Source organism: Dyella sp. PARNA 12/25 (assembly GCF_055702865.1).
Window position 1 is genome coordinate 1 of sequence record NZ_JBVQCI010000002.1, and the last position, 57,671, is coordinate 57,671.

47 protein-coding genes (1 of these 47 running past the window's edge) are annotated in these 57,671 nt (G+C 61.5%); 21 read left to right on the forward strand and 26 right to left on the reverse strand.

The genetic code is table 11. The features are described 5' to 3' along the window. Nucleotides 1–122 precede the first annotated feature (122 nt). From AC0GUR_RS04540 to AC0GUR_RS04550, 3 genes are all read left to right on the forward strand, one after another. Nucleotides 123–455, forward strand: a complete 333-nt coding sequence (locus AC0GUR_RS04540; RefSeq protein WP_472876291.1) for a DUF7957 family protein — start codon at nucleotides 123–125, stop codon at nucleotides 453–455. A gap of 162 nt (nucleotides 456–617) precedes the next feature. Then, the gene (locus tag AC0GUR_RS04545) at nucleotides 618–1,160 is read left to right on the forward strand and encodes a hypothetical protein (RefSeq protein ID WP_472876292.1); all 543 of its coding nucleotides are present in this window, start codon (nucleotides 618–620) and stop codon (nucleotides 1,158–1,160) included. Nucleotides 1,161–1,241: 81 nt separating this feature from the next. Continuing rightward, the gene (locus AC0GUR_RS04550; protein ID WP_472876293.1) at nucleotides 1,242–1,577 is read left to right on the forward strand and encodes a hypothetical protein; all 336 of its coding nucleotides are present in this window, start codon (nucleotides 1,242–1,244) and stop codon (nucleotides 1,575–1,577) included. A gap of 651 nt (nucleotides 1,578–2,228) precedes the next feature. On the opposite strand, the gene AC0GUR_RS04555 is transcribed toward AC0GUR_RS04550, so the two are convergent. Continuing rightward, nucleotides 2,229–3,674, reverse strand: a complete 1,446-nt coding sequence (locus tag AC0GUR_RS04555) for a DUF1254 domain-containing protein (protein ID WP_472876294.1) — start codon at nucleotides 3,672–3,674, stop codon at nucleotides 2,229–2,231. Nucleotides 3,675–4,503: 829 nt separating this feature from the next. Between AC0GUR_RS04555 and AC0GUR_RS04560 the strand changes: the two genes are divergently transcribed. From AC0GUR_RS04560 to AC0GUR_RS04575, 4 genes are all read left to right on the forward strand, one after another. Further along, entirely contained in the window at nucleotides 4,504–4,875 is a 372-nt protein-coding gene (locus tag AC0GUR_RS04560) for an SLOG family protein (protein ID WP_472876295.1), read from the forward strand. Nucleotides 4,876–5,166: 291 nt separating this feature from the next. Continuing rightward, nucleotides 5,167–7,422, forward strand: coding sequence for a formate C-acetyltransferase (pflB, locus tag AC0GUR_RS04565; protein ID WP_472876296.1), 2,256 nt, complete (start codon nucleotides 5,167–5,169; stop codon nucleotides 7,420–7,422). 9 nt (nucleotides 7,423–7,431) lie between these two features. Continuing rightward, nucleotides 7,432–8,289, forward strand: coding sequence for a pyruvate formate-lyase-activating protein (gene pflA, locus AC0GUR_RS04570; protein ID WP_472876297.1), 858 nt, complete (start codon nucleotides 7,432–7,434; stop codon nucleotides 8,287–8,289). A gap of 19 nt (nucleotides 8,290–8,308) precedes the next feature. Continuing rightward, the gene (locus tag AC0GUR_RS04575; protein ID WP_472876298.1) at nucleotides 8,309–9,898 is read left to right on the forward strand and encodes an aspartate:alanine exchanger family transporter; all 1,590 of its coding nucleotides are present in this window, start codon (nucleotides 8,309–8,311) and stop codon (nucleotides 9,896–9,898) included. Nucleotides 9,899–9,982: 84 nt separating this feature from the next. Here the strand turns inward: AC0GUR_RS04575 and AC0GUR_RS04580 are convergent, their stop codons facing one another. Then, a complete protein-coding gene (locus AC0GUR_RS04580; RefSeq protein ID WP_472876299.1) occupies nucleotides 9,983–10,945 on the reverse strand; it encodes a diguanylate cyclase in 963 nt (320 codons plus the stop codon). Continuing rightward, complete coding sequence (locus tag AC0GUR_RS04585) at nucleotides 10,938–15,431, reverse strand: PAS domain-containing hybrid sensor histidine kinase/response regulator (RefSeq protein ID WP_472876300.1); 4,494 nt, start codon at nucleotides 15,429–15,431, stop codon at nucleotides 10,938–10,940. Before AC0GUR_RS04585 ends, AC0GUR_RS04580 begins: the two co-directional genes overlap by 8 nt. 309 nt (nucleotides 15,432–15,740) lie before the next feature. On the opposite strand from AC0GUR_RS04585, the gene AC0GUR_RS04590 reads away from it, so the two are divergent. Beyond that, a complete protein-coding gene (locus tag AC0GUR_RS04590; protein WP_472876301.1) occupies nucleotides 15,741–16,508 on the forward strand; it encodes a bestrophin-like domain in 768 nt (255 codons plus the stop codon). Nucleotides 16,509–16,609: 101 nt separating this feature from the next. On the opposite strand, the gene AC0GUR_RS04595 is transcribed toward AC0GUR_RS04590, so the two are convergent. Then, nucleotides 16,610–17,020, reverse strand: coding sequence for a VOC family protein (locus AC0GUR_RS04595; protein WP_472876302.1), 411 nt, complete (start codon nucleotides 17,018–17,020; stop codon nucleotides 16,610–16,612). A gap of 37 nt (nucleotides 17,021–17,057) precedes the next feature. Beyond that, nucleotides 17,058–17,507 (reverse strand): helix-turn-helix transcriptional regulator, encoded by a 450-nt coding sequence (locus tag AC0GUR_RS04600; protein ID WP_472876303.1) that lies wholly within the window; start codon nucleotides 17,505–17,507, stop codon nucleotides 17,058–17,060. Nucleotides 17,508–17,677: 170 nt separating this feature from the next. Between AC0GUR_RS04600 and AC0GUR_RS04605 the strand changes: the two genes are divergently transcribed. Next, nucleotides 17,678–18,163 (forward strand): iron chaperone, encoded by a 486-nt coding sequence (locus AC0GUR_RS04605; RefSeq protein WP_472876304.1) that lies wholly within the window; start codon nucleotides 17,678–17,680, stop codon nucleotides 18,161–18,163. A 17-nt stretch (nucleotides 18,164–18,180) separates the two neighbouring features. On the opposite strand, the gene AC0GUR_RS04610 is transcribed toward AC0GUR_RS04605, so the two are convergent. Further along, nucleotides 18,181–18,828 carry a hypothetical protein gene (locus AC0GUR_RS04610; RefSeq protein ID WP_472876305.1) on the reverse strand — a complete coding sequence of 216 codons (648 nt, stop codon included), beginning with the start codon at nucleotides 18,826–18,828 and terminating at the stop codon, nucleotides 18,181–18,183. A gap of 168 nt (nucleotides 18,829–18,996) precedes the next feature. Between AC0GUR_RS04610 and AC0GUR_RS04615 the strand changes: the two genes are divergently transcribed. Beyond that, nucleotides 18,997–19,416, forward strand: a complete 420-nt coding sequence (locus AC0GUR_RS04615) for a hypothetical protein (protein WP_472876306.1) — start codon at nucleotides 18,997–18,999, stop codon at nucleotides 19,414–19,416. An 18-nt stretch (nucleotides 19,417–19,434) separates the two neighbouring features. On the opposite strand, the gene AC0GUR_RS04620 is transcribed toward AC0GUR_RS04615, so the two are convergent. Continuing rightward, on the reverse strand, nucleotides 19,435–20,418 hold the full coding sequence (locus tag AC0GUR_RS04620) for a hypothetical protein (protein ID WP_472876307.1): 984 nt from the start codon (nucleotides 20,416–20,418) through the stop codon (nucleotides 19,435–19,437). 192 nt (nucleotides 20,419–20,610) lie between these two features. On the opposite strand from AC0GUR_RS04620, the gene AC0GUR_RS04625 reads away from it, so the two are divergent. Then, nucleotides 20,611–21,252 carry a glutathione S-transferase family protein gene (locus AC0GUR_RS04625; RefSeq protein ID WP_472876308.1) on the forward strand — a complete coding sequence of 214 codons (642 nt, stop codon included), beginning with the start codon at nucleotides 20,611–20,613 and terminating at the stop codon, nucleotides 21,250–21,252. A 31-nt stretch (nucleotides 21,253–21,283) separates the two neighbouring features. On the opposite strand, the gene AC0GUR_RS04630 is transcribed toward AC0GUR_RS04625, so the two are convergent. Together AC0GUR_RS04630 and AC0GUR_RS04635 are read right to left on the reverse strand one after the other, a co-directional pair. Beyond that, nucleotides 21,284–21,757, reverse strand: a complete 474-nt coding sequence (locus AC0GUR_RS04630; RefSeq protein ID WP_472876309.1) for a DUF6491 family protein — start codon at nucleotides 21,755–21,757, stop codon at nucleotides 21,284–21,286. Nucleotides 21,758–21,834: 77 nt separating this feature from the next. Further along, nucleotides 21,835–22,293 (reverse strand): outer membrane lipoprotein, encoded by a 459-nt coding sequence (locus AC0GUR_RS04635; RefSeq protein ID WP_472876310.1) that lies wholly within the window; start codon nucleotides 22,291–22,293, stop codon nucleotides 21,835–21,837. 253 nt (nucleotides 22,294–22,546) lie between these two features. Here AC0GUR_RS04635 and AC0GUR_RS04640 point away from each other — a divergent pair, with 253 nt between their 5' ends. Next, nucleotides 22,547–23,956: a MipA/OmpV family protein gene (locus AC0GUR_RS04640; protein WP_472876311.1), complete on the forward strand. Its 1,410-nt coding sequence runs from the start codon at nucleotides 22,547–22,549 to the stop codon at nucleotides 23,954–23,956. 213 nt (nucleotides 23,957–24,169) lie between these two features. Then, a complete protein-coding gene (locus AC0GUR_RS04645) occupies nucleotides 24,170–25,756 on the forward strand; it encodes a GGDEF domain-containing protein (protein WP_472876312.1) in 1,587 nt (528 codons plus the stop codon). Between the two features lie 3 nt (nucleotides 25,757–25,759). Here the strand turns inward: AC0GUR_RS04645 and AC0GUR_RS04650 are convergent, their stop codons facing one another. The 11 genes from AC0GUR_RS04650 to AC0GUR_RS04700 all read right to left on the reverse strand — a co-directional run bounded on the left by AC0GUR_RS04650 (nucleotide 25,760) and on the right by AC0GUR_RS04700 (nucleotide 42,115). Continuing rightward, the gene (locus AC0GUR_RS04650; protein ID WP_472876313.1) at nucleotides 25,760–25,954 is read right to left on the reverse strand and encodes a hypothetical protein; all 195 of its coding nucleotides are present in this window, start codon (nucleotides 25,952–25,954) and stop codon (nucleotides 25,760–25,762) included. After that, nucleotides 25,951–27,534 carry a cellulose biosynthesis protein BcsG gene (gene bcsG / locus AC0GUR_RS04655; RefSeq protein WP_472876314.1) on the reverse strand — a complete coding sequence of 528 codons (1,584 nt, stop codon included), beginning with the start codon at nucleotides 27,532–27,534 and terminating at the stop codon, nucleotides 25,951–25,953. The genes AC0GUR_RS04650 and bcsG overlap by 4 nt, the downstream gene beginning before the upstream one ends. A gap of 11 nt (nucleotides 27,535–27,545) precedes the next feature. Then, nucleotides 27,546–30,113 carry a UDP-forming cellulose synthase catalytic subunit gene (gene bcsA, locus AC0GUR_RS04660; protein ID WP_472876315.1) on the reverse strand — a complete coding sequence of 856 codons (2,568 nt, stop codon included), beginning with the start codon at nucleotides 30,111–30,113 and terminating at the stop codon, nucleotides 27,546–27,548. Next, nucleotides 30,110–30,916 carry a cellulose biosynthesis protein BcsQ gene (bcsQ, locus tag AC0GUR_RS04665; protein ID WP_472876316.1) on the reverse strand — a complete coding sequence of 269 codons (807 nt, stop codon included), beginning with the start codon at nucleotides 30,914–30,916 and terminating at the stop codon, nucleotides 30,110–30,112. Before bcsQ ends, bcsA begins: the two co-directional genes overlap by 4 nt. Next, complete coding sequence (locus tag AC0GUR_RS04670) at nucleotides 30,913–31,116, reverse strand: hypothetical protein (RefSeq protein WP_472876317.1); 204 nt, start codon at nucleotides 31,114–31,116, stop codon at nucleotides 30,913–30,915. Before AC0GUR_RS04670 ends, bcsQ begins: the two co-directional genes overlap by 4 nt. Continuing rightward, a complete protein-coding gene (bcsE, locus tag AC0GUR_RS04675; protein WP_472876318.1) occupies nucleotides 31,113–32,888 on the reverse strand; it encodes a cellulose biosynthesis protein BcsE in 1,776 nt (591 codons plus the stop codon). The genes AC0GUR_RS04670 and bcsE overlap by 4 nt, the downstream gene beginning before the upstream one ends. Nucleotides 32,889–32,918: 30 nt before the next feature. After that, nucleotides 32,919–36,710 (reverse strand): cellulose biosynthesis protein BcsC, encoded by a 3,792-nt coding sequence (locus AC0GUR_RS04680; RefSeq protein WP_472876319.1) that lies wholly within the window; start codon nucleotides 36,708–36,710, stop codon nucleotides 32,919–32,921. Then, nucleotides 36,692–37,852, reverse strand: coding sequence for a cellulose synthase complex periplasmic endoglucanase BcsZ (gene bcsZ, locus AC0GUR_RS04685; RefSeq protein ID WP_472876320.1), 1,161 nt, complete (start codon nucleotides 37,850–37,852; stop codon nucleotides 36,692–36,694). The genes AC0GUR_RS04680 and bcsZ overlap by 19 nt, the downstream gene beginning before the upstream one ends. Nucleotides 37,853–37,855: 3 nt before the next feature. Continuing rightward, nucleotides 37,856–40,111, reverse strand: coding sequence for a cellulose biosynthesis cyclic di-GMP-binding regulatory protein BcsB (gene bcsB, locus AC0GUR_RS04690; RefSeq protein ID WP_472876321.1), 2,256 nt, complete (start codon nucleotides 40,109–40,111; stop codon nucleotides 37,856–37,858). Nucleotides 40,112–40,565: 454 nt separating this feature from the next. Beyond that, nucleotides 40,566–41,228 carry a hypothetical protein gene (locus AC0GUR_RS04695; RefSeq protein ID WP_472876322.1) on the reverse strand — a complete coding sequence of 221 codons (663 nt, stop codon included), beginning with the start codon at nucleotides 41,226–41,228 and terminating at the stop codon, nucleotides 40,566–40,568. Between the two features lie 101 nt (nucleotides 41,229–41,329). Then, complete coding sequence (locus AC0GUR_RS04700) at nucleotides 41,330–42,115, reverse strand: SDR family NAD(P)-dependent oxidoreductase (protein WP_472876323.1); 786 nt, start codon at nucleotides 42,113–42,115, stop codon at nucleotides 41,330–41,332. A gap of 274 nt (nucleotides 42,116–42,389) precedes the next feature. Between AC0GUR_RS04700 and AC0GUR_RS04705 the strand changes: the two genes are divergently transcribed. The 5 genes from AC0GUR_RS04705 to AC0GUR_RS04725 all read left to right on the forward strand — a co-directional run bounded on the left by AC0GUR_RS04705 (nucleotide 42,390) and on the right by AC0GUR_RS04725 (nucleotide 45,589). Then, entirely contained in the window at nucleotides 42,390–42,713 is a 324-nt protein-coding gene (locus tag AC0GUR_RS04705) for a hypothetical protein (RefSeq protein ID WP_472876324.1), read from the forward strand. Nucleotides 42,714–42,717: 4 nt separating this feature from the next. Further along, the gene (locus tag AC0GUR_RS04710; RefSeq protein WP_472876325.1) at nucleotides 42,718–43,104 is read left to right on the forward strand and encodes a GntR family transcriptional regulator; all 387 of its coding nucleotides are present in this window, start codon (nucleotides 42,718–42,720) and stop codon (nucleotides 43,102–43,104) included. After that, a complete protein-coding gene (locus AC0GUR_RS04715; RefSeq protein WP_472876326.1) occupies nucleotides 43,101–43,958 on the forward strand; it encodes an ABC transporter ATP-binding protein in 858 nt (285 codons plus the stop codon). Before AC0GUR_RS04710 ends, AC0GUR_RS04715 begins: the two co-directional genes overlap by 4 nt. Next, nucleotides 43,955–44,920: an ABC-2 transporter permease gene (locus AC0GUR_RS04720; RefSeq protein WP_472876327.1), complete on the forward strand. Its 966-nt coding sequence runs from the start codon at nucleotides 43,955–43,957 to the stop codon at nucleotides 44,918–44,920. Before AC0GUR_RS04715 ends, AC0GUR_RS04720 begins: the two co-directional genes overlap by 4 nt. Before the next feature lie 99 nt (nucleotides 44,921–45,019). Next, a complete protein-coding gene (locus tag AC0GUR_RS04725) occupies nucleotides 45,020–45,589 on the forward strand; it encodes a DUF2884 family protein (RefSeq protein ID WP_472876328.1) in 570 nt (189 codons plus the stop codon). A gap of 30 nt (nucleotides 45,590–45,619) precedes the next feature. On the opposite strand, the gene AC0GUR_RS04730 is transcribed toward AC0GUR_RS04725, so the two are convergent. Continuing rightward, nucleotides 45,620–47,017 carry a class II fumarate hydratase gene (locus AC0GUR_RS04730; protein WP_472876329.1) on the reverse strand — a complete coding sequence of 466 codons (1,398 nt, stop codon included), beginning with the start codon at nucleotides 47,015–47,017 and terminating at the stop codon, nucleotides 45,620–45,622. A gap of 1,079 nt (nucleotides 47,018–48,096) precedes the next feature. On the opposite strand from AC0GUR_RS04730, the gene purB reads away from it, so the two are divergent. Beyond that, nucleotides 48,097–49,464, forward strand: coding sequence for an adenylosuccinate lyase (gene purB / locus AC0GUR_RS04735; RefSeq protein ID WP_472876330.1), 1,368 nt, complete (start codon nucleotides 48,097–48,099; stop codon nucleotides 49,462–49,464). 68 nt (nucleotides 49,465–49,532) lie between these two features. Here the strand turns inward: purB and gstA are convergent, their stop codons facing one another. Then, nucleotides 49,533–50,153 carry a glutathione transferase GstA gene (gene gstA / locus AC0GUR_RS04740; RefSeq protein ID WP_472876331.1) on the reverse strand — a complete coding sequence of 207 codons (621 nt, stop codon included), beginning with the start codon at nucleotides 50,151–50,153 and terminating at the stop codon, nucleotides 49,533–49,535. 221 nt (nucleotides 50,154–50,374) lie between these two features. Between gstA and AC0GUR_RS04745 the strand changes: the two genes are divergently transcribed. After that, nucleotides 50,375–50,686: a winged helix-turn-helix transcriptional regulator gene (locus AC0GUR_RS04745; RefSeq protein WP_472876857.1), complete on the forward strand. Its 312-nt coding sequence runs from the start codon at nucleotides 50,375–50,377 to the stop codon at nucleotides 50,684–50,686. Nucleotides 50,687–51,220: 534 nt separating this feature from the next. On the opposite strand, the gene cysK is transcribed toward AC0GUR_RS04745, so the two are convergent. Continuing rightward, nucleotides 51,221–52,162 carry a cysteine synthase A gene (cysK, locus tag AC0GUR_RS04750; RefSeq protein WP_472876332.1) on the reverse strand — a complete coding sequence of 314 codons (942 nt, stop codon included), beginning with the start codon at nucleotides 52,160–52,162 and terminating at the stop codon, nucleotides 51,221–51,223. Nucleotides 52,163–52,235: 73 nt separating this feature from the next. After that, nucleotides 52,236–53,672 (reverse strand): siroheme synthase CysG, encoded by a 1,437-nt coding sequence (gene cysG / locus AC0GUR_RS04755; RefSeq protein ID WP_472876333.1) that lies wholly within the window; start codon nucleotides 53,670–53,672, stop codon nucleotides 52,236–52,238. A 340-nt stretch (nucleotides 53,673–54,012) separates the two neighbouring features. Here cysG and AC0GUR_RS04760 point away from each other — a divergent pair, with 340 nt between their 5' ends. After that, nucleotides 54,013–55,032 (forward strand): LysR substrate-binding domain-containing protein, encoded by a 1,020-nt coding sequence (locus AC0GUR_RS04760; RefSeq protein ID WP_472876334.1) that lies wholly within the window; start codon nucleotides 54,013–54,015, stop codon nucleotides 55,030–55,032. Nucleotides 55,033–55,598: 566 nt separating this feature from the next. Here AC0GUR_RS04760 and AC0GUR_RS04765 read toward each other — a convergent pair. Both AC0GUR_RS04765 and AC0GUR_RS04770 read right to left on the reverse strand, forming a co-directional pair. After that, entirely contained in the window at nucleotides 55,599–57,368 is a 1,770-nt protein-coding gene (locus AC0GUR_RS04765) for a bifunctional sulfate adenylyltransferase/adenylylsulfate kinase (RefSeq protein WP_472876335.1), read from the reverse strand. 69 nt (nucleotides 57,369–57,437) lie between these two features. Then, nucleotides 57,438–57,671: the final stretch of a phosphoadenylyl-sulfate reductase gene (locus AC0GUR_RS04770; protein WP_472876336.1), read on the reverse strand. 489 nt of this gene lie beyond the right edge of the window; the window shows 234 of its 723 coding nt (coding positions 490–723); its start codon lies beyond the right edge, outside the window; the stop codon is at nucleotides 57,438–57,440.

Genomic DNA, 57,671 nt, shown 5'->3' on the forward strand with positions numbered 1-57,671 from the left:
CCGATGGCCACTGGGTAATCAATGGACAGGTCGTGACCTGGCAGCTAGGTGCCTGAGGTAACGTCCGCTTCCGACCCAGAGCGGACCTTAGGAGCTATGGGGCTCTTAGACGGGAGAGGACTTTGAAGCTCAGATTTCAGGGAAGCCAGGTTGCCGGTCCCAATGGACCGATTGAGGTCGGATACCCGGTCCTCGATGCCCGACGAGTCGCGGACGTTGTTGTGGTTCTTTGCGATTGGATGGCCTTTCCGAGAGGTAAGCCAGCCAGAAATCTCTTTGGTTATAGCTTCAGCGGCGAGAATCTTTGGCGGGCGGAGGACATAGGAATGGGGGAAGTGGATGCGTACACCGGCATCACTTCCGAAGAACCTCTATCCGCGTTCAATTTCGCTTGCTTCGCTTGCGCGATCGACTACAAGTCAGGCCAAGTGACGTCTAAGCAGTTCACAAAGTGACTTTTCGAAAGGTCCGCTTCCGACCCGGAGCGGACATTCAAACCATTCCAGGGATAGGGGGGTACGGATGCAGATTGGCAGTGTCGATGGATTTCTCTATGTGGCACGCATTGCCGGAATACTGGGAAGTGGTGGGTCTGGTCGCATGGTTCGGGAGCAAGGATGAAGAACAAATTGCGTCGGTCACTGACTCGCGCCGCATTTGCCGTTGCCATGATAGGTGCGGTTTCTGGCTGCACACATAAGAAAGACTTGTCTCCTCCTCCGCTCAACCAAACAGCAAAAGACCTTCTGCGGGTGTCAATCAAGGCCGACTCGACCAGCGTGTACAGCGCCAAAGTTGTGGCGCAATACGGCAACATGAGTGGTGACTGCGGATATATCGACTACGGAAAGGCGCTGGGTGGAGTCATGGTTGTTCCCAAGGCCGATATATCTATCGCGCAGGTGGGCGACGTATTCCCCATCTACCTCGACCGGTATGTAGAGCAGGCAGAATGCTCTTGGAAGCTCCTGGCAGTCGGCATAGACGTGGTTGCCCCCAATGGTCGGGTAGCATTTTCCGGTCTGTCTCCCCGGGACCTGAAAGTCGGCGCCCAGAAGGACGTCATATGCAACTTCTCCAGGCCAGATGTGAATTCGTGCCTCGTAGCGTCCCTTTATCCCAATAGCCCTGGTGTCAAGGTAACGATCTCGGTTCGTTGACCAAGAAAAGTTTGCGTACCTGTCAGTTGTACCTCAGGCGTCTACCTAGCCACAGTTCATCAAAGGAAGCTTTTCGCATCCATGAAGGATCATCTCGCGTTCGCCGTCGTGGCTGCTGCCTTCCTGTCGCCCATGGTTATATATGTGATGAGCAAGCTGACTCCACGACTGTCTCAGGTTGCTTATCCGGCCATGGGCATCATTTGCCTCCTTACCGCAGCGGGTTTCTTCGCATTTGTCGGCTGGTACTTCATGGATACAGGGCAGATCGTTTCTCCCGGCAAATTCCGTCCATCCGCGACCATTCTTCCTACCGCGCCGTTGTTCGAGCGCATACTTGTCGGCGCTTTCAATGTCGGGATAGGTTTGACGCTCGCGATTGTCGGTGTTGGCATGCTGCGAGTCGGACGGAAGTAGGGTTGGCGGCGTGTCCTGTGGCGGAAGAGAAGGGCCGTGCGATCTGGGATGAGAGTGGACACGCGCGGCGCCGAGCCATTAGTAATGGAAAGGTCCGCTTCCGACCCATAGCGGACCTTTCGGTTTGTAGGAGTGGCACAGCGCTTTCGGCTGGCTTGGATGGCAAAGAGGAAATAGTGAAATGTGGGCAAACTTTTGGGCAATGCCAAAGCTTCTCAGGCTCATGACTGCTCACGCAATGGCGTGCGTAATCTTCCTTGTAGTGTCCGTGGTGCCGAATGATTCTTCTGCGATCAACGGACGGCATGTCTCCCAAGCGGGATGGTGGAGCAGCGGCGCTGGGTTCTTTGCATCACTCGTCGGCGTTTTTGGTCTAATCGCAGGAGTGGCCCTTCTGAGGAAAATGGCATGGGCGCGCCCGCTATATCTAGGGTTCGCGACCATCGGACTAGTCATCCCCTATCCAGCCCTCGGAGATCCCATTTGGGGACTAGTCGGCGCACTGGTGGTCACCGCAGCGGGATTCTATCTATTCAAAGTCAGGACGGTTGCCACGTATTTCGCGAAGCAGGCACACACGGATATTCGTGGCTAAAGTAGGTCCGCTTCCGACCCAAAGCGGACTCTCTTCCGAAGTGGACATTCGGCTTCCTAGAGTCCCGCATCTTCGATATCAGGGAGTTTCCAGGTCTTGTCGAAGAACGGTTTGTCTGGCCCATACAGTCGGAAGATAACGAACCATTGACCGTCCTTGCCGGTGGTTACCCAGTTGTTTTCCTTGCCTGCTGGAGCTATTGGCGCGAAGTAGATGTCGATCGATCCGTCCGCATTTTTGCTGGTTTTCTGGTCGTAGGAATCTAGGCTGACAACGGCAGCCTCGCGGATAAATCCGGCCGTATCCCAGTCGTAAACCGTGGTCGACCAATACTGTTTGGCCGGCACGTTGGCGGGAACGTGCAGCTTGTATGTCTTGCCGCCACTCAATGGTCGGCCGTTGCGGTCCTTTAGCGTGGATATATAGATCGTCGGCGCACTCGCGTCCGATTTCTTCGGCGGCGCCCAAAACATAAAGCCACCCATGCCACGAAGATCGTAGTTGAGCATGTCGGGCGTCTGATACGAGAACTCGGTCTTCATGCCGGACACATCGGGAAGTGCCCAGTTCGCACCCTCCCAATAGGGCTTGAGCGACTGTGACTGAAGACGCTGGAAGTAACCTTTTGCCTCGGCCGCTGTCTGGCGGAACGTGGCGTTCATGGCCGCATCGGGCTGGAATGTTTTGCCTTTTTCGATGCCGATCGTACTCAGGATGTTCATCATGGCAAGGTCGCGCGGGTTCACCGGCTCCTCGTTCACCATTTTCGCGAGCACCGCATAGAACGTTTCATCCATGTGAGGGATGCCGCTCCACTGCTTGTCGGATGCATCGACGAAGCGCTGCTCAGGCGGATGGACCGCCTGTGAAAGCGGGTACATACGGATCTTCTTGAGCAATGCCACAGCGGCATCTTGATCCACTTTCGAGCTGCTCTTGGCGATAGTGCGCATCAGCCAAAAGCCACCGAACGTGGATGAGCGCACGGGGATATAGCCCGCAGGCACTTCGCCCTGATAGTCGGGGGGAAGGATCAGGTACTTGCCGCCCTTGCCCTTGTCGTCTCCACCTGGGCCGACGATGTTGAGGGGCACATCCCACATGTCGCACAACTGTCCGTAGAGCCCAGCGCCGATCGCCGGTGGCACTTCGAGCACCAAGGGGCCGTCCTGCTTGGTGCTGTATGCGCTGTAGATATAGCGTGTGGAGGCATTGGGCGTGGTGGTCTGGAACTTCCAATTCGGGTACTTGGAGAAATACGCGATGTCGTTGTACTTCGCGCCCAGCCCAAGGAACCCCTGTCTGATGGCGTCAGCAGCAACGATGGGCATGCCCCAAACTGCGGCTTCAAAGGCTCTGCTATGCAGGAGCTGATTCTGTTGCTGCGCAACGACAGGTTGCACACCCTCAGCCGCGAGCATGGGAGCAAGGGCGAGGCCGGCTGAAAAGAGACTGGCCTTGATGAGTGCGTGCCGGAATTTCGTTACCGTGCGGTCCTTCATAGGCCCCTCTCTGATCACATCGTCGACGATGAATCCTCAGGGTGGCGAGCTGCGTCGGACAACCGCATTACCACGTAGGGTGACTAGGTAGATTTACCTACCTGATCGTAAAGTCAGACTGCATTGGGAAGTGTCCGCTGACAACTACATCGGCCGCCATACGCGCAAAAAGTATCGGCCATCACTGACAGGTGATATCGCCGCTGTTTTGCTAACGTCGCGCTGTCACTCGCGGGGGCAGAGGTTGTGCTTGGGCGGGTGGCCATGACCCTCGTGTCATGAGGCGCGGGCCGAGAGTGCAGCAACACTCCCGACCCGCTAACCAAAACCAACTGAAACGAGTTGATGATGGCTGCTTACGATCATACGACACGCGTCCGCCTGCCACCTGCCGATGGCAGAGGTGCTACGGCGCTCACCGGCGGCTTGCCAGCCCACGGCCTGGCCCCCGTCCACCCTCCCCTGCGTCACCCGATGCACCTGGCGTCTGCGGTAGCAACCACGTTGCGAATGCACCGTGACCGCTGGCGCCAGCGTCGGGCCATCGCGCGGGTACGGTGGGCTCAGCCGGTGGCGCTGCGGGCTTCCGGTGACATGAAGGCCGGCTTTGAGGCAGCACATGGCTGTCTTGAACACTCGGCCGATGGGTCGCAACACCCACCCACCGTCGCCAGCTGACCGCGTTCGATGATCGCCCCCGTGGCGCATCGAAGCTAGGTTCGGTGCGCCATCCTTCGGCGTTCATTGACCTTTGAACAGGGCATTCGCCTACACGATTCAGCGACCGCGCCGAGTCGTCGCTTCACCGTGCCTGACAGGAAAATCAGACGTGTCCGAGACCTATCCGATCGTGTTCGTCTGTGGCGAGAGCGACTACCACAACGCCCTCGCGATGGAGCACGTGCTCGACACCCACGACATCGCGCTGCTGATCATCGGCAACCGCTCAGGCGCCGACCGCCTGGCAAAACGCTGGGCCAAGCGAACCGGCACCAATGTCGACATCGTGCCCGCCCTGCCGGAGTTTGGTGATGGCCCCGAGCGTTGGCGCGGACTGCTGGTCGCCCTGCTCCAGGCGGATCGTGTGCTCGCGTTTGGCCGTGACGAGGTATCGCAGATGATCATGGATGAGGCGCGCAGCTGCGATATTCCAGTCGACACCATCGGCGACGACGATCATCGGCATCCGTCGCCTCCATAAGCTGTCCAGGCCATCGAGGTCGGTCCGTAGTGCGCGTCACGCCTTCACGGGCACTTTAGGCTCATAAGCGCATGGTTACGAGTTATACAGTCTGGCTTGCTCCACCGTAGGGAATGTGGCGACTTCACGATGGATGCTGGAGACCCAGACCTCGCTTTGAGACAGTTAACTACATCGTTTCCGCAGAAGTCGATGCGCAGGTGACATAGACCCTATTGGGCACAGATCCAGGGATGGATCACTTGGGGAGAGTCATAGACCACCCTGGCAAATCGCCAGTAGGGGGACGGGATGGCTTCCGTAGCGTTTGATCAAAGTGGGCGCAAGCAATCCGCCTGGCGCAACTTTGTTCCAGGGTCCTGGCAAGAACGCGTCAACGTTCGCGAATTTATCCAGCGCAACTACACACCCTACGAGGGTGATGCCGGCTTCTTGGCTGGCGCCACCGATCGCACTCGGGGCCTATGGCAGTCGCTGCAGCCGCTTTTGGCGGAGGAGCGCGAGAAGGGCATCCTCGATGTGTCACAGGTGCCGTCCGGCATCCTGGCGCACGACGCCGGGTATATCGACAAGGACAGCGAGATCATTGTCGGCCTGCAGACGGACGCACCACTCAAGCGCGCCATCATGCCGTTTGGTGGCTGGCGCGTGGTCGCCGCCAGCCTTGAGTCGTATGGACGTACGCCGGATCCAGCGGTTGGCGAGATCTTTACCAAGTATCGAAAGACCCACAACGACGGCGTCTTTGACGCGTATACACCGGATATCAGAAAAGCTCGGTCGTCGGGTGTTGTGACGGGGCTTCCGGACGCCTATGGGCGTGGACGCATCATCGGCGACTATCGAAGAGTTGCACTCTATGGCGTCGACTTTCTGATTCAGGACAAGAAGCGGGAGAAGCATGAACTGGATGACCGCCATTCCACCGAAGATGTGATTCGATTGCGCGAAGAGCTGGCCGAGCAGTCTCGTTCACTCAAAGAGTTGAAGGAGATGGCCACGCGTTATGGCTACGACATTTCGGGGCCGGCCACCAACGCCAAGGAGGCCGTTCAGTGGACCTATTTTGGCTATCTGGCGGCCATCAAACAGCAGAACGGCGCTGCGATGTCGGCGGGCCGGCTTTCGACGTTCCTGGATATCTACTTCGAGCGCGACCTTCGGGAAGGAACGCTGACCGAATCGCAAGCGCAAGAGATCATCGACGATCTGGTGATCAAGTGGCGCATCGTGCGCTTTCTGCGTGCGCCGGAATACAACCAATTGTTTTCGGGTGACCCGGTATGGGTGACCGAGGTTCTCGGCGGCAACGGCGAGGACGGGCGAACGCTCGTCACCAAGACGGCGTTCCGCATGCTCAACACGCTTTACAACCTGGGCCCCGCGCCCGAGCCCAATCTCACCGTATTTTGGTCCCCTCGCCTGCCCGAAGAGTTCAAGCGTTTTGCTGTCAAGGCGTCGATCGATACCAGTTCGATTCAATACGAGTCGGACGATCTGATGCGGCCAAAGTGGGGGGACGACTGCGCCATAGCCTGTTGTGTTTCAGCCATGCGCGTCGGTAAACAGATGCAGTTCTTCGGCGCTCGCGTGAACCTGCCCAAGACCCTGCTGTACGCGCTCAATGGCGGTCGCGACGAAGTGTCTGGTGAGCAGGTAGGCCCCAATCTCGCCCCTATCACGGGCGATGTCCTCAAGTACGAGGAGGTCATGGAGCGACTTGATCCCATGATGGACTGGCTCGCCAAGACCTACGTGAATGCGCTCAACATCATTCACTACATGCACGACAAATACTGCTACGAATCCATTGAGATGGCGCTGCATGATCGTGATGTCCTGCGCACGCTCGCCTGCGGCATTGCCGGTCTCTCACACGCTACCGACAGCCTGTCGGCCATCAAGTACGCGAAGGTGACCGCCATAAGGGACGACCGCGACCTCATCACGGACTACAAGATTGAGGGTACGTTCCCCTGCTTTGGCAACAATGACGATCGCGTGGACAACATCGCCAAGATGCTTGTCTCGATGATGATGAACAAAATACGCATGTACCCGAGCTACCGCGGTGCAACGCACACGCAATCGGTACTCACCATCACTTCCAACGTCGTTTATGGCAAAGCAACCGGCAACACGCCAGACGGCAGGAAGATGGGCCAGCCGTTTGCACCTGGCGCCAATCCGGCAAACGGCAAGGACACCCATGGCGCGCTGGCCGCCCTGATGTCAGTTGCCAAGATTCCCTATGACGATGCCGAGGACGGCATCTCGCTGACCCTGTCTGTTGTCCCTTCGGCGCTTGGCCTGGAAGAAGACCGCATCTCCCGAGGTGTTGATGCGCTGGATGCGTATTTCTCGAGCGGTGGCTTCCACGTCAATATCAATGTGTTGAACCGGGAGACATTGCAGGACGCGATGGAGCATCCGGAGAAGTATCCACAACTCACCGTCAGGGTGTCGGGCTACGCGGTTAACTTCGTCAGGCTCACCAGAGAGCAGCAGCTGGACGTCATCAATCGCACATTCCATGGGTCGTTGTAGGCCCTTGCCATGAGCGGACCACGGGTCGGCAGTCGCTACGAGTTGAAGGTCGACCGCGAGGGAGCGATAGAGTCGGCGCAGGTGCACGATTACTTTTCCGTGCACCCAGGGGACGTCGAAGAAGTGGCCGATCAGGATGATCTGGTCGGATATGTACATTCCTACGAGGTAGGAAGCACCGTCGATGGGCCAGGCATTCGCTTTGTGGCCTTCCTGAGCGGTTGCCTGCTCCGGTGCCAGTACTGCCACAACCCCGACACCTGGCATAAGCGCAACGGGTATCCCGTGACGGTTTCGCGTGCGATGCACGAGATTTCCAAGTACGCACATGTGCTGAAGGTGTGCCGAGGGGGCGTCACGCTTTCGGGCGGCGAACCCATGGTCCAGCACCGTTTCGCACTTCGCATTTTCCAACGCTGCAAAGAGCTCGGCCTGCATACCTGCATGGATACGTCGGGCCGGCTGGGCGATCGGTTGACCGACAAGGATCTGATGGATATTGACTTGAACCTGCTCGACATCAAGTCCGGCGATCCTGACATCTATGAGAAAGTGACTCGGCAGCCGCTACAGCCGACGCTCGACTATGCTCACCGGCTTTCATCATTGAAGCGCCCCATGTGGGTTCGCTTCGTTCTTGTCCCAGGGCTCACGGACGGATACGACAATGTCGAGAAGGTCGCGGATATCTGCGCGCAATTGACCTCGCTCGAACGCGTCGAAGTGTTGCGCTTTCACCAAATGGGAAGCGACAAGTGGCAAGCGCTTGGCCTTGATTACACGCTGGAGGATTGCGAAGCGCCCGACGCCGCTCTGACCGAGCGCGTGCGCGGGCAATTTCGCAGTAGGGGATTGACCGTGTACTGATGCCATAAGGAGAAGGCCCGTGGATGTCATCAAGACGCTGCTTGAGCAGCAACCGATGATGTCGCTGTTCCTCACTATCGCCATCGGGTACCTCGTTGGCGAGATCAATATCAAGGGGTTCTCCCTGGGCGTGGGCGCCGTGCTTTTCGTCGCGCTGGCCATGGGCTGGTTCGCACCCAAGGCCGTACCCTCCCCCATGGTAGGCACGCTCGGCCTGGCGCTGTTCCTGTATGCCGTGGGCATCCACTACGGAAAGCAATTCTTCGTTGGCCTCACGAGCAAGTCAGGGCGGCGGGCGAACCTGATGGCGATTATCGGTGTCGGGCTTTCCGCTGCAGTCAGCCTGCTATTTACGAAGTATATGGATCTCAAGTTGGGCTATTCGCTTGGGTTATTCGCCGGGTCCGGCACCAGCACGCCCACCCTGCAGGCGGCCATTGCAACGCTTGGCAATGACGATCCGGCAGTGGGCTACTCGGTTTCGTATCCGTTCGGCGTCGCCGGGCCGATCCTGTTTCTATACTTCAGCTTTATCCTGCTCAAGCCCAAGATTCAGCCGACTGCAGCCGCTGGGCTCCAGTTTGTCGAGATTGCGGTGCGTAACGCGGCAGCCTTGGGCAGGACGGTTGGCGAAATCGCCAGCAAGCTTCCTCCCGAGGTGCAGATCGTTGCGCTTCGCACGGCGCACCACAATCGCCCGGCCTCCCCTGAGCTGGTCGTCGTGGAGAACGATGTTGTCTTCGTGGTGAGTCCGAGCATGGAGAGCCTGCAGCAGGCCAGCAGTTATCTGGGCGAAGTGACACCTGGGCAGATATTGCGGGATCGAAGCGATATCGACTATGTGCGCATATTTGCGTCGCGCCCTACGGTGGTGGGCCGTGCGCTAAGTGAGCTGGCCCTCCCGGGCGAGCAAAGTAACATTGTTGTGCAGGTTCGACGCGGCGACGCGGATATCACACCACGCCCCGACCTCGTGCTTGAATTTGGTGATCGGGTGGGCGTGCTGGCCCATCGTTCCGACTTCAGCTCACTGCGTAAATTCTTCGGTGATTCCATCAAAGGCACCGCAGAGTTCAGTTACATATCCATCGGTATCGGCATGGCGCTTGGATTTTTTCTCGGCGCTATCCAGTTTCCCCTGCCTGGTATCGGCAAGCTGGCACTCGGTCTGTCAGGCGTACTCATCGTGGCGCTGGTACTTGGCCGACTCCGCCGCACAGCTGGCCTCAGTTGGACCATTCCACTCTCGGCAAGCCTGGTGTTGCGCAATCTCGGTCTGACGCTTTTCCTTGCACAGGTAGGCATGTCATCCGGACCGAAATTTGCCGCCACCGTGACGCAGACCGGGCTGGAAATGTTAGGTCTGGGCGCCATTGTGCTTGTCGTACTCGTGCTCCCCATCCTCATTCTCGGCTTGTGGGTCTACAAGATGCCGTTTGACGAGGTGGCGGGTGTCGTCGCCGGGGCTTGTGGCAATCCTGCCATTCTCGCCTATGCAAACAAGCTCACGCCCACGGACCGTCCTGACCTTGGCTACGCCATGATTTTTCCGGGCATGACGATCCTGAAGATTCTCTTCGTCGACATCGCGCCGTCGTTCTTCTCGTGATGGACGTGGATGCGTGCGCTGGCTCTTCAAGTCGCAGCCAGCGCCCCAGCTTAGTGCGACAGGCTTCAGCTGGGGACGTTGCGCTTAAATCGCGCCCGCCATGTCGACCTGAGCGGCATGTACGCGCGCGCGCCCTTGCTGCTTGGCCTGATAGAGGGCTTTGTCAGCCTGCTCCACGAGGGCAGCCATGATCAGGTCACCTTGCGGCACGCCACTGACGACGCCGATCGATACGGTCACTTGCCCATCAATGCCACTCACATGGGGTATGCGCAGCGCACGTGTGGCGGCATCCAGGCGCTGCACCAGTTCCGTCGCGTCATGCAACGTGGCGGCCGGGAAGATGCAGATGAATTCTTCGCCACCCATGCGCCCCACAAAGTCACCCGGCCGATGTAACGATGCCTGGAGTGCTTGCGCCACACCGCGCAGGCAATCGTCGCCGGCCAGGTGGCCGTAGGTGTCATTGAAGGCTTTGAAGTAATCAATGTCGACAACGGCTACTGCCAACGGGAGCTCTTCGCGCTTGCAGCGACGAAACTCTTGCTCCGAGCGCGCATCGATCTGCCGCTTGTTGGGGATGCCAGTCAGGCCGTCAACCCACGCCAGTTGGCGGAGTATGTCCGCCTGATGTTTCAGGGTGAGGTGGGCACGAACGCGATTGCGGGTGGTTTTTGCATTGATGGGCTTGGTGATGAAGTCGACGGCACCGACGTCCCAGCATGCACTCTCCTCTTCCGGATCATTGAGCGAGGTGACGAAGATCACCGGGATGTCAGCGGTGGCGGGATTGGCCTTGAGGGCCCGACAGACATCGAGACCACTCAGCTCTGGCATCACCACGTCCAGCAGCACCAGGTCGGGTTGCGATGATTCGCAGAAGGCGATGGCATCCGATCCATTGGTGGCCATGAAAACGTCGTGGTCACCAGCAAAGATCTGGTGCAGCGCGCGGATATTCACCGGCTGGTCGTCAACGATAAGCAGCTTGGGTCGGGCGGTGACAGCCATGGGCTGCGGTGACGTAAAACCGAAGTGGTCATTCATGAGGACGTTCCTTGTTGTGCGCCCCGAGCAACTCATTGCAGATGCGCAACCCTGCCTTCAGGTCCAGCAGCGACATGGCGTCGTCCAGTTGCTGTTGGATATCCGGATGTGCCGACGCAAACTGGCCTCGCATCCCTTCGTAATGATCGACGGCGGACATGTTGGAAGCTGCCAGAAGCTTTGCAAGTTCCGCGAGTGCTTCGCGATCCAGCGGAAGGTCAACCGCTGATTGCGCGTGCCCGGCGGGCACCTTGAGGATCTGCCCGATCAACGAAACAACGCGCTCGGTCAGTTCCGTCAGGTGGCCTACGGCTGCACTTTCGCCTGACTGCATGGAGCCAGCGGACACCTCGCGCTCATAGGAGCCCGCCATGGCCGACAGACGATTGGCGCCAATGGTTGCCGCCACGCCCTTCAATGTGTGCAGCGCCTTGGCTGCTTGCGTTGTGTCGTTGTTCTCGAGAGCCACGGCGACCTCTATCAGGGCCTCCTGCGCGGATAGCTCAAAGCTTCTCAGCGCGGCGTGATAAGGCGCCTCTCTTCCGCCGAAGCGCGCAAGCGAGCCCATATAGTCGAGTTCCGCATCCACCCATGCTTTCGTCGGTGGGAGCTTTGGCTCGGGTGCAGCGCTTTCGCCGGCCGCGTGCGCGCGCCCTCGTGTCCAATGAAGAATTGTATTTACCAGTACATCGATATCGAACGGCTTGCCCAGGTGATCGTTCATGCCTGCTTCTAGGCATGCCAATCGGTCGCTCTCCAGCACGTTTGCGGTCATCGCGATGATGGGCAGGGTTTCCATGCCTGGCATGGCCCGTATGTGACGGGTCGCGGTGAAGCCGTCCATGCCCGGCATCTGGATATCCATGAGTACCACGTCATGCAAGTGGACACCGCCTTCGATCGTCTTGAGCGCTTCAATGCCACTGCTCGCGACATCCACCACGGCGCCCTCAAACTCCAGAAGCTCTTTGGCCACCTGCTGATTGGTCGCGTTGTCCTCGACCACCAGAATGCTCATGCCATCCAGACGGCCTGGTGCCTCGCCCTGTCGGCCGGGCTCATGGGATGCAGGGAGCACAGGCGTCCTGGACGCAAGCGCGTCGGCCACCGCATCCAGCAGCATGGATGAGGTGACCGGCTTCACCAGAAAGCCATCCATCGCAACGCTAGCCGAGGACATCTGCTCTGCCACGGCCTCGCGTTCGTGCATGGTCACCATGACGATCAGCGGACATTTGTCAGGCGGGCACAGGTCACGGATACGGCGACCAGCCTCCCAACCATCCATGCCCGGCATCGACCAGTCCATCAGGATCACGTCGTAGGCCGCAGCCTGATCTTCGTTGGCGGCCACTCGTTGAATGGCCTCGGCACCATTTGCCACGACGTCGCAATGCCACCCCAGCGAGGTGGCAATCTCGGCAAGGATGGTGCGCGCGCTGGCGTTGTCATCCACCACGAGCACGTTGAGGTCCCGGAGCTGGCTCATGACGTCGGCCGATACGCCAATGGGTCGCTCCGTGGTTTGTACGTCTACGTTGAAATAAAACCGGCTGCCAACTCCCAGCTGACTTTCAACATGCAGTTCGCCGCCCATCATCTCGACCAGCCGACGACAAATGGCCAGCCCCAGTCCGCTGCCGCCAAACCGGCGAGTGGTAGATGCTTCGGCTTGCGAAAACCCTTCGAAAATGGTCGCCAGCTTTTCATCGGCGATGCCGATACCGGTGTCCTGGACTTCGAAGTGAACCCCCACGCTACCGCCCGTCCGTCGCACCAGCCTGGCCTGCAATCGCACCTCGCCGACTTGGGTGAACTTGACTGCGTTCCCGGCCAGGTTGATCAGCACCTGCTGAAGCCGTAGCGAATCGCCCACCAGCCAGCTCGGGATACTGGGGTCAATATCAAACACCACTTCAATATCTTTGCTGCCGATGTTGGCGCTGACGATGACGGCAATTTCCCGCAGCAGCTTGTCGAGGTCGAACTCGTGCAACTCCAGCGTCAGGCGCCCGGCCTCGATCTTGGAGAAGTCGAGGATGTCATTGAGCAAGGCCAGCAGCGTGGTCGCGGCGGTTTCGGTTTTCTGGGTGTAGTCCCGCTGCTTGGTATCGAGCTGAGTCTTCTGCAGCAGTTGCAGCATGCCAAGAATGGCGTTCATCGGCGTGCGGATTTCGTGACTCATATTGGCGAGGAAGTCACTCTTCGCCTGGCTGGCGGCCTCTGCCGCCGCAATGGCCTTCACCATGGTGGCTTCGGCCAGACGCTGGTCGGTGGTGTCTTCGACAATGGACCAGATGAAGGGCTTGTCATCGATACGCAGCACCACGCCATTCAGACGAACAGGCACACGGCTGCCGTCCTTGCGTATGTAGTGCTTGTCGTAGGGACCGTAACGCCCGGTTTGCTCAAGCGTGGCGAGAATATGTTGTTCCTGCGGCAGATACTCCGACGGTGTCAGATGCCAGTAGTCCATCTGCATCAGCTCTGCATCGCTGTAACCCGTCAGGTTGCGATACGCCGGATTGAACTCGACCAGCTTGCCGGACTCATCCGTCAGCGCGATACCGAGTGGCGAAAGCTCGAACAGGCCGCGTAGCTTGCGTTGGTTGATCGCCAGCGCGTTTTCGCGTCGTTTCAGTTCTTCAAGGCTGGCTGCGACGCCCAGATAGCCCTCGATCGAGCCATCGTCCCGCTTCATGGCGCTGATATTGAGCAGCACAGGAACGCGCTTGCCGCTCTTTTTCACATAGGTCCACTCGTGCACATCGGGGGCGTGCTGGGCCTTGGCAATCAACGCTTCAAAGCCCGCGCGAATCGGGCGGCCCAAGTCTGTCTCCAGCGCCTCTGCACGGAAGATGATTTCTGCCTCGTCGTGAAACTGCAGAGGTGACCCCTCACCGATCAACTCTTGCGCGGTGTAGCCGAGCATGGCTTCGGCGGCGGGGTTGAACAGGGAGATCTTTCCGTGGGTATCCGTGGCGAAAATGGCGTAACCCGCATTTGATAGAACCGCTTTATGCAACGCCGAGACCGCCTTCAGCTCAGCCGTGCGCTGTTGCACCTGATGCTCAAGCGTGGCGTTGAGCTCGCGCACCCGGCGCTCCGCGGCTTTGCGGTCGGTAATGTTGCGCAAGGTGGTCGCCACGCCAATGACGGTTTGGCGCTCGTCGCGAATCGGCGACGCGGAAACTTCGACGTACAGCATCGAGCCGTCGGCGTGCCGGCGCACGGACTCTCCGATGACAACGCTTTCACCCGCTGAAACGCGCCGCAAGATGTCCTTGTCCTCGTCGAGATATCGCCGGGGCACGATGAGATCCGAGAGTGGCTTGCCAAGGACCTGCTCGGCATCGTGGCCGAAATGGCGAGTGGCCGCGCGATTCCATTCAATGATGGTGCCGTCGAGCGCCGTGCCGATAATGGCGTCATGCGAGTCTTCGACAATGGTGGCCAGTCGCGCCCGCTGCACCAGGGAGCGGCGCCTTCGCGACGTGGCATACGCCACCAGCGCTGCGATCACCGCGAGCAGCGCGCCGCCGATACCCATCCAGACCGCCTGAGCGACCGGGTCAGGTAATCCCAGCCCCTTGATGAACTCCGCACTGGGCGTGATATCCAGGCGCCAGGTACGGCCATATATCGAGATGTCTCGCGTAAGCTCGTGGTCCACCTGTCCATGGCCGTTAGCCGGCGCGGAAGCAAATACGCTTTCCGCGCTACCGCCTCCGGTCACGTCATTGATATTGAGAGACAGACCCGGAAAGGAGCGCGCAAAGGTCGCCAGGATCTCGTCGGTGACCAACGGGGTATATACCCAGCCGACCAGTTCCTCGCTGCGTTGCGCGGGCTCCGGCAACTGTGACGATCGGAAGATCGGCAGCAAAAACAGGGCTCCCCGATTCTTCGCGCCAGTGGCCTGCACCAGTGTGATCGGCCCGGTAAGCGTCGCATGCGCCGATGCCATGGAGCTCAGTGCCGCCGCGCGCCGGTTGGGGTCGGATGCGATATCGAGGCCGACTGCCGCCAGATTGGGTGACTCCGGCTCCACATACTTGATGATGAATCGATCGCCCGTGACATCGGCAAGTTCACGCACGTGAAACGGGCTGCCCCTGTCTGCTTGTGCCTTGGCCACAAATCGGGCCAGCTCGCTCTCGGGCACCTTCACGATGTAGCCGAACCCCCTCGACCCGGGGAATTCTGAAGAAAGATCGCGCGACTGCATGGCGCGTGAAAAGGTGTCGTGACTGACGTTGCTTAAGCCGACCGCGATCATCGCGGCGCGCACACCTCGAAGGCCGTAATCGTAAAGACGGAAACGCGACTGCAAGTCTTGCGAGATCTGGTCGGCGGTGACATTCAGCCGCTGCTCGACCGCCTGGTGGTTACTCGCCAGCAATCGCCAGCAAACGGCGGCGGTAGCACCCCACGACAGCACCAGCACTGCCACCGACCAAAATAATGGGCCAAGTTTCCGTGCCACGCCTTCCCCCGTCATTGATGGGCCGCTGAGAGACGGCGCTGCGCATTATGTCCCTCCACGGCATTCCGGTTCCATGAAGATGGCGCCCCTCGTGACTGACCGTGAGCCAGCAGGTCATAAGCATCCAGGGCATCGCCTTCCGCAGGATATCGCGACCGGCAGCACACGCCAGAATCCTTGACCTGAAGGGGCTCAGCCGGTTCGCCGGCAGCCACCCGTCATGACTGGCTCACGTTTATTCGACGGAATCGCAGGCAGGGTTGGCAGCACGGTCTTATTCATTCAGTTATCACAGGGAGAGAACACAAGATGGGCTTCAGCCTTGACCACCCGCTGGTGGTGTTCGTTGCAACGCTCGTTTCGCTTTGGGTCGCAGGGCGCATAGGCGTGTACATTTCACAACGCCATCCCCATGTGGCGTCCGACGAGCGTGATGCCTTCAATGTGCTGCAGGGCGCAACACTGACCCTGCTCGCGCTGATCATCGGCTTCAGCTTCTCCATGGCCATCAGCCGTTACGACCAGCGTAAGAACTACGAAGAGGCGGAAGCCAACGCCATTGGCACGGAGTACGTGCGTCTCGATCTGCTGCCAGCCGCGGATGGCGCCAAGGCGCGTCCCCTGCTAGTCCAGTATCTCGAGCAACGTATCAAGTTCTACGAAACCAGGAGCAGGGATCTGCTGCCGCCGATCAACGCACGTACCAATGAGCTACAGGCGAGCCTGTGGAGCGCAGTGACGCCGGCGGCCAGCCAGCAGCCCACCCCCATCATCGCCCTGGTGGTCGCAGGTATGAATGACGTGCTCAATTCGCAGGGCTACACCCAGGCCGCATGGTGGAACCGCATTCCCGTCGCGGCGTGGGTGCTGATGGTGGCCATCGCGCTCGGCTGCAACTTGCTCGTGGGCATCGGTGGGCACAGCCTCACCAAAGAACCCGCGATGATGTTTGTGCTTCCGTTACTAGTCGCCGTGTCATTCATGCTGATTGCGGATATCGACAGCCCTCGGGGAGGCGTTATCCACGTGGGTGCCCCAAACTTGAGGGCACTTCAGGCAACTCTCCCCTCGTCATAACGGATAAGGCGAGTTCACTCGTCCGCCCGCCGGAGAGTGAACCGCCCCTGTTTCCCGGCAGTCTGCGCAGGCCCGCTGCGCCAACTGGACAATCAAACGACTCAGCGCGCCTGCTGGATGCGGATCATGTTGCCCGCCGGGTCACGCACCGCGCAGTCACGCACCCCGTATGGCTGGTCGGTGGGTTCCTGGACAATGTCGGCATCGCGCGCCTGCAACTGCTCAAAGGCACCGGCGAGGTCTTTGGTAGACAGGAGAACAATGCCGAAGGTGCCCTTGGCCATCATCTCGGCAATGGTGCGGCGCTCTTCGTCGGTAATGCCCGGGCTGGCCTCGGGCGGATACAGCACAATGGAGGTTGCCGGCTGGCCCGCAGGGCCGACGGTGATCCAGCGCTTTCCGGCATACCCCACGTCGTTGCGCACTTCAAAGCCGAGGGTGTCGCGGTAGAACGCCAGGGCGGCGTCCGGGTCGTTCTGCGGGAGGAAGCTCGAGTGAATCGTGATATCCATGGCGCTTTTCTCTCAGTGGTGGGTGAAGTCCATGGGCTCAGTCTAGTTCCGGCTCTTCGACCGGCGCTTCTCGATTCCTGACCGGTCGCGCCACCTGTCGTGCCACACAGGGCGGCATCTCCGCGATGGCATGGGTCTCCTGGCGCCGATAAACGCCGGGGGACATGCCGACCAGCTCGGTGAACCGCGTGGTGAACGTACCCAGCGACGCGCAACCCACCGCAAAGCAAACGTCGGTGACACTGAGATCGCCACGGCGCAGCAACGTCATGGCTCGCTCAATGCGGCGTGTCATCAGATAGCTATAGGGCGACTCACCGTAAGCAAGCCGAAATTGGCGGCTGAGGTGCCCTGCCGACATGTGCGCACCACGCGCAAGCGCCTCGACATCCAAAGGCTGCGCATATTCCCGGTCGATACGATCGCGGACCCGTCGCAATCGTGCGAGGTCACGCAGTTGCTGTGCTGCCGCGGGTCGCTTGCTCATTCTCGGGATCGTGTCACGTCGTTTCGGGCGGCTCAAGTGCAGGGGCGAGTTAGAGACATCCCTGAATGAGATGTCGGAAACTGCGCCTCGCCATCTCCGCGGGTTGTATCCGAAGTGACATCAGCGTTAAGTCTGCTTTCTATGAAACAGAGTCAACCAAGGAGACACTCATGCCCGAGAAAAAGAGCCCCGACAAACCGGCCAGCAAACGTGCGGCCACCCAACGGCCTTCGGAAAGATTCACCGCAGAAGAACAGGCCGCCATGCGAGCGCGCGCCGATGAGCTGAAAGCCACCGCGCGCCGCGGCAAACGTGCCAGCAAGGGCGACGATGAAGCTGCGGTGCTCGCCAAGATCGCCGAGATGCCAGCGTCCGATGGCGCATTGGCCCAGCGGCTGCACGCCCTCATTCGAACCTGCGCACCGACCCTGTCGCCCAAACTCTGGTATGGCATGCCCGCCTATGCGAAGGATGGAAAAGTCCTTTGCTTCTTTCAAAGCGGGCAGAAGTTCAAAACGAGGTATGCGACGTTTGGTTTTCTGCAGGAGGCAAGGCTCGATGACGGCACCATGTGGCCAACAGCCTTCGCATTGATGGCGTTGACTGCCGCTGATGAGGCGCGCATCACGGCGCTCCTGACGAAGGCTTTGAGTTGATGACGAGCATCCAGCCTTCAGTGCAGCCTGGTCACCGCAACCCACGCTGACAGGCAGGCCAGCTTTTGCTCCTTGCGCCATGGCTTTCCCATGGGCGCGCCAAGCGCTTTGAGTCGGGTAGCGATATCGGTGGGTGATTTGTCGAGCATCGCAGCGGCAAGGTCCGGCAGCGATTTCTCATCCAGTTCCGTCACCGGGACGCTGCATTGACCGGATGCAAACCGAAGCGCGTCACGCACCGCCAGCGCTTCGGCAACCGGCACATGCTCCGCCCATGCGAGGCTGTAGCCGAGCAGATCGGTGATCCAGCCGGCGCGATTGACGAGCAATGCGGTGATGGCTGGCGGATATCCCGCCGCTTCCAACTGTTGAACGATGGTTTTCAAGCCGCCCGTCGCCAACTGGTCCTGGCGCTTGCGCCCCTCCGCCACCACGGCGACCGCCTCGGCTGACGCACCGCCATCTGGCGCACGAGGCATGTCGGATGCCTGGCGATAGGGCTCGAAAGCCAGCCGGTCACCTTCGGCGCAGGTTTTGAGCACCGTGGAAAGCACGACGCGAGGGGCCCCCGCTGCCACCGCCACACACACGGCCACAGCGCCGCCCTTGTATGCGCGCAAGCCAATGCCGGTTACGGCCTGAGAATGGTTTTCCGGTAGTGACATTCGCACCTCCCGGGCCAGGTCGACTCTGCGGTCGACCGTCGCTGCCCTACCCCATCACGCGATTTGCGGAGAATTTACTCAATTCCGCCCTTGCGCCATAGCGCTTTTACGCAACTCACAGGGAAGATCTGCACACCCTATCCCGGCCGCAGAGATATATACAACGCCATGAGTATAAGGATCATCCAGGGTCCGCACCCTCACGCCCCCGGCACCGACCAGCTGCGCCAACTGCAGCAGTTGGTGAACGCTTCGGGTCGCACCCTGGAACTATGCCCGTGCAGCTGCCTGCCCGGCCTGATCGCTCAGGTGCGCGCAACGAAAGCGGGCACCACCGAATTCATGCTGCTCGATCTTGGCGATCTGGCTTATCAGGCAAAGAACCACCCTGAGGCAGGGCTGGACGGCGCGCTTGATGCATTGAACACGCCTTATGTCGAGGTCCACGAAGAAAGTGGCGCTGAGCTGGACGCTGGGTTTCACCATGCGCCGATCGCCACTGTCATCATCCAAGGCGACATTGGCAGTAGCTATCGCATCGGCCTGGGTATTGCCCTGCGACAGCTGAACCTGCAGCAGGCGGCGTGATCTCGCTGACTTGCGCCCTCAACGGCTCGAGGGCGCAGCGATCACACGACAATCCTGGGTGCAGCCGAAATAGGCGATGCCCTTGGGGTAGTCGATGGTCATCACGAAATGCTGCAGCACATTGCCACCGACCGCACCTTCCGGTGGCTTGTCCATGATCGCAGCCATCATGCCGTGGAAGGCACGATCCGGGCGTTCGGTAAACCATGTCGGGCCCACGGCCCAGCCTGCCATCTCCACCCTGGGCACCTGAATGATTCGGGCCGGCATCACCTTGTCGCCATTCTCCACCACACGCCATTCGGGGTGCGCCGCATGCCAGCGCTCCAGCTGACTCGTGGTGATGTAGCTGGTAACACCGGTGCCATCGACCGTTGCCGTGCCGGTTATCTGCTTGCCTGAATCACTCGGAATGGCCGTAGCCCCCGTATCCAGAAGCATGTCGAGCGGCTGGCCTTCCACACGAATCACCACGCGCGGAAAGGCTTGAACCCGATGGCCATTGGCGTCTGCTCGGAAACCCAGGGTGTAAGGGTGCGCGCCTGTTGGCGGCGTCCAGCTGTCGCCCTGGAGAATCAACTTCCTCGCCGGGTAGTCAAACGTCCAGACGCGGCCATTGAGATAGCTCGAACCAAGCAACCCATCCGCATTGCTGATGGGGTGCGGATCCTCCAGCGTCAAAACCCCATCGCAACGACTGATGGGTGCAGGAATGCCTCGGTCAGGTTTGAAGGTGGGAACGGCGGTCGTGATCGCGGTTACGCCATCCACCGTGCATTGACCAGCCTTCAACTTAAGGCGGGCAGCGGCCATCGACCTGAGCATGTACAAGCCGTCGACACCCCCGCCTCCCGTGTCGACCGTCAGTTTCAATGTCTGCCCCGATACGGTTTCAGGCGTAGCAAAGAAATGCCCCGCCTCGTAAACCGTGGGCACCTCGTAAGCCTGAGCAGGCGAAGCGGCTAGTCCAGCCGCGGTGACCAAGCTCCACATCAGTGACATGACAACGCTCCCTCATTGCTTGCGCATAGGCTCAGGGATGAGCGGGGCGGGATACAACGTGCCTGTAGTCATCGAGGTCGGAAGTCATGAGTGGCGTAAGCTACGTTGGTCACCGGCCCTGCAGCATGGGCGTGTCAGCTTGCCAGCGAGCGGCCGTCGATTTCGCGCTTGCGATGTTCCAAGGAGGCCCGAATGACCGACCTGATCATCACCACCTACGACTGGGTGCCCGACATACCCCGTGGCTACGTGCGCGATCTGCGCTTGCGCTGGGCGCTGGAAGAGGCCGGACTGCCCTATCGCGTCGAAAGCGTGCCATTCCGTGGCGAGCGCGATGCCGCGCATCTGGCACATCAGCCCTTCGGCCAGGTGCCCTGGTTGACCGACGGCGAGATCTCGATTTTCGAGAGCGGCGCCATTCTTCTCTACCTTGGTCAACGCAGTGACGTACTGATGCCTGCCGATCCATTCGGCCGCAGCGAGGTCATGGCGTGGCTGTTCGCGGCGCTCAATTCCGTAGAGATGGCGAGCCTGCCGTGGTCCATTTTCCTGTTCTCCGGCGACACCAGCGAAACGCCGGGGCGCAGGCACCTGGAACAGTTCCTCAAGGCTCGGCTTCAGCACATGGAGCCGGTGCTGGCTAAACGGGAATGGTTGGCTGGCGAATTTTCAGTCGCCGACATCGCCATGGCGGACGTGCTTCGCCTGGTCGATCGGTTCGACGGACTGGCGGCCTACCCCGCCTGCAGCGCCTATGTCGCACGCGCCACGGCGCGCCCATCTTTTGTGAGGGCGCACGCGGACCAGCTGGCCCATTTCGCGGCTGCGGACTGACTTCCCAGCTCAGGCCGCCATCACCGGATGGTCAATTGCCCTGATCCGGTTCAGCCGGCACTGTGGACCGGTCGATCAGCTCGGCATCGCGCATTTCAGCCTTGGTGTCGCGCACGGCCTGCATATCGACCTGTCGTATCGAATTGATGCGACAGGCGCTTCGGTTGACGGCTTGTGGCGCTGTCTGCGGGATTACGCTGTCGAAGCGCGTCACAATCTGGCTCTGCTGATTGGTGAGCTGGATGCGCGGAGCCGTGGACAAACCGGTACAGGATCCGCGCAGTTCAATCAGGTACGTGCTGCCACTGGCCCGAAGGGCCAACGCGGAACTCCCGAGCGCCGTCCAACTGTGCGTACCCATGAAGTTGTCGAGCCGGAATGACATAAGTTGCGGGCCAGCATGCTGCCGGTACAGCTCCAGCCGATCCTGCGTGCTCAATGTAGGCGACTGGGCGCAGCCAAACAGCATGCCAACCGTCAGCGTAGCGAGAAGTGCTCGGCGCATAGGGCTAGCCTCGTCCATGGTGCGTTGGAAACCAGATGGGTCACCGTCGCGCTACGCCATCAGTGACCGGACAATCGTCAGCGGGTGACGCGAGTCGTGTTGCCGTCAGAAGAGACCTGAACGCGGTCGCCAATACCAAACTGGCCGGAGTTACCGTCCTGCGTGACCGCGATGGTGGCGCCGGTATCCAACCGAACAGTCACCTCCACGCCCGCGCGCGCTCCACGCGTCATGGCATTGCCTGCCGCACCACCAGCCACGGCACCGGCGATGGCGCCTACCGCGTTTGCACGACTGCCTCCACCTAGGGTGCTGCCCGCGATACCGCCTATCGCAGCTCCGGTGGCCGTACCGACGCCGCGCTGCTCACTCTGGATGGTCACGTCCCTCAGGCCGGTAACCGTGCCTGGTTGAACGGATCGCGCGACACCGACCTCGGATCGGTTGAACGTATTGGGCGTGGGATTCGTTTCACAACCCGACATCACCCCACAAACCAGAACCAGCACAGCCATGGCAATCTTGGAGGTTTTCACTCGCGTGCTCCGCCTAAGTGCTACCGTACAGCGACACTGCCGCGTCGTCGCCGACCCGTTCCACTGCATGATCATGGCCTCAAGCTTGATAAAGCCATTGTGAATTTGGCAACGGGGTCCTGTGAACGGTCGCCGGCACTCAGCCTTCATGGTGGACGGCCAATTAGATGGCGGCTTCACGAAAGCCTACGGATAGTAGGGGACAAATTCCCATCTCGTGCGATGACGTGACCCGGATAGGAGAGCGAGGGAAATGATCCGTCTATCTCGTATGGTTCGCCGCCTCTCTCTGCCCATGGTGCTGATTGGCCTGTCCACGACCTTCCAGACGCAGGCGCAAACGAGCACCGATCACATCAATGATCTCATCGACCAGCCCGGTGGCGCAGGCCTTGGCTTTGTGCTCCGTACTGAGATATCCCCCTATAAAGACTCCGGTAATCGCACCGATCTTCTTCCGCTGTATCTGTACGAGGGTGAACATCTCTACCTCAGTGCAGACCGCCTTGGCTTCAAGCTCTACCAGGATGACACCCAGCGTTGGGACGTCTATATCACCCAACGGCTCGAGGGCTTTCCCCATGAGCAGGCGCACGGCGTGCTGGCGGGCATGGATTTACGCACGACCTCGGGCGACCTGGCCGTGGCTTATGCCAACAAGTTTTCGTGGGGAACACTGCGGGCGTCAGTGCTGCATGACATCACCGGTATCTCGCACGGCACGGAAGTGCGCCTTGGGTACTCGTACGACTGGCGATTTTCACGATGGGTGTTAAGGCCAGACTTCACCTTGTCCTTTCGCGATGCCAACCTAAACAATTACTACTATGGCGTAAAACAATCCGAGGCCACGCCAACGCGCCCCTTCTACGAGCCGGGCGGCGGTGTAAACGCGACGCTTGGCATTTACGCCACCTATGCTCTGACCCGGAATACGCGCCTGATCACCGGCCTTTCCGCCACCTATCTGGATAGTGGGATACGCAAAAGTCCCATCGTTCGCGACGGTATCCAGCCGGCTGTCTATCTGGGCGCCGTTTACGACTTCGGCAGCTTCCGCAACGTGGCGCTCTCCGATGACAGCTCCCCCACCTACTTGAAGTTCTTCTATGGCCGATCCGCCGGGCCCGGGTGCCACCTGGTCAAGATCATGGCCCTGAGTTGCATATCTCTGGACAACGAGCACCCGACCGACATCGCCGGCTTTCAGGTCGGCAAGCCTTTTATAAGGCGCTTTCTGGACTGGCCGCTGGATTTCACCGGCTATCTCGGCCTGACCTTCCACAACAACCGCGGGCTGGCCACCAACGGCCCGCAGATCGACATCTACGTGAAGGCGTTCTTCTACGGGTTCCCGTGGAACCGGTGGGTGGAGACGCGCCTGGGTTTCGGCTACGGCGTCTCCTATGCGGCGAACGTGCCATACACCGAAATTAGCAGCCAGCAACGGCGTGAGCGCGAAACATCACGCCTCCTCAACTACCTGGACCCGAGTATCGACGTCAACGTCGGCGACATCTTCCGCTCCAAGGCACTCAGCCGTACCTATTTTGGTTTTGGCGTATCGCATCGGTCGGGCATTTTTGCGTCGTCTCGCGTGCTGGGCAACGTCGACGGCGGATCGAACTACATCTACACGTACATCGAGATGGGGCTCAACTAGTGCAGCGTAACGGACGCGAGGTGACGTACTGCCATGCCCCTGAAAATGTCGTCCGGCGACTCGATCGACTGGCGCTTTCGTCGCATCGTCACCACCATCTACGTGGTACTTGCGGCCCTGGTCGCATGGCGCTTTGTGGATCAGTGGCAAGGCTATTGGGATGCCCACGAGGCGCAAACCGAGTTTGTCGCGGTGCAGGCAACACTTCGAGCCATGGCGGCCATTTCTGGCGAGCGTCTCCCCGCATTTGAGGTGCTTGAGCGAAATGGCAGTGCATCCGCCGAGCAGATCGATGCATTGAAAAAGGCTCGCCAGTCTGCTGATCAACGACTCGATGAACTCAAGGTCGCGCTCAGTAACACTCGCTGCAGAAGCTGCGCGGCGCAGATCCCGGCCCTGAGACAGGCGAGAGCAGATCTGATGGTGGCAAGGCGGCGGGTGGACGTTCTTGCAGTGCGGCCGCAAGACAAGTTGCCCTTTGGAAGGACCCTTAATGCGTTCGACCAGCTGGTCAACGTCATCCCGCAACTCGCGGCGATTGCCAATGCCACTTCCATGGGCGTGATCCGAGAAAACGCCGACGTGCAAAGCTATTTGCTCGTCTCGCGCCTCGCTGCGATGCTCTGTGAGCAAGCCAGTCTGCTTAGTTATCACCTCATGCCGGCACTGGAGTATCAGCGAACGCTCACCGAAGAGGAGTCGTTCGACATGGGGCGGGCACTCGGCGGTATCGAGCAACTGCGGGGGCTACTTGGTACCGGCGTCCGAGGTCTTTCGCCTCAGCTCAAGAACTATCTGGACGAGATCGACAGACGTTACTTCGGCGATGGCGTTGCGTATGTCGAGCAATTGCGCAGCCAGGCAAGGCATTCCGACATAACGGACACCACCGTTGACCAGTTCATGGACCGCTACAGCCCGACACTCGACCCGATCGACCATTTTCGCGATGCGGCCCTCCTGCTTACCGGACAGACCATTCAGGACAGCCTTCACCGGCATCTGATGCTGCTGTTGGGCGCAGGCCTGTTTGCGGCGGTACTGACGGCGGTACTACTGTTCCTAATTTGGCGTTTTCGGCAAAAGATCATTCACCCCTTTGTGGAAGCAAGGCGATCCATCCTCGCCATTGCCTCGGGGGACGCGTCGGTGGCCATTCCGCAGTCGGGCTACATCGGCGAGATCAAGGATATGTTCGGGGCGTTGGCCGTACTCAAGGCGAACGACGCGCAGCGCGTGAAGCTGGAAAAGGAGCGCAAGCGCCTGATTGGCGAACTCAGGGTGATGGCGGAAACCGACCCGCTCACCGGCCTGCTGAATCGGCGCGCCTTCGAAAGCCGGGTCAAGGTGCTGAGGGTGCGGCGCTCGGACAAGCATGACAACGAACCGTTTCTGGCTCTCATCATGCTGGACATCGACTTCTTTAAGCGCATCAACGACACCTACGGACATGACAGTGGTGACCGCGCGCTGGTGAAGTTTGCCAATGTGTGCCGCGACACGGTGCGCGTGGACGATATCGTGGCGCGTTTTGGCGGCGAGGAATTCGTGGCACTGCTACGTGTCAGCGAGCCCTCGCAAGCTCTGCAACTCGCAGAACGGTTACGCCAGCGACTTCGTCACGAGAAGATCGTTGCCACCAACGGCGAGGTATTCAGCTTCACCGCCAGCCTCGGCGTGGCGTTTGCGCGCCGGGCCGACGCGCCCGACATCGACGACTTGCTGCAACGCGCTGACGCCCTGCTCTATCAAGCGAAAACCAACGGCCGCGACCGTATTGAGGCGGAAACCATTGCTTGATGGCTATCCCTGGGGCGCCTGCTTCGCTTGGGGTTTGAGCAGCGCTGCGAGCAGTGGCCAACGGAGTGATGCAGCGGTTCGTACCTGTTGAGCCTGGCTGTCGTAATAGCGCGCAGGGTCCATGTTGCCAACGTACTGGGCATAAGTATCGATGTCGCTGGGCATCAACTTGGCGCGCCCGCTGCGTTCGGGTGTCATGGTTTTCCCTCCATCCACACATTGTCCGGTGTGCGGATCACGTAGCCTTGCGGCGTTTTCATGGTCAGGGTGTTTTCGTTCTCGCCAACCATGCGCGTCTGCGGCAAGTCGGCAGCGTACTGTTGCAGTGTGGGCGCCCCAGTACCGAACGGGCTGTTACCCACCAAACTCGACATCAGCTGCGCGAGTGCCAGATAACTGCTTGGTGCATCGATCACCACCGTGTGACTCGGCTGATTCGTGCTTGTCGGCAGCCCGATCAGCTTGACGCCAACCGGCACATTGACGATGCGCGGCGTCGGGATTTCGCGCAGACCGGAAACCTGCCCTGCATCCCCACGCAACGCCGCACCGTGTTCCGGTACAAACACCAGCACCGCCCTGCGCCCGGATTGCTGTATCAGCGTAATGAGGCGATCCACATCATCCAGCAATGACTTCAGGCGAAGGGGATACGACTGCAGGCTAGTGAGGCCAGCCTTGCCCGGAATGCGGTTACCGTCGTGCAACGTCACCGTGTTGTAGTAGAGGGCGACCGGACGAGCCTCTCCGTTGGTACGCGACTGGTACCAACGCGCCAACACATCATAGTCACCCACCAGCGGTGAACCGTCGAAGGCTTGCAGCGCTTCGGGCAAGCCTTGGCGAGACAAAGGCTGTATCCCCGGGGGACCCATCTCGCGCTCTATCAGACCACGGAAGTCGTCGAAGCGGCCATCGTGATTCATCAGGAACTGAACGTCGTAACCCGCCGCCGCAAGGTCGGAGAACAGGTGGCATTCCTGAGGTGCCGGGTCATAGAGATCCTTGTGCGGCTGCTGCCCGCAGGACGCACGCAACAACCGTATCGCCGCCGGGCCGCTGTAGCTCGCAGCGCTGCTGAAGTTCTTGAAGAGGAAATCGAACCGGCTGAACAGCGGGTTGTCGCGCATGTTGACGACATCCATGTCGTCCCATGACAGCGAACAGATGTGGATGACAATAATGTCGAACTGCGCGCTGGGGACGGCGCTCATCGGCTGGAAGGTGACGTGACGATTCTTCTCGTTGCGGTAGAACGCAGCCAGCTGATCGTCATAGCTCCCAGTGGTGGCGTCGGCATCTCCAGCTTTCGGGCCAGCACTTTCACTGGCCGTTTGCTGGGCGCCACCCGCTGATTTCGCGACCAACGAGCCCATACCCTCCCACAAGGGAAACACGATCAACGCAAGCAACACCAGAGTGGTGACGCGTACCCAGCGATTGATAACGGCGTATACAAGCACCGCTGCAATCGGCACGTAGACCATCGCAGGCTTGAATACACGCCTCATGAGCTCCAGCAGATAGGTGGGCGAAAAACCCGCCAAGCCCGAGAGCTGCTTCACCGCATAGCTGATGGGTGGCAGGTCCGCCTCGCTATAGGCAAGCGCGAAGGCAGCCACCATGGCCAGGCCGAGCCGAGTGTTGCGCTGCCACCGACGTTGCAACGGAATCAGCAGCGCCAGCGCAAACAGCAGATTGAGCCACCAGATCGGCTTGAGAGTGCCGATGGAGGCCAGATATATCTTGGCGATGAAGTAGAGGTTCCACAGTCCCATGGCTTATCCCGTTATCCCGGCTGGCGTGGCCGACGGAGGAACACCGCGCCGAGGGCATCCAGGCTGGCATCGATGAGTCGCAATACACCCTGGATGCCCATCTCGATGACCTCGAAAAAGCTGTGCAGCGGCGAATCCGGCACCAGCCCCTCTTCCCAGCGAACCCAGGCATCAGCACGGCCGAAGGTGCACTGAATCAGCTGGGTTTCTTTTTCAAAGGACCACTCCTCGAATTTGAGGCCGAGATGCACGCCGCTGCAGCGCGCGACCACTGCCTGGAAGTAGTAATCCATTTCGCCGCGCGACAAGGCCACGCCAATCGCTTCGCCACGCTCCATCTGCATGGGCTCCGGCAACACGATGGCGAGACCACCGGTCGAATAGTCCTGGGTATGGCAGGCAAGCGTCTTGCCGTTGGAAAGGACCAGGGTGGCCGGCACGCGTAACGGCACGTGATGGGAGACGCGCACCTGCCGGGTCTCCTTGGCCACGCCCACGGCTGCGCCGAGCATGGCGACATTGAACAAGGCCCAGAACATGTTCATCAGCACGGTAAAGGGCTCGTCGCGCTGCACGGTGAAGATGCGAACGATGCCCGCCACCATGGCAATGAGGTTGATGGCGAGCAGCCAGACGTACGGCTTGGACGTACCCCAATCCAGATACTCCTGCTCGATCAGGCCGCCCTTGGCGGTGACGTTGAACTTGCCTTTCTTGGGATTAATGAAGGCCACCGTGGTGGGCAGCACCGTGTACCACGCCAGCACCGATTCGTAGACCTCGGCCCAGAACGAGTGTCGGTACAGGCCCTGGATGCGCGAATTGGCCATGCCGGAGATGAACAGATACGGCAACACATACGCCATGACCGCCACCGCGTCCGCATTGAACACATGCAGGCCAAAGAACAGGAAGGCACTTGGCATCAGGATAAAGATCAGGCGGGGAATGCCGTAGAAGAAATGCAGCATGGCGTTGCTGTAGCAAATGCGCTGGAAGAACTTCAGCCCCTTGCCGAACAGCGGCGTGTCAATGCGAAAGATCTGCGCCATGCCGCGCGCCCAGCGAATGCGCTGGCCGATATGACCCGAGAGACTTTCAGTCGCCAGCCCCGCCGCCTGCACGATGCGCAGATAAGCCGTGCGATAGCCGCGACGGTGAATCTTCAGCGAGGTATGCGCATCCTCGGTGACGGTTTCCACGGCGATGCCGCCCACTTCTTCCAGTGGAGCGCGGGCGATCACCGCGCAGGAGCCGCAGAAGAACGTGGCGTTCCAGAAATCATTACCGTCCTGGATCAGGCCGTAGAACAGGCTGCCCTCATTGGGAATGCGCAGGAAGGTGTCGTAGTTGCGCTCGAACGGATCGGGCGAGAAGAAGTGATGCGGCGTCTGCACGATGGCGCACTTGGGGTCCACCATGAACTCGCCCATCGTGGTCTGCAGGAACGAGCGAGTCGGTATGTGATCGCAATCAAAGATGGCGATGTAGTCGCCACTGGTCAGCTTGAGCGCGTTGTTGATGTTGCCGGCCTTGGCGAAGTGATGTTCCTCGCGGGTGATATAGCCCACACCCACTTCTTCGGCGAAACGCTGGTACTCCTCGCGACTGCCATCATCGAGCAGGTACACGCGCAGCTTGTCGGCCGGCCAATCCATGCTTTTTGCCGCCAACACGGTGGGGCTGACCACCGTCATGGGTTCGTTGTAGGTGGGGATATAGACGTCCACCGTAGGCCAGCTGCTTGTGTCCGCCGGCAAGGGTGCGGGCAGACGGTTCAGCGGCCAGGCCGTCTGCATGTAGCCGAAGAACAGCACGATCCACGTATAGATTTCCGCCGAGAACAGCAGATACCCGAAGATCGCTTCGATGGGGCTGGCGAAGTTGAGCGTCTGCGTCACGCGCCACCACATGTAGCGCCCGGTCATGAGGATGGATAACGACACCATCAGCATGGTCGGCCATCGCCCAGGAATGAAGCGCGCCACCAGCATCACCGCGACGATCACAATGGAAAGGCGGAACTGCTCGCTCAGCTGCAATGGGGTGGTCCAGAAGGCCACGCCCACGAGAAACGCCGCCACCAGGATGATCATCTTCAGATGCGGCAAACGATCCAGCACTTCGGACCAGCTGGCGATGCGCTCCCCCACACCACCCCAAGGTACTTTGGGCAGCCGGGAAGACACCGTGTTACCCACCTTGTTGACCACGCCGTAGGCCGGCTGCAGCCAGGTATTCAGTCGACCGAAGAACACCGAACCGCGCCGCGCACCACGATGGTGGCGAATGCTGCGCAGGTTGGCCGCCAGACGCACGCGCCGACGCGGCGGCCGGAAGAACAGTCGCTTGATCCAGGTACCGAAGCCGGCATCGGCACTGACATCGAGTTCGCTGCGCAAGCGTCGCTCCAATCCCTGGAACCACTGCAACACCCAGTCGCGCTGCCCCGGGCGAGGCGGTCGAAACAGCAGGCGCACGAACCACTCGCTGCCACCGGCGTCGTCGACGACGCCCAGCTGACGGGCCAGCAGGTGCTTGAAGCGTGCCTTCAGGGGCGTAACGACTGCGCCGGTCACGTCGCACCTCCGGCCGCCGGCGTGCTGGATTGGGAGGCGTCCTTCACCCATTGCGACAACCACGACGCCAGGCCCTGCAGGTCGTGCGCCGCCTGCGAATGCGGCGCGCTGCGGCAGAAGTTTTCGTCGCGCGCCAGCGCCTCGGGGATACCGGTATCGGCATGAATGCGATAAGTCGACAGGGCCGAACCCAGCGTGTCGCGCAATAGCACCAGCATATCCGTGTGCAGCTGCGAGGCCGGCGAGATGGCGTTGGCGACGTACACGGCGGCCTTGCCGATAGCATTGAGTTCATTGCGCAGACGATGCAGCGTCGCGGCCGCCTGCACATCGGGCGGCAGCACGACCAGCACCAGATCCGCCGCCTGGATCGCCTGTGTGGCGTGGATCGAAGGCCAGGCTGCCGTGTCCACCAAGGCGATGCCAGGCGCAGGGAGATCCACCTGGGCCAAAAGCTCTTGCAACCAACCAGGATGATCATGCAGCGTGGCGTCGATGACCGCGGTCTGCTTGGCATCAGGCTCCCTGCCGTCGTCACGCACGCCGCCCCAGGGCAACCACAACACGCCGTCCTCGCTTTGCAGCGCGGCTTGACTCCAGTCGTCGCTCGGCGCCAGAAGATGCCGTACCAGACCTTGGCGGGCAGGCTCACGCAAACCGGCATGCAACGTCAGCACATTGCGAGGATCACACTCCACCGCAAGCACCGCATGCTTGCGCGCCATCAGCAGACCGGCGAGCTCGGCAGTGAACGTGGTGCGTCCCGCACCGCCCACCGCAGCGATGATGGCGATGGTCTTCATGCCTTCTCCTTCGCGCCTCCCTGCTGGCGTTTGCCGAGGATGACCAGGCCTTCGATATACGGCGGCAGCTTCACCGAGCGACGCCGCAACAGGGAACGCCAGCGCGGCAGCCAGTAGCTGAGATGCAGACGCCACGCCAGCCACCACAGGGGTGCTGCCAGCATCAGCCCCCAGACGAAATAACCAAAGAACGGAGTCACGGCCCTGCCCTCCGGGTTTTCAGTGGCAGCGACGCCGCACGCGGAGGTCGTCGCGTGGCGGCAGCTTCAGTCCCTGGTGACGCGGCATCCAGCGTGCCCCAGATGGGCAGCATGGTCGTTGGCGCGCTTTCGGCTACTTCCGGTGCTGCCTCCGGCTCCTTGGGCACGGTGGTCGAGAGCATCGGCTGGGCCCGCTCCACCAGACCGGTGTAATCGGGCGCAGGCACCTCGGCGATGGTTCGCTCGAGGTCACCGAGCACGGAGAAGATCGTGTCACGGTCACCGCAACGCAGCTCGCCCCGAAACAAATCGGCTGGCCGCCGCTCAAAGACATGCTCCATCGCCTTGCCCACGTCATCGACATGGCAAGCAAAAAAGAACAGGTAAACGCTGTCGCCGCTAGCCGTGCACAAATCGCCCGTGCGGCGCATATGGCAGGCTTTCAAGGCGTCGATGGCGGCGACGTCCAGGCCCAGCGGCATTTGCAGCAGCACGTTCGGCAAGCGAACGGTACGGCTGCGTTCAACCGCTTCGCGCACCAGCGTCACGAAACGCTGGGCCGGCACGTAGCCAGTGGTCGAATCGCGCATGGCTGCGGCCAGCGAGGCGTGATAGTCGTCCGGCACAGGGCGCGAGAACAACTGACCCTGCACGCTGTCCACGATGATTTCGACCTGCGCAAACGGTGTGTTGCGCGGAATGATGGCGTTGGCGCCAAGGGTCAGCAGCACCAACTCATAGCGGATGCTGATGTTGTCCTCGCGCACGAGAATCTTGAGGGCTTTGCCGCACTGCCGGCGCAGATAGTTCACCTGCTTGGCCAGCGTGGCGAGGTTGACGTTGATACCGAAGTGCAGAATCACGGTGGCGGCCACTGCATGACTGGCGGCACCGACTAGCACTTCGTTATCGGACAGCACCTGCCAGTTCTTGGGCACGGATCGCTCGTTGGCGATGGCCTCCTGCGCCACCATCACAACGTTTTCGTCGGGCGCCAGCATGCCGATGCCTGAGCCATGACCCTTCTCAGGGTCGAGTACCGCGACGAGACGGTGGCCTTCCGCCGAGAAGCGCAAGGGAATCGATTGCACGGCGGTCAGGGCATCGCGCTGGTCACGCCAAAACACCACTTCCCACCGGTATTCACCTTGATCGTGTACCAGCTGCGCCGCGCCAGCAAACTGGATCTGGAAATCCGTCAACGGCAGAAAACCTTCACTCTGATCCACCAACGGCGGCAGCATCACCATCAACACGGTATGGCGTGTCTGCGCACACCACTCCGCCAATGCCGCCCCCTGCCGGATCAGTTTGGCGCGATCGTCCCAGGCAAAACACGCCGCCACCCCTTCCACCAAAAACTGCGTGGCAGGCGAGGCACATTGATCCGATAGCGCCTGGAGCGATTCCATCAGCATCTCGCAACCGTCCCGGTCGGGCGACAAGTGCAGGCTGAAGACGTTGGAGCGCGGATGTACGGTGCCTGGCTGATCAATATCAAGGCCGTGCTGACGCAGCGCCTGCGCAATGTCCTGCGACGCGCGTGTGGATACCACCGTGACCGGCGTCACCAGCGCATTGGCGGCCGTCTTCCAGAACAGCGCATCGCGCGCAGGCGAGCGATTCGCGTAGACCGCATAGACGCGCCCAGTAGCAAGCCCAGCCAGCGACGGTGGCAGCCCGTCGATAGCGAGCGACTGATTCAGGCGCAGGCGAGCACGGTAGCCCTGGGCTTGCAACCGTTCAGTGGCTGGTGGTGATGGGTTCGTCACGACGTTCGTCCCAGTGTGTGCATCGGCAGGTCAGTACGTGGAGTACGGCTGGACAGGGTTCGGCGGGAACGGCACCGGCATTCGCTGCCGATCGAACCAGTAGCGCAGGTAGAGCGTGCCAAGGTTGGGGGCGTAATCATGTGAACGGTCGAGCTTGAAACGTGTGCCGATCACCCAGTGCGACGTGAGTCGATATTCCAGCGCGGCGGCCACGGTGTAGCTGAAACCACCGCCCGAGCCGCTTCCGAAAATGGGTGCCCCGAGATCGGCCGCCGCCATGCGGACCGCCGCCTGCCGTTGTAGATCGGGCCGCGTTGGGAAGTACGGCTCCTGAGCTTCGTTGGTGTTGGATTGACCGATGCCCGCTTCCACCTCCCACGACAGGCGCTTGTAACGCCCCGCCCAATCCAGCGGAATGCTGAACGACCAGTACCGCTGCGGGCTGTAATAGCCACCATTGCCGAAGGTGTAGAAGCGCTGGTTGTTGTCGTAGCGCCAGTAGTTGATCACCAGGCCACTGGTGAAACGCTGATCGGGCTCCTGCACCATCGGCAAATCGAAGCCTGCACGCACCTTGAAGTCGTGATTGGTCTCCGTGTTTTTACCGGTGAGCACGCCGTAGCCCACCGAGGCGAACAGCGTGGCGCGCCAGACATCCTGCGCACCGCGCACGCTGAAACCGCTGCGCACTACACCGCCCCAGGCCTCGCCCGTGACAGGGTCCCTCGCGCCTGCGTATGACACCAGGCTGCTGGTGACCGGGCGGCGCGACACATCCAGCGACAGCGACGAACTGAAGAAATCGTGCCGGTACTGAAAGCCACCGAGTACGTTGGAGACGGTGAACCCCAGTGGCGTCGTGCCGATGTCGGCACGCCAGCTGTTATTGACGCCGCTGAACTGATAGCCCGCGGCCACCGCCACGCCCTTGTCGGTCTGGTCGATCGGGTGCAGACCGGCATTGCCCAGCGCTGCGATCTTGCCAAATTGATAGGCCGTGTCGAACTGATCGGCGGGCAGCTCACCCGCCCGCAGCAACACCGTGTCGGCGTGGAAAAAGTAGTGTCCTGTATAGCCGTCCGGAATGCGCAGATAGACCGGAATCTCGGTCGCATCCAGGCGCGACATGCCGCTGGAACCGGATTCGTTGGACTGCACGATGCCCATCGCCACCTGCCCCTGGCGCCGGTCTTCCAGCCCCTGTATGGCGCGCCCCGCGGACGTGAGGCCATCATCCGGGCTGGGCAGTTCGCCTTCGCCCTGCTCTTGAGCGAGCGCCGTGCGATAGAGTTGCGCGGCGCCGTTGAAGTTGCCCTGTGCTTGCGCCACACGCCCCGCCTGCATGGTGACGTCGGAACGATCGGGGTATTGCTGCCGCAGCGGATCAACCACCGCTTGCGCAAGATCGTTGCGCCCCAGCGCGGTGTAGCGGCGCGCGATGGACAGGCGCGTATCCACATCATCGGGGGCGGTATCGGCCAGCACCTCATTCACTGTTTCCAGAGCGGCCTTGCGCTGCCCCAGGTGTGCTTGCATGCGTGCCATCGCCAATCGCGCATCGGCATCGCCCGGATGCGCTACCAGAATCTCGCGCGCCGATGCTTCCGCACCTCGATAGTCGCGTCGGGCTTCGCGCAAATCCACCTGCGCGAGCAGCCAGCGACGATCTTTCTTTCCCGCGTCGGGCACGGCGTCAAGGGTGTGCTCGGCACCTCTCAGATCACCGGCATCCATCTGCCGACTGGCCGTGCGCAAAGACAGCCGCAGCAGCTGATCGTCGATCTGCGCCTGCTGTTCTGCCGTCACCCCGGGGCGCGCGCGCGTGTCGGCCAGCCAGGGTGCCAGTTCGTTGTCGCGGTTGGCCGAGGCAAGCAGTTCGCCATAGCGCACGCGAACGCTGATTGCCGGATCGGCAGGATGCGCATCGAGCCAGTCACGCACGAGCTTCAGACCTTTGTCGGGCTCGCCCAGCGCAATCCACTCGCGCCCCACGGTGGCGAGCATTTGCGGATCATCGCGCACCTCCGCCGCAACGGCGTCGAGACGCGTTGCAGCCTCCTGCTTGCGCCCTTGCACCACCAGCTGCCGCACCTCGCGCAGATCACGCTGCGCCCTGAGGCTGCGCGCCAGTTCGCGCATACCGTCGGAGCGGTCCGCTTCGGGCACGGCCGCCAGTACGGTGGTGGCCGTGTCGATGTCGTCGAGCGAGTTGAGATACAGCGCACTGGCGTAACGCATGTCAGGCGACGGCTGCACCTTCAGCCCCTCATTCATCACGGAGCGTCCCAGCGCGGGCAGTCCGAGATCCCGATACTGGCGCGCCAGCGTGTAGCGCAGCCAAGCATCCTTAGGGGTGAGCCGCACCGCCTCTTCAAGCTTGAGTATGGCCGGACCGCGATGGTCTTCGGCGAGCAGCTGATCCGCCTCAATGGACAACAATTGCGCGCGCAACTTGACCACGGCGTCGCTGTTGCCGGTGGTGCGCTGTTCGGCGTGTGCGATCAGCGGCGTGAGTTCGTTAGTGCGGTGCGTTTCGATGTAGACCTTCGACAGCAGCTGCAACGCATCCACATCCGGCTGCGGTGCCTCCACCATCGGACGCAGGATGGCTTCCGCCTGCGACCACTTGTTCTGCGCGATCAACGACGTCGCCAGCAGCTTCAGTGCGTCGGGTTGATTGGGCTGCTGGCGCAGCGCTTCGCGCGCCAGCGCCTCGCCCTGATCGGGATGTCCTTGCGCATTGGCGGCGCGCGCCTTGGCCAACGTGCCCCAGAAAGTGGCCGTGGCCATCAGGCCTCGCCATTTGCCCGCATTGTCGGGGTCGAGCCTTAGTGCACGCGCGAACAGATCACGCGCTTCGTCATGACGGCCAGCACGCAACGCGGCAAGTCCTTGCTCACCCACTGCCGCGCCCTGGCGCGCCGTGGGTGACGACGGTGCGGACGTGGTGGAGGCGGTGGAAGCTGCCCCCTTGGGCGGAGGCACATAGTTGGCGCCACCTTTCTTGGCCAACGACGCCAGCGCTTGCTTGGCGTTGGTGTCGTCAGGCACCTCCTTGAGGTAGCGCTTGAACCAGATGTAATACGCCGGGTCGTCGTGGCCGGCGCTGTTGAGTGCGCGGCGCCACATATCCAACGCCTGGCTGCGGTTGCCGTCGGGTCGTTGGTAGACGCTATAGATGATCCCCAGGCCTTCGATGCGAGTGCTGCTGCGATCGGTCAGCAGATCGGCCAAGGTCAGGGCGAGGCCGAGATCATTCGGGTCCTGCGCCGTACGCCGACGCAGCTCGGCAATGGCGCGATCGCGTCCGCCGGTCGAGCTGGCCATGGTGCGGTAGTAGTCCGATGCCATCGGGCCATTGGGCGCACCGCGTGGAAACAGCACCTGCATCTGCTGCCATGCCTCGTCCGACTTGCCACTGCGCGCCAACAGGCGCGTCTGCGCCAACGCCATCCGGTCGGTGGTGGCCAGGCGATACTCATCCGTCAGCTGCAGCGTTGCCGGATGATTCGGATACAGGTGCTGCATTTGCCGCAGCACTTTGCCGGCTTCGGCAGGCTGGTTCGAACTCAGTTCGATCTGGCCCAACAGGCCGAGCGCGTCGGGTTGCGTGGGATCGATCTGCAATGCCTTTTGCACGATCACCCGAGCCATGTCGGGGCGGTTTTTGGCCTGCCACATGCGCGCGGAATTCAGCAGCTCCGTCATCGCCGGGTTGGGGGCCGTCGGCACGGTCTGCGCCCATGCCGCCACCGGCACGCTACCGGTCATCAGCAGCGCGACCACGGGCATCCAACGGTAGGTCAGTGCGCGGCGGGACACGTCGACGTCCAGGCAGGCACAACGGCACCGTTCTGATCGAAGCGATACATCCCGTCGAGATACCCCAGGCCGAACAGGCTTAGCACCTGGCTGTAGTAGCCCAGCGGTTCCTGCTGCGCCAGCGTGCGCGTGCGTTGCGCCTGAGCTCGCGCCAACTCCTGCCGACCCAGCGCATCGAGATAAGGCGCTACCGCTGCGGAGAAACCGGCGTTGCCGGCGCTGCCATTGCTCGTGCCGGTTTGCGTGTCGACGCGCTCCGGTGGAAAGCCATGCGCCGCCACGAAATCCGCCAGCGGTTGGAACGGCGCCAGCGCAGTTGCGCGTGCGCTGGCATCCGGCGCGAGCATGCCTGCCCACAGGTAAACGCGAATGGCGTTGTACGCACTCTCCGCCTTGGTGGCCTCGTCCGGCAGAAAACCCTGGTCACGTTTGAAGACGACCCAGTCTGGTGAGAAACCGTGCGGCGCTGTCTCGGTAACCAGGCGCAATGACGTGCCCACCACTGCGTTCCACTCTGCTTGTTCGGGCAAGGCCGTTGCCAGGTGTTGCATGACCTGCAGCGGCACATAGCTGGGGTTGAGCCGCCAGGTACCTTCCTGCGGATGAAAGCCCACCGGCCCTGGCAGCACAGTGCGCCCCAACCCCGGCAGCAAGGCGGTTTCCTTGGCGAGAATATTGCGCGCCAACACCGTGCCCAGTGCGGTGTAGCTGCGCTCATGCCATAGCCTGCCCGCTTCAAGCAGTGTGTAGGCGATCCACAGATCCGCATCCGAAGCGGCGTTGGTATCCAGTACGCCCCATGCCTCGGCATCCTTGTTGTCGAGGCGTCCCCACTGCCACGCCGGCAGGTGCTTGGTGAGATCGCCCTGGGCGAGGTTGTTCTGCGTCCAGTTCAACACTTTGTCGAAGGTTGGGCGGTCGTTGGCCACCAGCGCAAAGAACAACGCATAGGCCTGTCCCTCAGAAACGGTGACCTTTTGCGGCGTGCTGTCATCGATCACCCGCCCATCGGTACTGAGCATGCTTTGCTTGAAGTGCGCCCAGTCAGGCCATGCGCAGGTGCTGGCCACGGCACCGCCGGATAGAAGCATCGCCAGTCCCATCACCAGCACACACCACCACGGAGCCCGTGCGCCTCGCATGCATCACCTTTCAAGCCGGCGCGCCGCCAGCCGCCCCAATGCCCAGAACACGCTCAGCGCCACAAACAGGCCCGCGAGAATGCCCGCCAGTGCGATCAACGCGGGGTACTTTGAGATATGCACCCATAGCCACGCGTACCAAGGCAAATGACCGACGTAGTAGATATCGCCGACGGATAGTGGCGTAACCACTTTCTCGCGAACCACGGTGAGGTCACCCTGTATCTCGCCAAGCCGTGCATCATCGTTGAGCACGTCGAGCAGATCGCCCAACTGCGATGATGCATTGGCGGCCAGCGCCACCACACTCTTGCGCCGTGTGAAAGGCGACTCGAAACCGATGAACGCTGCCGTTGGCCCATTGACGCTCATGGCCGCCCGCCCTGCCGGACTCCTTTGCCGCTGGCGCTGTGCGGCCACCTGTTCGCGCAGTACCAGTTGGTTCTGGTTCTCCTTGATCAGCATCGGCAAGCCTTTGCCCCACCGCGCCAACAAGTCGGCCCCGCTGCTGGTGCCGATAACGAGCAGGTCGCGATCGCGCACTTTTTCTACGTCGCTGACCGGCACCACCGTGACGCGCAAGGCAGGCAAGCCGCTCCATCGTCCCAGCTGTCCAAGCATGGTCAGCACGGCTTCCTGTTCCTGTGCATCGGCTTTGTCGGGAAACACCACGGCGGTATCCGACATGTCGGCCATGCGGCTAAACGGGAATCCGCTGTTGGCGAAGAACGCCAGATTCGGCATGGCCGTGTAGTGCACGAACTGACTGAAGTCGATGCTGGAATCGGGATCAATGGCGGACCGCGCACTGTCGGTAGCGGCCGAAACACATAGCCCGGTCTTCTGCGAATCCAGGTGGAACTGGAACTGAAACTGATTGTTGCCGCCGATGTGCAACGACGGCACGCGTATCTCTTCCTCGCCACGCGCCTCGGTGCCCGTCAGCAGCGGCACATTGAACTGCCGGTCACCACTGGAGCCACTGATGGGCCGCAAGCGAACCGAACGTAGCAGCTGGTTGTTGATACCCACATTGAGCACGGAGTCGTTGTAGCTCGATGGCGCGGTGTAGCGATAGCGCACATCCAGCGGAACACTGTGGCGAGCCCACGCGAACAGATCGGGCGGCAAATGCATATCGACGCGGATGGCCGGCGGGTTGAAGCCCGAGGCCTGCAATTGCAGCGGATCGGTAACCAGATCCTTGAACTTCATCGGCTTGTCGACCGGCGCCCAGTTGGGGGCGTCGTAGGGTCGACGTTCGTGCCCCAGGTCGACGGACTTGATGATGGCCACGTCGCCGGACATGCCGGCCTGGCCCAGCACCAACGCATTGGCTGCCAGCTGCAGTTCATCGGCATTGCGCCCGGCGATCACCAGCAGCTTGCGCCCTGCCTCCGGCGGGCTTGCCGGGTTGGCCATCACCATCACGGTGGGGCCTTTGATCTCACCCAGCTTGACGCCGGCAGGAAGCGCGTTGGGCATCGCGAACGCGATGGCATGCCTGTTGGCAGGCGGCGTTTGGGCGACCGGAAAGCGTGCACCGCGATAACTGGCCAACGCGCCAAGCCAGGACGACACCACACCGGCAGCGCGCATCACCGACGCATCCGCCTGCGCCGGCAATACGAATGGCACGGTGACGCGACGGTCGTCACGCCGATCGAAGAACGGCGCCGGCAGCAATGCCAGATTGTTGGGTAGGGCCAGGCTGGCCGTGGTGAGACTGAGGGTGGTGTCCGGGCTGATATCCGCCCACAAAGAGGAATGGTACGGGTCTTCGCAATGGTCGAGCGTGTAGTGCGCGATCATCTGCACGGTGATGCGATTGAAGTCGGTGAACAGCCTCGGATCGAAATCCACGGTTTTGGTGACGGTCTGCCCCCCCAGTGCCTTCTCCATCGGCAGCGTGGCGATGACTTCGCCGTTGATGCTCACCTTCAGGTGCGACAGTTCCTCAATCAACGAAGGCGAATAGGTGTAGACGAGTTTGAGCTTGGCCCCGGTCACCACCTCGTCGTTGCGCACGGCCACATTCATCCTGCCGTTGGGATCCGAGCCACGCAGCTGAATTGGACCGTAGGAGCCCATCTGCTTCAGAGTCAGCTCACGCGTCTCCGTCGGCATGATGTTGGGCGACGCTGTGATGTCGCCAGCCACCGCAGGTTGCTCGGTGGTTGCCGCCGTGGCTGGCTGAGTGGTGCTGGGCGCAGGTGCATTGCCGGTGACGCCCGGGCTGGCGAGCGCACCCGCACTCACGGCTACCCAGCATCCCAATAGCAGGGAGCCTAAAAAAACCTGAGGAGATAGCCGCATGGAATGTCGCCTTGGGTCAGGGATGACATGTCGCTGACTGGCCAAACCGATTTGCAGTCTCTGGGTTTCGCATCCGTGCCTCGACTTGGTAACTCACGCCACCCCGCATGCGTCACGTCTCTGCCCTGCCCTCGTCAGCCTTGAACCGCGCACCGCCTGATCAAAGCCGTCCCTTTGATGACAAATGCCCTTGGCACCATCCATGCCGTGCATTAACTCGCCAGATCCCCCCACTTCCCGTGAGACGATTAAAGAACCGGCATAAAAGAAACGTGAATGGGGCGGCATGCGCCTAAGCGGTGCACGCGACCGCGTGTGCCGTCGGTCACGACGGTGTATGGGCACAAGGAGAGCAGCGGTCCGACCAGCAGCCCGCAAGAAGCTGCAGCGCAACGACTCAGATATAGCTACGCGTGTTGGCGCTGGCGAGTGCACGCTGGATCAACGGAAAATGCACCTTCGCCGGCGCGCTTTCCAGACAGTAGCGGCGCGCAAGGCCTTGGACGATACCCTGAATGTCGCCGCCGACACTTGCCGCGTGGCGATTCACAGCGGTGTTGAGTGCACGCAGATCCCAGTGATCCAGATCGTTGACGGGCTGCGTGTTGAGCCTCACTGCGAGCTGCTCGACCAGCGAGCCCACGCGTGGCATGACCCATTGCATCAGCAGCGTCACCACCTCGCTTGCTTCGCGGTTGAGCGGTGACATATCGCTGGTGTCGTTCGCAGCGTCATCAGCATGGCGCAGCCATTTGTGCTTGTGGACTTCCAGCAAGCCCATCGGATCGCGAAACGCGACGGGCGCAATCGGCGCATCCGCCGCAAGCGCATACAGTCGTTGCGCGCAATGCTCGCTCGCGTAGCACATGTCACTTGCAAGGCCGCGCAGCTTGGGCGCAGCACGAAACATGTAGAAGGAATGGCCGCGCGCAATGGCAGCACCACAGCAGCACGCGAACATGTCATCCGCCGGCGCGGCGCTATGGCCAATCGGCGTGACGTTGTAGTCCGAAAGCAGTTTTGATTTGGCGTCGTCGCCACGGCCGATGCAAAGTGACATGGGCCAACTCCCGCGATTACCGATGGATCACAGGTGCGCATCATGCGGCGCGACCTGGCGGCAGTCTTTGGGAGGATTCTGAAAAGACGTGAAGGGAACCGCTAAATGGTGCTGGTTTTGCCGCCATCCATGGGAATCACAGCGCCGGTGACATAACTCGCAAGCGGCGACGCCAGAAACACTGCAACGTTGGCGATCTCTTCGGGCTCGGCCATGCGGCCCATGGGAATTTCCGCCAGCTGCTGGGTCAGCAGCTCATCGATGGGACGCCCGCTGGCGCGCGACGCCGCCTGAAGCCCCTCTTGCACACGACCCGTGTGCGTCATGCCGGGGTTGATCACATTCACGCGCACGCCCTTCGCCGCATACGCATTGGCGTAGCCCACCGACGCCAGCATCAGCGCCGCATTCGCTGCACCGCCGCCGATATGCAACGGGTTGGCTTGCCGCCCGCCTTGCCCGACCACGTTGACGATGCTGCCGTGGCCACGCGTGGCCATGTGACGGATCACCGGATCGATCATGTGCATATAGGTGAAGTACTTGGCCTGCATGGCCGCGTGCACGGCATCGGCGTGCAGCTCGGCCAGCGGTGTGCGCCTGGCCGCGCCGGCGCAATTGACCAGCACCTCGATGGCACCGAATTCGTTCTCGACGTAGTCGGTGATCATTTGCGCGGCAACGCTTTCGCACAGATCGGCACAGGCGACATCCATGTGCAGGCCGGCACTCTGAAGCTCGTGCTGCGCGGCGTGCAGATGGCCCAGGTCGCGGGACACACCCACCACTTTGGCGCCCTCAGCCGCAAAAGCCTTGGCACACGCCAGCCCGATGCCTTTGCTGGCACCGGTGATGACAACGACGCGTCCGGTTAGACCGACATCCATGGCTCGCTTCCTTTGCGGTTCTGGTGCTCATTGAACCACGCAAGGTAGGCGTGATGCCTGTCATCTGTAATGGCTGATGGGTGGCTCTGCCTCATCGCCGCCCCGCCATGGACCATGTGCTGCGCGAACCAGCCCCCTGCCTGCCCGGGAGCCCATTCAGCTTTATAGGCCATCAGTCACATTGCGATTTTCAGCCTCAGCTATTGACGGTTCCAGATATGGTGTTATAGTTTACTACAACACCGGTCCACGAGGTCACTAAAGGAGACCCGCCATGAAAGCGAATAACCTGCTAGCTCTGACCGCCGCCGCCCTGTTCACCACAGTCGGCTTGGCCGCCATCCATTCCAACGTCGCCAGTCTCCCTGCCAATGAGATCAACGGCGTCAAGGTCATCAACCTCGAGCCGGTGACGGTTCGCCCGACGGCCGAAGACATGCGCAGCGCCGCCCTGTTGGCCGACGCCAGTGTCGCCACCCTCTCGGTCGCCCCGCTGCTCGGCGTGGAAGCACCTGCCAGCCGCGTGCTCGGTGCCCAGCTGGCCATGCCCTACTATTCGTTTGGCACCAAGTTCGGCCGCATCAGCAACAAGGATTAACCGTATGACCATTACCTGGAACGACAGCGTCCCGATTTATCGCCAGCTTCGCGAACGCGTGGTGGCCATGATTCTGGACGGCGCCTTGAACGAGGGCGACCCGCTGCCGTCAGTACGCCAGGTTGCCGCAGACTTTCAGATCAATCCGCTGACTGTCTCCAAGGCGTACCAGGAACTGGTCGACGATCAACTGGTGGAAAAAAGGAGGGGGTTGGGCATGTTCGTTATCGATGGAGCGAGGGAGGCACTGCTCAAGTCCGAGCGCGAGCGCTTCCTGCGGGAGGAGTGGCCCGCGCTCTTCGCCAGGCTGCAGCGCCTCGGGTTGGACCTGAAGACGCTGCTGCGCGAAGCGCCGGAAAGTACGGGCGGCCAAGGGGAGAGCCAGCCATGAACGCGGTTGTGACTGCCAGCGGTCTCACCAAGCGCTACAAGAATTCTCTGGCGCTGGACGACGTAAGTTTCCGCATCGAATCCGGCCGCATCGTGGGGCTGATTGGCCCCAACGGCGCCGGCAAAACCACCGCGTTGAAGGCCATGCTCGGCCTCACCGATTTCAAGGGCGAGCTGAATGTGCTGGGCTTCGACCCACGCAGCCAGCGTGACCGACTGATGGAACAGGTCTGCTTTATCGCCGACGTTGCGGTGCTGCCGCGCTGGATTCGTGTGAGCGAGGCGATCGACTTCGTCGCCAACGTGCATCCGCGCTTCAACCGCGCCAAGTGCGAGGCGTTCCTGGCCCGCACCAAGCTCACGCCCAACCAGCGTGTGAAGCAGATGTCCAAGGGCATGATCGTGCAGTTGCACCTGGCACTGGTGATGGCTATCGATGCCCGCCTGCTGGTGCTGGACGAACCCACGCTGGGCCTGGACATCCTCTATCGCAAACAGTTCTACCAGAGCCTTCTGGAGGACTACTTCGACGAGAACAAGACCATCATCGTCACGACGCACCAGGTGGAAGAGATCGAACACATCCTCACCGACCTGATGTTCATCCGCGACGGCAAGATCGTGCTGGATACCGACATGGATGCCGTGGGCGAGCGTTTCGCCGAAGTGTTGGTGAGCGCCGACAAGGCCGATGCGGCACGACAGCTACAGCCACTGGACGAACGCCAGGTGTTCGGCAAGAGCATCTTTCTGTTCGACGGGGCCGACCGCTCCACCCTGGAAAGCATGGGTGAAGTGCGCCGCCCGACCGTCAGTGACCTGTTTGTTGCCACCATGAAGGGAACCTACGCATGAAAACCTTCTACTGGCTGGTGAAGCGCGAATTCTGGGAACACCGTGGCGGCTTCTTGTGGGCCCCGGTAGTCACCGGCGCGGTATTTCTCGTGCTCAACGTGATGGCGATCATCACGGCCGAAGTCATGGGGACCGCATATGGCATCGAAATCGGCGGCAACAATCTGGCCGCGATGCTCCACCATGCCGATGCAGGCGACCTGGCCCAGATCGGCTCGGCGCTGGACATGGCGATGATTTCGTCGATGAGTCTTATCGGCATCGTCATGGGCATCGTGGTGCTGTTCTACTGCCTCGGTGCGTTGTACGACGATCGCCGCGACCGCAGCGTGCTGTTCTGGAAATCGCTGCCGGTGTCAAACACGAACACCGTGTTGTCCAAGGTAGCCAGCGCTGCCATCGTCGCCCCGGTGATCGCCGTCGTCACCAGCATTGCCTGCGGTTTGCTGCAACTGGTGATCTACGCCATCGTGCTGTCGTTCCATGGCATCCACGTATGGCAGTTGCTTCCGCTGGCGCACCCCTTCCAGGCGATTGCCTCGCTGATCGGCAATATCCCGCTGTACGCCTTGTGGGCCACGCCCGCCATCGGATGGCTGCTGCTGTGCTCGTCGGGTGCCCGCAACAAACCCTTCTTGTGGGCGGTGGCGGTACCGGTGGTCGCCGGCCTGTTGGTGACCTGGTTCGGCATCATGGGCCTGTTCCATCTGCCAACGCCATGGTTCTGGACGCATGTCGTGCTGCGCGTCTTGCTCAGCGTGTTCCCGGGCTCCAGCCTCGTCTTCAGTGACCACGACGTCACCGCGATGGGCGACATGGATGGCAACAACCCGCTCGGCATGCTGTCTCCGGCGCACACCTACGGGCTGTTGGCCAGCCCCAACCTGTGGCTGGGCGTGGTGGCGGGCATCGGCATGATTGCCGCCTCCATCTGGTTCCGCCGAGTCCGCGACGACAGCTGATCGTTTTGCCTCGCCTGCCATGTTCCGCACGGATGCGGCTGGCAGGTGAGGCAACCTCTCTCAGAATTCAGCTCCACTTCCCACACTCAGGAACCCGTCATGCGCCATCGCTACCTTCCCTTCGTACTTGCATTGACCGCGCTTGCCGCATGCAGCGGTGGCATCGGCAACGACGTGCAGGTGTTCGGCGGCGATACAGACAGAATCAATGGCCACATCACGCTGCACAACGGCAGCCTGACCATTCGCGCAGATGGCGCGCCAGATGCAGTAGTGGATGCCAGCGGGCAGCTGAGCATCAACGGCCAGAATGTGCCGGCGAACGACGCACAGCGTGCACTGCTGCAACGCTACGCGTCCTCGGCCCAGGCCATGCACGACCACGCCATTGCGACTGGCATGGCCGGCGTAGCCACGGCCACACAGGCCGTGAATGCCGCCGCTGGCAAAATCATGGGCGCCGATAACGCCGAAGAAACCCGCGCCAAGACTGAGGCCGCCGCCAACCATGTGAAGCTGGCCGCCGCGAAGATCTGCGATGACCTGGCCGAGATGAAAACCGCGCAGGATGAATTGGCCACGCAGATGGAAGCGTTCAAGCCCTATGCCACCGCGGTGAGCGACCACAGCGTCGCCAAGTGCCAGAAGAAAGGCACCGGCAACTCCTGATCGGTGGAACAGCGCCGGGCGGTGATGGCTTTAGCCACCACCACCGCCCCCGCCGTGGATGCCCCCGCGTGTCAGCGTCATCGGATCTAGCAGCTTCTGCAGCTCGGCTTTCGACAACCCCGTAGTCTCAAGGGCCACGTCGAGGATCGGGCGTTTTTCCTTATACGCCTGCTTGGCCGTAGCTGCACCCTTCTCGTAGCCGATCACCGGGTTCAACGCGGTGACCAGGATCGGGTTCTTGGCCAGGGCCTCTTTCACGCGCTCCGCATTGACCTTGAAACCGGCAATGGCCTTGTCGGCCAGCAGCACGCTGACGTTGGAAAGTATGTCGATCGACTGCAGCAAGTTGTGCGCGATCAGCGGCAGCATGACATTGAGCTGGAAATTGCCCGACTGCCCTGCAATGGTGATGGTGGCATCGTTGCCGATCACCTGCGCCGCCACCATCGCGGTAGCCTCCGGGATCACCGGATTGACCTTGCCCGGCATGATCGACGAACCCGGCTGCAGCGCCGGCAACTCGATCTCGCCCAACCCCGCCAGCGGGCCCGAATTCATCCAGCGCAGATCGTTGGCGATTTTCATCAACGCCACAGCCAACGCCTTGAGCTGACCGGACAGCTCAACGGCTGCATCTTGCCCCGCCATGCCTTCGAAATAGTTGTCGGCCGATTCAAAGCGAACGCCACTAAGCTTCTTCAATTCGCGCGCCACCGAAACACCAAACCTGGGATCGGCATTGATGCCCGTACCCACTGCCGTGCCACCCAAAGGCAACCGGCGCATGCGCTTGAGACTGTCTTCAATGCGCTCGATGGCTGAACCAATCTGCGCTGCCCAGCCGGACAGCTCCTGCCCAAACGTCACCGGCATCGCATCCATCAAATGCGTACGCCCGGTCTTGGGCACGTTGCGCAACTCGCGTGCGCGACGCTCGATGGTGCGCTTCAGATGCCTCAGCGCCGGCAGCAATTGTTCGGTAGTTGTGAGCGTGGCGCTGACATGGATGGCGGTGGGAATCACGTCGTTGGAGCTTTGCCCGTAGTTGACGTGATCGTTAGGGTGAACCTTGCCGCCTCCGCGGTTGGCCAGGTGCGCAATCACCTCATTGGCGTTCATGTTGGTGCTGGTGCCCGAGCCGGTCTGGAACACATCGATGGGGAACTGGTCGTCGTACTCACCCTCCGCCACCGCCAGCGCCGCCTTGCGTATGGCATGCGCCTGGCCCTTCTTGAGATAGCCCAGCAAGAAATTGGCATCCGCCGCCGCAGCTTTGATCAGGCCCAGGGCACGTATGAAGGCACGGGGCAAATGCATGCCGGAGATGGGAAAGTTGTCGACGGCGCGTTGTGTCTGGGCGCCATAAAGGGCTTTGGACGGCACTTTCAGTTCACCCATGCTGTCGTGTTCGGTGCGGAACTGGCTCATGTGCTGGCGATTCCTCTGAGAGTGGTTGGGGAATATAAGTCGGGGCGCGTTAGGGGGCCGCCAAGGGGGACGACAAGGTTTGGCGTTGCGATTTGCTCCCTCTCCCCTCCGGGGAGAGGGTTGGGGTGAGGGGGCAATCTAGCCCTCACCATTTCCTAAGTTACGTCACCCCGGCGTAGGCCGGAGTCCAGAGCGATATCGCTTGGTTGTCGCGATACGGCCAGCGTGCTCGCCTGCAGCGAGCTTCCGAACCGCTGCCGCGGTCCGGGTCACTTTTCTTTGCGTGGCCAAAGAAAAGTAACCAAAAGAAAGGCCACCCCCGCTTGGCGCTGGCCGGTGAAGCCGGCCAGTCCGTGAGGGGCGGCCGGGCTTTTCGACAGGACTTCCTTGTCCTGTCGAAAAGGGATCGGCCTCCCTGCCGATCCCCCTGCGGGCCTTTTCGTCCACCCCTCACCGCCGCACAGGGGGCCCGAAGGTCAAAAGCGCAAAGCGCACGGCTCGTGCCGCTGCACGGCGCATCGCCGTGCACCAAATCTCTCGGGCGTTTGCCTTAAGTCCTCTTGGCGTCGGCGCGTTGCGGTGTAGCCGCGGTGTGGCGGCGCTGCGCCGGTCGCAATCCAGGCTCCGGAACCTTCAGTGCTTGTATTCCACGCGATGCAGAGCGCCTCTGCGCTACGGCGCGTTGCGGGGTAGCCGTACCGCGTGTCGGATGGATCGCACGGTGCCGAATACCGAGGCCTTGAAGGCTCGTATTCCACACGACGCTACCGGAGCTCTAGAGGCCTTTTTCTTTGGGTTACTTTTCTTTTGGGCCAGCAAAAGAAAAGTGACTCGGCCTTCGGCAGAAGGTCGAAACGCCCGCCGCGCAGGCGGCACGCTAGCCGTATCGCTAAACCAGGGCCAAGAGCAAAGTCACCGGATCCCAGCCTGCGCCGGGATGACCGTGAGGGGAACACGCGTTCTCGCAAGCCGCCTCAAGGTACCGCAGGAACAAGATCTCACGCGCGATACCCCCAAAAAACCGCCCCTCCCCACCCCTGTTGTAAAATCCCCCCTTTCCCGCCTCTGGAACGCCCCCGATGTCCTCCCACGCCCTGACCGCCCTGTCGCCGCTGGACGGCCGTTACGCCAGCAAGGTTGAAACGCTGCGCCCGATCTTCAGCGAATTCGGCCTCATGCACCGCCGGGTGCACGTGGAGATCGAGTGGCTGCTGGCGCTGGGCGCGGACAACGGCATTGCCGAGCTGCCGCCGTTCACCGCCGACCAGGTGGCGAAGCTCAAGGGTATCTCCGGGGACTTCAGCGTCGATGACGGTGCACGCATCAAGACCATCGAAGCCACCACCAATCACGACGTGAAGGCGGTGGAGTACTTCATCAAGGAACGCATCGGCAATGACGCCTCGCTGGCCCAGGCCAAGGAATTCGTGCACTTCGCCTGCACCAGCGAAGACATCAACAACCTCTCCTACGCCCTGATGCTGCGCGATGCCCGTGACGAGGTGCTGCTGCCGATGCTGGACGGCATCATCGCCCAGCTGCGCGACATGGCACACACCAACGCAAACCTGCCGATGCTCTCCCGCACGCACGGCCAGACGGCCTCGCCCAGCACGCTGGGCAAGGAACTGGCCAACGTCGTTGCCCGTCTGGAACGCCAGCGCAAGCAGCTTGTCGCCGTGGAAATTCCGGGCAAGATCAACGGCGCCGTGGGTAACTACAACGCGCACGCCATCACCTATCCGGAAGTGGACTGGCGCGGCTTCTCGCATCGTTTCGTGGAAAGCCTGGGCCTGGATTACAACCCCTACACCACACAGATCGAACCGCATGACGGCGTGGCCGAATACTGCGATGTCATCCGTCGCGCCAACATCATCCTGATCGATTTGGCACGCGACATCTGGGGTTACATCTCGCTGGGCTACTTCAAGCAGTCACTGAAGGCGGGCGAAGTGGGTTCCTCCACCATGCCGCACAAGGTCAACCCGATCGACTTCGAAAACGCCGAAGGCAACTTCGGCCTCGCCAACGCCCTGCTCGGTCACTTCGCCGAAAAGCTGCCGATCAGCCGCTGGCAGCGTGACCTCACCGACTCCACCGTGCTGCGTGCGCTGGGCACCGCATTTGGCCACACGCTGGTGGCGCTGGAATCGCTGAAGAAGGGCCTGGGCAAGCTCACCGTCAACGCCGACCGCCTCGCTGCCGACCTCGATGCCAACTGGGAAGTGCTGGCCGAAGCCGTGCAGACTGTGATGCGCCGTTACGGCCTGCCGGAACCCTACGAGCAGCTCAAGGCGCTGACGCGCGGCCAGGGCATCACCAAGGATTCGATGCGTACCTTCATCACCGGCCTCGATCTGCCGGCCGATGCCAAACAGCGTTTGCTCGACCTGACGCCGGGCGGTTACATCGGTTTGGCCGAGCCGTTGGCTCGCGATATCTAAGTCGATGCGTCACCCCTGAAGGGGGATGAAAGAACGGGTCGCGCACACTGTGCGCGACCCGTTTTGTTTCAGGCCGCAGCCTTCTTGATCAGCCCTTCGGCTTCAAGCGCTGCCTGCACGTTCGGACGTGCCGCGACGCGCTTCTGGAAGTCGAGCACTGCCGGGAAACCGGACAGATCGAGATCCACATGCTTCGCCCAGTTGGTCACGGTGAAGAGATAGGCATCTGCCACCGAGAAGTGATCACCAACCAGCCACGGATGCTTGGCCAGATGCTGCTCCAGCAGCGTATAGCGCTTGCGCAGATATTCCTTGCGCTCCTCTCGGGTCACGTCCGGCGTATCCGGCTTGAACAGCGGCGAATACGTCTTGTGCACCTCGGAGTTGATGTAACCGAGCATCTCCTGCACACGGTAACGCGCCGTGGTGCCATTGGCCGGCGCAAGAGCGCTCTGCGGTTTCTGGTCGGCCAGGTACTGCACAATGGCCGTGCCTTCCGTGAGCACCTCACCGTTATCCAGCACCAGCACCGGCACATAGCCCTTGGGGTTGATCTGCCAGAAATCCTGCCCGCTCTCGGTACGCTTGGTCTTGGTGTCGACCTTCTCCAGTTCCACGGGAATGCCCGCTTCCAGCGCGACGATATGCGGCGAAAGCGAACAGGCACCAGCGGCGTAATAAAGCTTCATGACGAATCTCCATGCTTGAGGAGTGAGGGCTGCTCGGCCTGCCTGCCTCGCAGACCAACGATGCTAGCCAGCATGGTTACTCTTGGATACCACCTAACCGCCCGTAACCCGTAAAATCCGGTAACCGCCGGGTTACCGGGTTCTTCCAGAGAGTTGCCGCCATGGGCTTGCCTGTACGCAAAAGCAAAGTAGAGCCAACCCCCGCCTGCCCCCTCAGCGAAGTGCTCGGGCTGCTTCGTGGTGCATGGGCGCCTAACGTGATCTGGCAGCTCAGCGGGGAGGCTCGGCGGTTTGGCGAACTTCGTCATGACATGCCGCGTATTTCAGCGCGCGTGTTGAGTGCGCGGTTGCGGGAGTTGGAATCGCGCGGGCTGGTGACGCGGAGAGTGCTGAATACCTCGCCGCCGTCGGCCGAGTATGCGCTGACCGAACTTGGGCGCGAGTTGCTCCCGGCGATCAATGCGATTGCGAATGTGGGGAGGAAGTTGATTGCGGAGTGGGAAACGCATGAGAGCGAGTTAGCTGCGCACTGACCACTGGGGATTATTGCTGCTCGCATCTCTGCGGAGAGATGAAACGAAGCAACACCTTCGGATTAAGTCCTCACCGCTACGGCGCGTTGCGGTGTAGCCGTATTGCGTGTCGGGCGATCGTGACGATCCGGGCCTCGCGGCATTCAAGGCTCTTATTCAACACGACGCTACGACAGCCCCGCTCTTGAGGCCGTTTTCTTTGGGTTACTTTTCTTTTGGGCCAGCAAAAGAAAAGTGACTCGAGCGCCGGCAGGGGATCGAAACGCCCGCCGCGTAGGCGGCACGCTGGCGGAGACCTAGACCAAGAGCGAAAGTCACCGGATGACTCGCTTCGCTCGCCCCTTCGGGGCCGCCCTACGGGCGTTCTGCGCGCTTCGCGCTTGTCCCGCCTTCGCGGGGATGACGGTGAGGGGAACACAGATCATCGCGAGTCCCACCCCTCACCCCAACCCTCTCCTCGCTCCTCTAAGCCGCGGCCGTCCATGGCCTCTCCCCGCGTACCCCGGAGGGGAGAGGGAGAAATATGGCGCGGTATCACTCGACGTCATCAGACCCTTCGTTGACACCCTCAAACAAAAACGTCGACAAATACCGCTCACCTGTATCCGGCAACATCGCCAACAACACCGCCCCCTGCGGCGCATCCTTCGCCACCTCCAGCGCTGCAGCAAACGTGGCACCCGCCGAAATACCTACAAAAATACCTTCCTTCTGCGCCAGCTCTCGCGACGTATCGCGCGCCACCACATCGTCGACCGGAAGAATCTTGCTCGCCACCTCGCGATTGAGCACCGCCGGTACAAAGTCAGGCGTCCAGCCCTGGATCTTGTGCGGCTGCCACTCCTTGCCCGACAGCAACGATGCACCGGCCGGCTCGCAAGCGATCACCTTCACTTCCGGGCGCGCCACCTTCAACACTTCACCAACACCCGTCAGCGTGCCGCCGGTACCCCACCCCGTCACGAAATAATCGAGTCGCTTGGCGGCGAAATCACGCAAAATTTCCGCTGCCGTGGTGTTGCGGTGATACGACGGATTGGCTTCGTTCTCGAACTGCCGCGCCAGAAACCAGCCGTTCTTGTCCGCCAGCTCTTTCGCCCTGCGCACCATGCCACTGCCACGCTCGGCCGCCGGAGTCAGCACCACCTTGGCGCCATAAGCGCGCATCAGCTTGCGGCGCTCAATGGAAAAGGTTTCGGTCATCACCGCGACGAACGGGTAGCCACGCGCCGCACACACCGCCGCCAAAGCGACGCCCGTGTTGCCGGAGGTCGCCTCCACCACAGTCTGGCCTGGCTTGAGCACGCCACGCTGCTCGGCATCGATGATGATGGCGTAAGCGAGGCGATCCTTCACCGAGCCGGCTGGGTTGAATGCCTCCACCTTCACGTACATCGTCACGTGCTTCGGCGCCAGCCGGTGAATGCGGACGATGGGCGTGTTGCCGATGGTGTCGAGAATACTGTCGTAAATCATGGGATCACTCCGTGGCACGGCATGGATGGAAACGGTGTCGCGCGATGGTGCGCCCGTTCAGGGTAAGGTTGTGTCAAGCCGCAGCCACCTTGGGCTGCGGCGAGGGGATGGTTGGCGTGACGCCCTGCGGCGGACGTCCAAACCAGGCCAGCTGGGTGGCCAACGCAGCCACCTCGCCAATGATCAGCAACGCAGGTGACCGCACCTCATGCACGGCGGCCTGCTCGACCAGGCTGGCCAGCGTCCCGGTGATCACGCGCTGCTCCGGTCGCGAACCGTTTTCGACCAGGGCGAATGGCGTGCTCGATGCCCGACCGTTCGACAGCAGACGCTGCTGTATGACCGGCAGTTCGCTGGTGCCCATATAGACGGCCAACGTCTGCCGCTCCTGCGCCAAGGCCTGCCAGTCCAGCGTGTCGATCGAGTTCTTGCAGTGCGCGGTGACCAGACGCACCGACTGCGCGTGGTCGCGATGGGTCAACGGTATGCCCGCATACGCCGCGCAGGCCAGCGCCGCGGTGATGCCGGGCACCACTTCATAGGGAATGCCGTGCTGACGCAGGAATTCCAGCTCCTCGCCGCCACGACCGAACACGAACGGGTCGCCACCCTTCAGGCGAACCACCCGGCGGCCAGCCGCCGCATGTTCCAGCATCAACGCATGGATCTGCTCCTGAGTGGCGTGATGGTTTCCGGCCTGCTTGGCCACCTCGATGCGCTCGGCATCACGGCGTGCAAGCGCCAGCACCTCGACGCTCACCAACCGGTCGTGCAGGATCACGTCCGCTTCGTTGAGCGCGCGAAGGCCGCGCAGCGTCAGCAACCCTGGATCGCCGGGACCTGCGCCAAGCAGCACGACAGAGCCCGATGGCACCGGCTCCACTGATTCCAGCAGGCGCTCGGCGGACGCTTCTGCAAGCGCCCACTGCCCTCGCCGCAATAAGCTCTGCACGGGGCCATTCAACAAGCGCTCGTAGAACCGGCGGCGCAATGCCAGGTCAGGTATGCGAGCCCGAATGCGGTGGCGCAGCTGTGCAAGCAGCGTCGCGACCGAGCCCACCACGGGGTCGATCAGCAATTCCAGTCGTTCGCGCAACAGGCGCGCCAGCATCGGGGCATGGCCTCCGCTGGAAACGGCGATGGTGACGGGCGATCTGTCAATCACCGCGGGGACGTGGAAACTCGACCGCTCGGCGTCGTCCACCACATTCACAAACAAGTGCCGCGCTTCCGCCAACGCCACGATCTGGTGATGGAGTGGCGCATCGTCCGTGGCAGCAATCACCAGCCAGGCGTCGTCGAGCCACTGTTCTTCGAAAAGGCCGGCATGCCATTGGATGCGACCTTCCCGGACCCAGCCGTGCAGCGCGGGGGTGAGGTCGGGCGCCCCCACCGCAACCCGCGCGCCGGCTTCCAACAATGCCGCCGCCTTGCGTTCACCGACCACACCGCCACCGACCACCAGTACCTGGCGGCCGGAAAGATCGGCAAACAACGGATACAGCTTCATCGAACCCCTGACTCCGTGCGATAGGCATGCTGATATGAGCTTTCCACGCTAGGCAGGCGGCCGGGCCCGCACAAATGATTTCTGCACAGGGATATATGCCGGACCGTTATAAGCGGTGGCCGGACCGCTGCTCGATGATGTATTGACGCATCGCAACAACAGATGTATAGACGTCTAATTCACAAATATCGGTCACACGCACTCATGGCCAGCCATCGCCAACTGCCGGGCAACACCCCGACCTCCCGCTTAGGCAGGAAGGCGGCGTGCCGGGTCGCGCGATGTACTCGCCCCGCAACTACGAGCCACCTCTCTCTCGATCGCTTGCGGAACCTGAGTCATGACCCTTACCCAACTGCGTTACCTGGTCGCCATTGCGGATGCCGGGCTCAACATCACCCTGGCGGCCGAACGGGTACACGCCACCCAGCCAGGCCTCAGCAAGCTGCTAAGGCAGCTTGAGGACGAGCTAGGCTTTCAACTGTTCCACCGGAAAGGCCGTAGCCTGCACGCCATCACGCATGCCGGCACCCACGTACTGGAGCGCGCGCGGATCATCCTGGCCGAAGCGGCCAATATCCGCTCGATAGCCGCCAACCTTCGCAACGAATCGCGCGGCACCCTGCGCATCGCCACCACCCACACCCAGGCCCGCTTCGCGCTGCCCACTGCCGTCGCTGCGTTAAGCCGCAGCTACCCGCAGGTAAGCGTGCATCTGCAGCCGGTCAGCGACTCGGACGTCATCTCACTATTGGATGGCGGCCAGGTGGACCTGGCCATTGTCAGCACCGCCGCCGGTGCACCGCCACCGAGCGGCATCGCCCTGCCCGCCTACCGCTGGAACCGCATCGTGGTCGTGCCCAACGCTCATCCATTGGCCCGCCAGAACAAGCCACCCACGCTGGAGCAGCTCGCCGCCAACCCGTTGATCAGCTACGACTCCTCGCTCAAGCCGGAGTCCTCACTGGCGCGCGCCTTTCACGCCGCCGGCCTCGACCCGCAGATCATCATGACGGCGAGCGATGCCGACCTCATCAAGACCTACGTACGCGAAGGCATGGGTATTGGTGTGCTCGCCGAGATGGCGTATCAACCGGCGCACGACACCGACCTCCACGAGCTGTCCGCAGACCACCTGTTCGCCGCCTGCACTACCTGGATCGTATTGCGACGGGAAAGCGTGCTGCGCGAGTACGCGCTGGATTTCATCGGTGTATTTGCACCGCATCTGGAACGGCGGGCGGTGAGTCGCGCGCTAGCTAGCGGCGGCGTTGGTACATCGCAATGGCCGGGCGTGCCGCATTGGCGTGAGCGTGAGGTGCCGCACAAGGTGGTGGATCGGGTGCTTGAGGCGCAGTAGGTCGCGCGGTGACAAGCAAAGCGTTCTGGTAAAGAAGCCATTGGGGATTGAGGCAAGATTGGCCCCTCACCCCAGCCCTCTCCCCGAAGGGGAGAGGGAGAAGTGTGGTGCCGCCGCACCTCGCTTTAAGTCCTCTTCGCGACGGCGCGTTGCGGTGTAGCCGTACCGTGTGTCGGGCGATCGTGACGTTCCGGACTTCACGACCGCCAAGTCTTTTATTCAGCACGACGCTACGACCACCCCGCTCTTAAGGCCGTTTTCTTTGGGTTACTTTTCTTTTGGGCCAGCAAAAGAAAAGTGACTCGAGCGTCGGCAGACGATCGAAACGCCCGCCGCGTAGGCGGCAAGCTGGCGGGAACGCTCGGCCGAGGCCAAAAGCAAAGTCACTGGATCCCCGCTTTCGCGGGGATGACGGTGAGGGGAATACACGCTCGCGCGCGCCTATCTCTCCGGGGTCGCCCTTCGAGCGTTCTGCGCGCGTCGTGCTTGCCCCGCTTGACCCGCCTGAGGTATTCAAGAGCCCCTCGCGCGGATGACCAGCAGAGATGCGCACGCTAGCCATCAAACTAGCCAAACAACAACCCTCTCTGCTCCAACAACTCCACAATCCTCCCCGCCAACACCAACGGCTCCCCCGCATCCCCATCCAGCCGCAACTCCGGCTTCAAAGGCTCCTCATACGGATCACTGATCCCCGTGAAATGCGAAATCACCCCAGCCCGCGCCTGCGCATAAAGCCCCTTGCGATCCCGCGCCTCGCACACCTCCAGCGCCGTCGCCACATGGATCTCGATAAAGTCGCCATGCGCCTCCACCAGCGCACGGGCTTCAGCACGCGCATCGGCATACGGCGCAATCGGCGCACACACCGCAATACCGCCATGTCGCACAATCTCACTCGCCACATAACCAATGCGCGTCACATTGGCATTGCGATCCTCACGCGAAAAACCCAATCCACGCGACAAATGCTTGCGCACCTCATCACCATCCAGCACCGTCACCGAACGACTGGTGCTCTCAAGCAACTGAGCAACCACCGCCTGGGCAATGGTCGACTTACCCGCACCAGACAACCCAGTGAAGAACAACGCAAAACCACGTGACGCCTGCGCCGGATGCCGCTCGCGGAGAATCTCCACCACTTCCGGAAACGAGTACCACGAAGGAATCTCGCTGCCTTCCTGCAGGTGGCGCCGAAGCTGAGTGCCCGAGATGTCGCGCACCTCATCGTCCGGCTGCACTTCGGTCGATGGCAGGTAGGTGTCACGATTGGCCACATACACCATCGCCGGGAACGGGACGATGCGAATGCCCAGCTCAGCCTGATGACGCTCCAACAGGTGCTGCGCGTCGAACGGCCCATAGAACGGCTCGCCATTCGCGCCCTTGCCCGGACCCGCGTGATCACGCCCTACGATGAAATGACTGGCACCGTAATTCTTGCGGATGATCGCGTGCCATAGCGCTTCACGCGGGCCACCCATGCGCATGGCCAATGGCAGCAGCGAAAGCTTGGCGCTGTTCGCCGGATACTGCGGCAGCAAGGCCTGATAGCAACGCACGCGCGTGTAGTGATCGATATCGCCCGGTTTGGTGCGCCCCACCGAGGGCTGCACCAACAGCTTTGCACCGACCTGCTGAGCGGCGCGAAGAGTCAACTCGCGATGGGCGCGGTGCATCGGGTTGCGCGTCTGGAAGGCGACGATGCGATGCCAACCGTGCGCCGCGAACCACTCGCGCAGGGTGCGCGGCGTGTCGCGCAGGCCCGTGAAGTCGTAGTGCGATGGCGATTGGATGCCCAGCACGCGACCACCCAGGTTGACCGGGCGATAGCGATCCAGCAATTCGGCAACACCGGGATGCGTGCGATCGACGGTGCCAAACACCTGACGGGCTTCGTGCTCGCGATCCGGCCGATAGATGTCCTCCACCAGCAGCACGGCGAGCGGCACGCCTTGGGAGTCACGCAGGGCGACTTCGCTGCCGGGAGCCAGACGCTCGGCAAATGCTTCGCTTACGTCCAGCGTGACCGGCATGGGCCACAACGTGCCATCCGCCAGTCGTGCGTCACTGACCACGCGATCGTAATCGCGCTGGGTGAGGAACCCTTCCAGCGGCGAGAACGCGCCGTTAAGCAGCAGCTCGAGATCACATAACTGACGCGTATCCAGATCAACGCCAGGCAAGCCCGCGCTGCGCTGTTTCCATCGTTCGGCTTCGTCGGCGGGCAAATACAGCTCTTTCAAGACGCCGCCATGCGGGGCAATCAAGCTCGCCTTCTCGGCAAGCTCGGCAAGGCTGGCGTCAACTTCGGCAAGGGCACTCTGGCTCATGATGATGTTCTTGTCGTATCGGGGTCAGCGGCCAGCGAAATGCGCTGGAATGAATCTGTTCTTGAGTATTCAGGCGAGGCCATGCAAGCCGCATTCGCGCTTGAGGCCAAAGAAGCGCGTGGCATCGATATCGGATCCGGGCTCCCAGCGATGCGTGGTATGCACGTCGCCGATGGAGATGAATCCCTGGTCCCACAACGGGTGATAAGGCAAGCCATGCTTGCGCAGGTACATGCCCACGTCGCGATCGTTCCAGTCGGCGATGGGATGGAACTTCCAACGGCCGTCACGGCGCTCGGCAAA

Excerpts from the sequence above, each read along its gene's own strand:
- cysK (WP_472876332.1), bottom strand. The coding sequence starts at position 52,162 with ATGATTTACGACAGTATTCTCGACACCATCGGCAACACGCCCATCGTC.
- bcsQ (WP_472876316.1), bottom strand. The coding sequence starts at position 30,916 with ATGAAGACCATCGCCATCATCGCTGCGGTGGGCGGTGCGGGACGCACC.
- AC0GUR_RS04555 (WP_472876294.1), bottom strand. The coding sequence starts at position 3,674 with ATGAAGGACCGCACGGTAACGAAATTCCGGCACGCACTCATCAAGGCC.
- AC0GUR_RS04595 (WP_472876302.1), bottom strand. The coding sequence starts at position 17,020 with ATGGATATCACGATTCACTCGAGCTTCCTCCCGCAGAACGACCCGGAC.
- AC0GUR_RS04545 (WP_472876292.1), top strand. The coding sequence starts at position 618 with ATGAAGAACAAATTGCGTCGGTCACTGACTCGCGCCGCATTTGCCGTT.
- AC0GUR_RS04700 (WP_472876323.1), bottom strand. The coding sequence starts at position 42,115 with ATGGATGTCGGTCTAACCGGACGCGTCGTTGTCATCACCGGTGCCAGC.
- AC0GUR_RS04650 (WP_472876313.1), bottom strand. The coding sequence starts at position 25,954 with ATGACACCCGAACGCAGCGGGCGCGCCAAGTTGATGCCCAGCGACATC.
- gstA (WP_472876331.1), bottom strand. The coding sequence starts at position 50,153 with ATGAAGCTTTATTACGCCGCTGGTGCCTGTTCGCTTTCGCCGCATATC.
- AC0GUR_RS04710 (WP_472876325.1), top strand. The coding sequence starts at position 42,718 with ATGACCATTACCTGGAACGACAGCGTCCCGATTTATCGCCAGCTTCGC.
- pflB (WP_472876296.1), top strand. The coding sequence starts at position 5,167 with ATGGCTTCCGTAGCGTTTGATCAAAGTGGGCGCAAGCAATCCGCCTGG.
- AC0GUR_RS04695 (WP_472876322.1), bottom strand. The coding sequence starts at position 41,228 with ATGTCACTTTGCATCGGCCGTGGCGACGACGCCAAATCAAAACTGCTT.
- bcsG (WP_472876314.1), bottom strand. The coding sequence starts at position 27,534 with ATGGGACTGTGGAACCTCTACTTCATCGCCAAGATATATCTGGCCTCC.
- AC0GUR_RS04645 (WP_472876312.1), top strand. The coding sequence starts at position 24,170 with ATGGCGGCCATTTCTGGCGAGCGTCTCCCCGCATTTGAGGTGCTTGAG.
- AC0GUR_RS04550 (WP_472876293.1), top strand. The coding sequence starts at position 1,242 with ATGAAGGATCATCTCGCGTTCGCCGTCGTGGCTGCTGCCTTCCTGTCG.
- AC0GUR_RS04615 (WP_472876306.1), top strand. The coding sequence starts at position 18,997 with ATGAGTATAAGGATCATCCAGGGTCCGCACCCTCACGCCCCCGGCACC.
- AC0GUR_RS04580 (WP_472876299.1), bottom strand. The coding sequence starts at position 10,945 with ATGAATGACCACTTCGGTTTTACGTCACCGCAGCCCATGGCTGTCACC.
- AC0GUR_RS04765 (WP_472876335.1), bottom strand. The coding sequence starts at position 57,368 with ATGAGCCAGAGTGCCCTTGCCGAAGTTGACGCCAGCCTTGCCGAGCTT.
- AC0GUR_RS04630 (WP_472876309.1), bottom strand. The coding sequence starts at position 21,757 with ATGCGCCGAGCACTTCTCGCTACGCTGACGGTTGGCATGCTGTTTGGC.
- AC0GUR_RS04730 (WP_472876329.1), bottom strand. The coding sequence starts at position 47,017 with ATGAGCCAGTTCCGCACCGAACACGACAGCATGGGTGAACTGAAAGTG.
- AC0GUR_RS04605 (WP_472876304.1), top strand. The coding sequence starts at position 17,678 with ATGCCCGAGAAAAAGAGCCCCGACAAACCGGCCAGCAAACGTGCGGCC.
- AC0GUR_RS04610 (WP_472876305.1), bottom strand. The coding sequence starts at position 18,828 with ATGTCACTACCGGAAAACCATTCTCAGGCCGTAACCGGCATTGGCTTG.
- pflA (WP_472876297.1), top strand. The coding sequence starts at position 7,432 with ATGAGCGGACCACGGGTCGGCAGTCGCTACGAGTTGAAGGTCGACCGC.
- cysG (WP_472876333.1), bottom strand. The coding sequence starts at position 53,672 with ATGAAGCTGTATCCGTTGTTTGCCGATCTTTCCGGCCGCCAGGTACTG.
- AC0GUR_RS04625 (WP_472876308.1), top strand. The coding sequence starts at position 20,611 with ATGACCGACCTGATCATCACCACCTACGACTGGGTGCCCGACATACCC.
- AC0GUR_RS04720 (WP_472876327.1), top strand. The coding sequence starts at position 43,955 with ATGAAAACCTTCTACTGGCTGGTGAAGCGCGAATTCTGGGAACACCGT.
- AC0GUR_RS04620 (WP_472876307.1), bottom strand. The coding sequence starts at position 20,418 with ATGTCACTGATGTGGAGCTTGGTCACCGCGGCTGGACTAGCCGCTTCG.
- AC0GUR_RS04640 (WP_472876311.1), top strand. The coding sequence starts at position 22,547 with ATGATCCGTCTATCTCGTATGGTTCGCCGCCTCTCTCTGCCCATGGTG.
- AC0GUR_RS04715 (WP_472876326.1), top strand. The coding sequence starts at position 43,101 with ATGAACGCGGTTGTGACTGCCAGCGGTCTCACCAAGCGCTACAAGAAT.
- AC0GUR_RS04600 (WP_472876303.1), bottom strand. The coding sequence starts at position 17,507 with ATGAGCAAGCGACCCGCGGCAGCACAGCAACTGCGTGACCTCGCACGA.
- AC0GUR_RS04725 (WP_472876328.1), top strand. The coding sequence starts at position 45,020 with ATGCGCCATCGCTACCTTCCCTTCGTACTTGCATTGACCGCGCTTGCC.
- bcsZ (WP_472876320.1), bottom strand. The coding sequence starts at position 37,852 with ATGCGAGGCGCACGGGCTCCGTGGTGGTGTGTGCTGGTGATGGGACTG.
- AC0GUR_RS04705 (WP_472876324.1), top strand. The coding sequence starts at position 42,390 with ATGAAAGCGAATAACCTGCTAGCTCTGACCGCCGCCGCCCTGTTCACC.
- AC0GUR_RS04590 (WP_472876301.1), top strand. The coding sequence starts at position 15,741 with ATGGGCTTCAGCCTTGACCACCCGCTGGTGGTGTTCGTTGCAACGCTC.
- purB (WP_472876330.1), top strand. The coding sequence starts at position 48,097 with ATGTCCTCCCACGCCCTGACCGCCCTGTCGCCGCTGGACGGCCGTTAC.
- AC0GUR_RS04760 (WP_472876334.1), top strand. The coding sequence starts at position 54,013 with ATGACCCTTACCCAACTGCGTTACCTGGTCGCCATTGCGGATGCCGGG.